This is a genomic window from Shewanella benthica KT99 (genome assembly GCF_000172075.1).
Taxonomy (GTDB): domain Bacteria; phylum Pseudomonadota; class Gammaproteobacteria; order Enterobacterales; family Shewanellaceae; genus Shewanella; species Shewanella benthica_A.
The window spans coordinates 1-55,787 of sequence record NZ_ABIC01000029.1 but is presented as its reverse complement, the minus strand read 5'-3'; the positions used below and the strand labels follow the sequence as shown (position 1 = coordinate 55,787).

Below are 55,787 nucleotides of genomic sequence, written 5' to 3'. Positions count from 1 at the left end.
ACGACTTCTCGGTGGCATCTTCAAGAATATAGTGACCGCAATCTGCAAATTCATGCACGCTCGCATGGGGCATCTCTACTTTCCACTGAGCAAGAAAATGCTTATCGAAAACGAAATCTTTCAGGCCCCAGCAAATCATAGTCGGTACATGGGCAAACTTTGGCAGGCTAGCGGCTATTTCAGAGACCAACTCATAGTTTCTATCACTCTCTTTTAGAGGGATATCCTGGATAAACCTCAAGGTCGAGATCCGGTTAGCCCAAGAGTTGAAAGGCGCCACATAGGCTTTGCGTATCTCACTCGGCATAGGTTTACGCTTAACACCTATATAGGAGGCTATGGATGAAAACGCATTGAAACCACGAACCAGAACTGTGCCTAACATGGTATTACGGCAGATCCATAAGGGCCAAGGAAACGGCTTAGATTGAGGAAGATGAAACGCGCCGGTATTGAGAATAACCAGACGTTTTATCCGCTCCGGATAACGCGCAGCATAACCCATGCCTATCATCCCGCCCCAGTCATGTACGACTAAGGTGATGTTCTCTTTGACGTCGAGGTGTTCGAGCAAGGCTTCGAGATCGTCGATACGATTCTTTAGTGTGTAGTCGTAGCCGCTGTCATCCGGCTTATCCGACAGACCACAGCCGATATGATCTGGTACGATACACTGATGATTACTGCTTAGAGCTGACACCAGATTTCGATAATAGAAAGACCAGCTAGGATTGCCATGAACCATGACGACTGGCTCACCTAGGCCTTCATTTACATACTGTAGCTTATGGCCATTTCTATCGAGATAATTGCGCTTGAAGGGAAACAGAGTGTCTAACATGACTCTTCCTAAATATTCTTTGCATCACCGCGCCTCAAACTTCAGGCGCATAAGGTGATTATGTGAGGTATGGGACTGAAACGCGCTAAGACAGCACTAATGGCTAGCTCATTACCACTTAATCCCAAGCATCATGCAGTTAAGTCCACTACCTATGCCTAAGAAGCTCACCTGATCACCCTTCTTCAAGAAGCCCTGATCGTGGGCCATAGCTGCTGTGACTGGCAGAGAAACTGTGCCCATATTGCCCAGAAGTTGATAAGTAGGAAACTCTTTCTCTTGGGGAATATTCAGTGCATTGAGCACTTTCAGGCGGTTTGCTGACCCCACTTGATGACAGATCACTTTATCGACCTGCTCCACCACCCAGTCACGCTGTTCGAGGAAATCACTCCAGGTATGACGAGCAAGCTCTACTCCTTCTTTGAGTAGTGTCACACCATCGGTGCGCATAAACTCACGGTAGAGATGTAAACCCGCTTCCTGCAGGCCCCATTGACACAAGTTATGGTGCTCAGGTGCCGAAAGGTGACTCGCACCTAAAAGCTGATGTTGACGATCAGTTCTCAATGGCAAGCTGCCATCGGTAAGCAAGACGGCTACGGCTCCAGAACCACCGGTTAGGGTTGCCAGCGACTGGGCATAGTTCTGCATGGTTTGATCGGCCAACATATTATCTATGGTGATGTCGACAATATGACGAGCTGATTCACAGGAGACCACTAAGCCAGCTTTAATTTGACCGAGTTCGATACGGTTAGCAATATCTAAGATCCCAGAAAGCACCCCAAGACAAGCATTACTGATATCATAGATGGCGGTATCTTTCGACACCCCAAGCTCTGCTGCGATACGACACGCCGTTGCTGGCTCATGTTGATCGCGGCAAACCCCGGTATAAACCACGGCGCCTAAATCACTCACTTTCACGCCGGTTTCATCAATAGCCTTGTGTGCAGCGGCCAGAGCACCGTCTGATAATCTATGACCCTTTGGCCACCAGCGACGCTCGGTGATCCCGGTTAATGCGGCAAGTTGCCCCATAGGAATGCTAAACTTCTTATATAGAGGTGCCAAACGAGATTCTAATTCGGAAGTTGACACAACTTCAGGTGCCAGTTCATATGCCAGGCTATTGATAAATACTCGGGAATATTTCATGAAACAGTATTATTTCGCTCTCAATATCGGCGCAACTTCAGCCAATAAGTATTATTATTTAGTATTAACCCATCATTTGAGCAAGAAAAGGCTAATGATTCAATAAAAAACCGTCATAGGTACGATTTTTTCACTCATAAACTTCATTTTCGATCAAAAAAATGCGGTCTAAAAGAAATTTTTTATATACTGTAGTATATCTTCACTATAAAAACATAGGCTTAGTTAATCCCTTATAGGCTGAATATTAGTTTGCTGGTTTTTCCGCCAATATCAGTGAGTTTCTTGGGGTAATGGCTTCACTGCAAAATCTAGTGAGCTTTACCGAGTAATCTTGCTCTTCGAGAAAGCAGACTCTATCGAGCAGTAACCAATGTTCCAGTATGGCACGAAACAGGTGAGCAACCAGATCGATTCGCCGGGTGAGCCTCTGTCTCTGAACGCCTAACTCAAGGTAAAGGTCAACATCCAGATCGACCGGTAATTCCACCGACTTTTTCCCCGCCGCCCAGTAACAAAATGCCTCAAAACCTTCATTCAGTTGACTCTGCTTTATCGATGGAATGGGCAGATATCGCCTACTTCGATTCACTTCTCGCTGTAAGGAGTCGAATCCCAGACGCCAGACGATCTCCCTGTGGCGATATTCAACCTGTTTCGCATTGGCAATAGTACTGTGCTGCAGCGGCACCTGCAGATCATGTCGAGATAATACCAACTCACTATCGAGTACCACTTCAGACATCCCCTGATACTGCTCAGCTTGAATAAGATGATAACAACAGGGAGAGATGATAATGGACCTAGTGTTTGCCTGGGATGCCAACCTTAGCAAGCGCACATGGAGATCACCACAGGCGTGCAGTGCTACGGCCTGCTGCTCCCTCTTTAGCTTGGACTGCTGAGGTGCAAATGCATCGGCGCAGATAAATTTCTGCGGCAGATGCCACTTCTCGGCAAATTTTATCCCTTCATCACACAGGCCCTGCTGCCACTCCAGACTCACCACAGGACGAGAATGAATCTTGGCGATGAGTCGACCAAGATGCCCCTTGCCGGCGCACCACTCCAGTACTTCGCTGCTATCTTGCTTGATTTGAGCCGCAAATGCCGTGATCTGTGACCATTTACGGCCTTTTATTCCAGCGCTGAAATGAGCGGCATCCTTATCCGACAACAACGAACCCAAGTGCCTAACTTGGCTTGTATTTCCATCGGTTAACACGGATCCCACTTGCTGAAGCAAGTCTAGTTGCCATGCTAGATCATGTCGAACAAGGTCTCTTTGTAGTGCAGGCAACAACTCAGCGTTGAGCTTAGTTTGACCTTTATCGAGTGCATCGATATCGACATCAGATATCGACCACACTTTTTCTGCCAAACTAGGAAACTGTTTCTCCCAGGGTAATTGAGTGCAGTCGAACGCCTTCACCTGCCATAGCGCACGGCTCTGAACTAACAATGTATCGAGTTGCTTTAGGCGATGACGATGAGAGGTTTCTTGCAAGATGTTGGCACTCTTGTTTATAGGTAAAAGATAGGAAAAAGACAGAAACAACACAGGAAAAAAGACGGCTGCTAACCCTGCATGATACAGAGTTAACAGCGATTTCCTAGGCCCGATTTCCTAGGAACTCGTCTTCTTGCTTTCCATTCTCTTACCAAGCCAAACACCTAGACCAAGAGGCGCGAAGAAGATCGCCATCAAGAAGAGCACAAAATAGAGGATCAGACTCTTAAGCGTCTTGGTCAGCTGCTGAAAAAACACCTCTACCGTATGTTTGGAGATCTCATCCAGGTTAGCCGCCGCGGCGACACGCTCCCTGGCTACCATCTTTTCCAGAGCCAGACGCTCATTGTTAACCATCAATTCTAGTGCCTGACGCTCAACCGATAGCAGCTTAAGTTTATCATCGGTAGAATCACTGAGCTGCTGCAGTAAGGGGCTTAGCTCACGTCGCATATCCACGGCTAAGCTTTGCATCATCTCAGGGGTCTGTGCCATCAACTCCTGAAACCTTGCCGATGTCTCACTGATGCTCACCAGCGTTGCCTGGATTTCTTCGGCATTGATATTGGAATGCAGTGCATAGAGTTCGGCTTTCCAACCTAATATTTTGGGCATCTGCTCAGAGATCATCGCCATACGATCTGAGATGTCACTCATCACTTCCGGCACTGAACCAAAGGTAGTCACAGCTTCAAATTCATTGATTTTTCTGAATATTAACCAGTCATTGAATGCCGACTTACGACTAAATGTGATGTCGGTAAGGGGATTATCCAACACGTATTGTTTGATAAAATCGCGATTATTATTGAAGTCACTCTGAGATACGAAGCCTTTAACCGTTTTCTCAAACTGAGCTTCTAATGCCCTACTGGTCTCGATAACCTGCGCTTGTTGTGCGCCAAATAGGGCTTTACCCGCACCAGTGTCATAAAATTCACTCATCTGTGCCGTAAATGCCCAGGTATCGACCATGGCAGCCACAGGTGAGGCCTGAAAAATAGTCCTCTGCAGCGCCTGCTCAGCATTTATCTTCCACATCAAAGCGTTAGATTTCTGATAGATATCTTGCTCGTCGTTAGATTCAAGCGCTGAAATCTGGTCGGCAGTCTGTTCGACCCGACTGTAGAAAGTGCTGCTAAAATCACGACTAAATACCCGCATATTAAGTTGCTCCTGTGGCAGAGGTACCACACCACTTTCAAGTTTTATCTCTAACAGAGAACATGCCGTCGTAAGCAGACCCAGCACAACAAAAACACTTAAGCGTAGCAACGCTTTCATAAAGCCCCCAGTAACTTCCCACAACCCATTGAAAAGCTAAATAAATGAAAAAACAAACTGATATAAAATTCAATCGAGTCTAGCATTTGAAGTCCGCTTTACCTATAATTTACAGCGCTATAGATCATTCATAAGCTCAATATACCTCACTCTATTTTTATCGAAGAAAAAATATTAACATGCTGATAAAAATCATCTTTACAATGAAATAGTGGCAGACTCTAGCCAACGGAGATTGGTATAGTTCTCACTCAAGCTTGAAAATCGTCACCAGGATCACTAAAATCTCGAGCCATAATTTTAGCATTAAAATCTGAGCCGAAACCTATGATTCACTCCCCTTGCGTGGCCAAATGTGCTTTAAACGATGATGACATCTGTATGGGGTGTTACCGGACTATCGATGAGATTGTCGGCTGGAGTGCGGCTGACGATGGGTTTAAAACTGAAGTGTGGAAGAAACTAGCCCAGCGTAAGACCGAACTCAGCAAAGGCGAGCTCGGCGAGAGAAACAGTATCAGTCGACAGAAGTGGCTAGAAGCTGAGGCACGAAAATACCATTCCGAGTAAGTATCTGATCATCCAGCGGGAGTTCAAAGCGCTGTAGGCAAGACGAATGTTTGAAGCTAATAGTTATTCTCGGCAACAAGCTCCTGCGTTGCTCTCGATAATGGCTCCTGCATTATTCTACCTTCACCCGTCCATGGGCTCGTACCTCCTGCATCTGACCTCCATGGTCTTAAGCGTTCCATACGCTTTAAAGACATTTCCCATATCCCTATGGGTCAGGGAAATGTCTTATTTTGTATGGAACAAAATAGACCATGCAGTCGTATATCGAGAACATTCAACGTAACATAAAGGGCTTTGCCCTTTGCTTTAAACATCAGCCGCACTGCGTGAGGCTCTCAGCGTTTCCACTTTTGTGTTGCATTGACTTAAAAGGGAATAACCATTCCCTCATCAATGCGCCTTGAATTGAAAAAACTGAGAGTCTCTGAACTGACCAGATACTTATATGGCATGGTATAACACTGAACGAGCGTTAATGGATATAAAAAGCGATAAAAAGAGATATAGCCGATACCGGCATATCTCTCTTATCTTGTCTGGCCGATAGACTACTTCTTCATCATGCCTTTAAGATCGGCGAAGGGATTATAAGTTGCCGATTCTACTTTTGTCTCAGTAGTCGCGCCGTACTGAATCAACTCCTCAAATTTCGAATGTTCATTATCATGACAATAAAGACAGAGTAACTCCCAGTTTGAGCCATCAGATGGGTTGTTATCATGGTTATGATCTTTATGATGCACGGTCAGCTCACGCAGATTTGAATGAGTAAACTCACGAGTACAACGACCACACACCCATGGATATAACTTCAGCGCCTGCTCACGGTAGCCCGTTTCGCGCTTCGCTTTATAGTCTCTGGCTGCAGCTAATACTTTATCTAGTTTACTTTGACCTTGGCTTACCGACATACACTTTAATCCTGCTCACAGCTATCGTGACTTCATCATTGCCGGCACGATAGCAAAAAAATACCCTGTAGCGATAATAACATCGCTACAGGGTAAATTTAACTGTTTAACTGATTTTCCACGAAAAGCCTACTGCTAAAAACTTAAGTTTGGCTTATGTATCCTCGCCCAGATATTCTGAACTTGAGATATGCAGATAATAATTGTACTTCTCGTACTGAGTCACCACATCGGCCAAGATCTGTTTCTGAGTGAAACCCATCACGTCATAGTGCTGGCCACCATACTCAAGGAAGACTTCGGCGCGATAATAATCTGTTTCACCATCGTCGACTTCGCTGACTAACGGATTGGTAATGGTAAAGGCTCTGATCCGCAGACCATAGACAAAATCGTTATGGTCCTCACTAGGGATAACAAACCTGACTCGATTGTCTAAATTGATGACCTTAGCCGGGATACCGCGACGAATGAAGCTCTCACACACCTTAGTATCCAAACCTGAAAATACCGACAGGGTGGCAATCAACGAAATAGCAATAATCAAGCCTACCTGCACCATGGCATTCACTGGCACACCGAGTAGATAGTTAAGGCCCGAGTTAACCTGCAACACTCCAAAACCGAGCGAGGTAGCCACACCAAACATGGTACCTATCACGGCAAACGTATCAACCGCATGGCCTATGGGTCCATAAATGCGCTCACCAATCAAGGGGTAAAGAGCACTTCTCGGCAACAGAGGTAATTTATGACGATAGGAGAAATAAGACAGACTCAGGCCAACGACAGCGTAGATTGCCCAGGCATGGATCCCCCATGGAAGAAAGTTATCTTCATCGCATCTTTTGCCGCCTGAATCGTCTCAGGGGCGGCATCCGGTGGCGACATATAGTGCATCACAGGTTCGGCGTGATCCGGCCCAAGCTTGATATCACCGAAACGGCTAACATGACGAAGATGATAAAAATAAGGAAGATGGCTACGCCTGAAATGTAGAGCCAACCGGCTTTAACCTGAAACCAGGTCTGAACCAATTTGAATACTTCTTGAGATTGTTCTGGCCACACAGAGCCTACGAATACCATCAAGATGATGATAAATAATGATGGAAAAAACAGATGGATTGATACTGGTCTTAATAGACATATAGCTCCCGCACGTTAACATGCGGCGCCACACAAAATAATGACGCCACTCGGATCCAGAAGCACACACACTCACATTATGGCGCATTAAATCCAATGCAGGTTAAGTATACGTTGCAACGGAAAAGTTGCATTTTGTGGTAAAGCTAGCTAAATTGAAGACTCAAGGTGTTAGAGCAAACTGCTGTCCAGCTATTAAATAGAATTTGCGTATCCATTTACCAACAGAGCACGATAATCATATTCTTGCTCTGTAAAAAATCAGATACTCACAAAACTCGTAATATAATAACCTATATGTCGATTCAGTAATGTACGGCTAGACAATAAAAACCAAAAAAGCAGCGATAAGCTGCTTTATAATCAAGGTTTACACCATTGCGGACATCTTTTCCATTACCCAACTTTCCTAAGACCAAGCTATAGGTTGAGATCTTTTTCCATCTCTTCATAAGATACGTGGCGCACATCTTTGCCTTTAACATAATAGATGATGTATTCACAGATATTCTGACAGCGATCGCCGACACGCTCTACGGCTCTGGTTGCCCAAAGCACATCAAACACCTCAGGTATTGAGCGGGGATCTTCCATCATATAGGTCATAAGTTGGCGGATGGTGCCTTCATACTCTTTATCTAACTTAGCGTCTTCCTTATGGAGTGCGAACGCTGCATCAGCATCCATGCGAGCCAAGGCATCGAGGGTACCGTGAAGAAAACGGGTCGCGTGGCGTCCCATGCTATCCAGACTCACCAGCAGAGGCTGCTGCTTTTTCAAACGTTTCTCCAGAGCAACCTTGGCAATTTTCACACAGGCATCACCAATACGCTCTAAATCTGTGATGGTTTTAGAGATGGCCAGCACTAACCTTAAATCACTCGCAGCAGGTTGTCTTTTGGCGATGATACGGGCACATTCCTCATCGATCGCGACCTCCATACCATTGACCTTATGATCGCCTTCGATCACTCTCTGGGCGAGCTCAGCATCTAAGTTCGCAATAGCATCCAGTGCTTGCTCCAACTGACGTTCGACCAGTCCGCCCATGGCCAAGACGTGGTTACGAATATCATCCAGCTCGGCGTTAAACTGACCCGAAATGTGTTTATTTAAATTCATATTGTCCATCGGTGTTAACCCTTTTTAAGTCTCTCATCCCCAGGGAGCTTAGCTCACTGGACTTGGAATTGTTGATTCACTCTAATTACCCGTAACGGCCGGTGATGTAATCTTCCGTCTTACGTTTCTGCGGCGTGGTAAAGATGGTATTGGTATCGGCGTACTCAACCAGCTCGCCCATGTACATAAATGCGGTTTGATCTGACACCCGAGCCGCCTGCTGCATGTTGTGGGTCACTATCACCACGGTATATTTAGATTTAAGCTCACTGATCAGCTCTTCGATGATCAGGGTCGATATGGGATCCAGAGCCGATGTGGGTTCATCCAGTAGTAACACCTCAGGCTCAATGGCAATGGCGCGAGCAATCACCAAACGCTGTTGCTGACCTCCTGAAAGGCCGAAGGCGTTATCATGAAGTCTGTCTTTCACTTCATCCCATATCGCGGCACCGCGAAGAGAGCGCTCGGCTGCGTCATCAAGATCGCGACGATTGTTTATCCCTTGAAGGCGCAATCCGTAAACCACATTCTCATAGATTGATTTAGGAAAAGGGTTCGGACGCTGGAATACCATGCCTACGTTACGACGCAGGGCGGCAACATCGACCTTTTTGTCATAGATGTTTTGTCCGTGAAGCAGGACTTCACCACTAATATGGCAATTATCCACCAGATCATTCATACGGTTAATACAGCGCAACAGAGTCGACTTACCACAACCACTGGGACCGATAAATGCGGTAACTTTTTTCTCCGGTATCTTCATCGATACATCGAACAAGGCCTGTTTATCGCCATATTTCAGATCTAAGTTACGGATCTCCAGGGCTGTTTCTTCCTGGCTCAAATTTTTCAGGTCCACTGATTTAGTACTCATCGCTGACTTATCTATCGAAATCATTTTATGTCCTATCACTTTATAGATCTGCTACGCATCTCTATTTGAGTCACTATGTGACAATTTCTTGGTTTATAACTGCAACTTAAAAATAATGATTTAGTTTCTTTATCATACTGGATTTATATTACTCCGCTAGCCGGTATTATTGCTCGAGTGAGCGATATTTCTCACGTAGATGGTTTCGAACCGCTATCGCCGTCAGGTTCAATGACACAATGACAGTAACCAGCAGGAACGAGGTGGCGTAAACCAGAGGTCTCGCAGCCTCGACATTCGGACTTTGAAAGCCCACATCGTAAATATGAAAACCTAAGTGCATAAACTTTCGCTCCAGATGTACGAAGGGAAAATTCATATCTATGGGCAAGGTTGGTGCAAGCTTAACCACACCCACCAACATCAAGGGAGCCACTTCACCCGCGGCGCGCGCCACTGCCAGAATAAGTCCTGTCATGATGGCCGGGCTCGCCATCGGCAAAATAATGCGCCACAGGGTTTCCGCCTTGGTAGCACCCAGTGCTAGGCTAGCTTGGCGTACCGAACTTGGGATACGGCTCAAACCTTCCTCGGTCGACACGATAACCACAGGTAAGGTCAGGATAGCCAAGGTTAATGCGGACCAGAGTACACCCGGGGAACCGAATGTCGGCGCCGGCAGCGCTTCGGGAAAGAAGAGCTGATCTATGCTGCCACCGAACATATAAACGAAGAATCCTAATCCGAATACCCCATAAACAATCGAGGGCACACCGGCCAGATTAATCACGGCGATGCGAATCATCTTAGTGACTGGGCCTTTCTTGGCATATTCGTGCAAATAAACCGCCGCAACCACCCCAAATGGCGTCACAATCACAGCCATCAGCATCACCATAAATACGGTGCCGAAAATAGCCGGAAATACTCCGCCCTCAGTGTTGGCTTCACGAGGATCGTCACTGACGAAACGGCCAACACCGACGAACCAATGGCCCAATTTATCCAGAAGGCCCAGACGGTTGGAGTAAGTCACATCCAAAATGCTGCCCAGCTTGAGGGTAACCTCGAGGCCGCGCATGTCTTTGATAACGACCGAATCCCGACCCGCTTCTTTCCTGAGTTCGAAGAACTGTTTCTCTACAATCAGGTATTGAACCTGTAGTTCAGCCCGCTTATGGGCTAAATCGGCCTTTATCACAGGTGTTAGTTCACCATCGAGTTCATAACCACGTCCCTGCAGACGAAGCTTCTCAATGGCGTAATTTATCGAACCGATCTCCCCCTTCTGTATGTCCACCGCCTTATCATTGAGCACCACAGCACGCTCGATGTGCGACTCGAACGAAGCTTCAACATTATCGAAGTTGAGTCGTTTACCATTTTCTATGACAGCAACAGGATAACCGTAAAAGTCACCATTTTTACTGCGCTCCATGACCGCAATATCTTTGGGTTGACTGCGTGAGATGATGTTTGTGGCTAGGATCCAGCGAAAATCCAAACCAACAAATTCACGGTTTCCCGTTTTAACTAAGTAACGGGTGACCGTATCCCCCTGTGCCTCTTTAAACACATGACCAGCCGAGAGCAGCTGCTCTGTGGGCACCTGTTCGGTGTCGTAGATCTCACCGATAAGTGTATATTTGGCTCCATGTTGATCTTGCATCTCCCATTGGTAGATCTCAGCAGGCCAGAAGTAACTCAAACCCCGCCATGCAATCATCAAGAGTAGCCCCAGTACCGCAATCAAACTGATGCTGACCGCACCACCTGTCATCCAGATCCAAGGAGAGCCCGACTTAAACCAATTACCCATGAGAATATCTCCCTACATCTAGTGCTGAACATACCGCACCACCTGTCATATCACAGCCCCAAGGAGAGCCCGACTTAAACCAATTACCCATGAGAATATCTCCCTACATCTAGTGCTGAACATACCGCACCACCTGTCATATCACAGCCCCAAGGAGAACCTGACTTAAACCAATTACCCATGAGAATATCTCCCTACATCTAGTGCTGAACATACCGCACCACCTGTCATATCACAGCCCCAAGGAGAACCTGACTTAAACCAATTACCCATGAGAGTCTCTCCATAAGTTCAACTGTAAAACCCATATATTCATGTTCATATATATATTCATCATTTCTTTGCTACTAAAATGAGCGATTAAAGTGAGCTATAGCGTTCACGTAGACGCTGTCTGACCACTTCGGCAATAGTGTTGAAGATAAAGGTGAAAATAAACAGTACGAAGGCTGCGAGGAAGAGTACCCGATAGTGAGAACTGCCTATGGCCGACTCAGGTACTTCGACGGCAATATTCGCCGCCAGGGTGCGCATGCCCTGAAATACACTCCACTCCATGATAGCCGTGTTACCCGTCGCCATGAGTACGATCATGGTTTCACCAACCGCACGCCCCACTCCCATCATGATGGCAGAGAAGATGCCAGGACTTGCAGTTAATAAGACGACGCGAGTCAGTGTCTGCCAGGTGGTTGCACCCAGCGCCAAACTACCATTAGAAAGATGACGAGGCACCGAGAACACCGCATCTTCGGCTATCGTGAAGATAGTTGGAATGACCGCAAATCCCATGGCGATACCGACAACCAGCGCATTTCGCTGATCGAAGGTGAAACCGAGCTCATTGGTGATAAATAACCTTGAATCACCATCGAAGAAAATGATTTCTAAAGCGGGACTGATGGCGAAGGAGAACCAGCCGACGAATAAAATCACCGGGATCAACATCAACTCCTGATAGGCTTCGGGCAAGTACTGCTTAGCCTTACCCGGCAAGTTATGCCAGAGGAAAGCGCTGGTCAGTATCGAGACTGGCAAGAGGATGAGTAAGACTAAGATCCCCGGCAAGTGATCTTCTATCAAGGGGGCCAGCCATAAACCGGCAAGGAAACCGAGTATTACCGTAGGCAAGGCTTCCATGATCTCTATGGTTGGCTTGACGAAGGAGCGTACTTTAGGCGTCATAAAATAGGCAGTATAGATGGCGCTGGCAATCGCCAGAGGCGTGGCAAACATCATGGCATAGAAAGCGGCTTTCATGGTACCAAACGCCAATGGCATCAGGCTCAACTTAGCTTCAAAATCATCGGATCCCGAAGTCGACTGCCACACATATTGGGGCTCAGGATAACTTTCATACCACACCTTGCTCCACATAGCGCTCCATGACACTTCAGGATGAGTATTGGAGACACTGAACATATGTAACTTATGGTCAGCTTCGACCACTAAGGCGTTAGAGCGTGGGCTAAATCCCAGCGTGCTGGGATTCTTTAAGTCAAAATCTTTGGAAAACAGTTTTCTTTGGCTCGTGGTATAAAGCAACGACAACTTGCCATTATCGCTGATAGTGACGAAGCTCTTGCGATAAAATTCAGCGGCAACACTCTTAATGCCGCCATGATTGATAAATTCGCGTATCTCTTGATACTGACGTCCTTGGTTACCATTTACCTGAAAATACTGTTGTACCAGGCCTGAATCGTAACTCACCAACAGAGAGCTTGCCCCTGCTAGCAGGCTAACATTTGTGACCTTGACACCAGTACGCCCCAGCTCTAATACTTGACTCAGGGAGACAGCTTCGACATCTCGAATATCATAGACGAAGAGTTTATTGTCTGATCTAAGCAGGAGTTGACGCTGATCCGGGGTCATCAATTGTTGCTGAACACGTACCGGAGCATCGTCGATGATGCCACTATAAGCAGACCATTCGACCTCTTCGGTCATCATGTTCTCTTCACCTTCCTGACGTGACAGACGCCAAATATTGTCATCTCCCTGATAAGCAAAGGTGATCTTATCGCTACTGTAATCGAATGCGAGATTGTTTATCGATTGCCCCTGTTCATCGACAGTCATGGGCGCCTTGCCATTAGGGAATCTCAAATTAGGTGTGATGAGTCGATTATTGTCTGGATAAGTCACAGCAAACTCGATACCCGCAATGATCACCTGACCATTATCGAGTCCGAAAGCAAATCTCTGCTCACTTGGCACCGAGGCTGAACTACTGACAACCTGACTACCCTCGGGAAATTCCAGCTGCTGAGTATTAATTAATTTTGATGAGCTAACATCATAAAAATCGACTCGACCAGTTTGAGAGACACGGTACATGATCTCATTTTGTTCATCGCTTCCAACCATCAGGGCCGGAACTGAATCATGGAGATCCACGCTCGATACTGGTGACACTTCGGCGTCATCGAAGATAGGCTTGATAACATAGAGCAGATAAAAGAAAATTAACAACAGAGCGATAAATACCATAGCTCCGCCAATAGTCACCCCAATTTGAGTCAACTTATCCTTAATTGCCCTGCTGCTAGGACCCCTCCCCATCAGTAGGTTATGAGCCTTAGAATCAGGTTGTTTTACCTGAGTTTCCATTAGAACCTCGTTTATTAAATAGCCAGTAGACTTTTCACTGGGATTATTCTAAAAATAGCTTAGAAGCAATCTCATTATTCTGATGTGTGGCATTATATGACGTAAAGATGACACTAGTGTTACAGTGTCTAATCAAGAGTGTAATAAATAAATAAACAAGGAATATCAATATGTTAAGATACTTAGTCACACTGCAGGTCGCAGACAGAAAAGGACTGGTTGAACAGATAGCACACGCAGTTAGTCGCCATGGCGGTAATTGGCTGGATTCTGAACTGCGTCATATCGATGGTATCTTTGCCGCCATACTCCTGTTAGAGGTACCCTCATCCAACTGGGACATCTTAATCGAGAATCTGGAACGTATCGAAGGCTTGAGCCTGACCTATGCCAAGACCAGCAAGCAACCCAATAAACTACAACATCTTAGCTTCTCACTTGTCGCCTATGACAGACCCGGTCTGGTACATGAAATCTCCAATAAAATAAGCGCTCTGGGTATCAATATCGAACACTTCAGCAGTCGTTATGAGACAGCCTGCCACACTGGCGTCGCCTTATTCAGAGCAAACTTCGATCTCGGCATGAGAAACCCCGAGCAAGAAGAACAATTATGTGAAGCACTTTATGCATTAGGTGACGATGTGGTACTCGATAAGATAAGCCGCTAAAGCTGACTTGATCCAATCGCTAATTCTGACCCGAATAAAATCAGACTCAATCTCAACATCGAAGAGAACTTTCTCTTCGATGACTTTATCTTCAATGGCTTTCTGTTCAATCTCCTTCACTTAGCCTTGAGAATACTTCTTTACAAAAACTTCGCAATCGATTAAACCAATCAAGAATCAAATCAACAATCTGATATAATGAGAAATTAATACCGATTAAGATCGTCAATGTCATACTCGAAATTGTAGGGAACGATAGAGTTTCCAATGATAGGAAAAAAATATGCTAGGAACCATCAAGAAGATGCGCGCCACACTGGATGATAACCAGCAGGTGCAGTATCAGTTACCCATAGGCGATGATTTATTAGACATGAATCCGCTAATAGGCACCAGTGTCACCCTCACACATACAGGCAAAATATGTTGCAGTAACTGTGGCAAACGTACCAAGAAGAGCTATTCTCAGGGCCATTGTTTCGTCTGTATGAGAAAGCTAGCCAGCTGCGACCTGTGTATCATGAAGCCCGAAACCTGTCATTTCGCCCAAGGGACATGCCGCGAGCCAGAATGGGGAGAAGCTAACTGTTTCGTGCCTCATTACGTTTACCTGTCAAATACCTCAGGTCTCAAAGTTGGCATCACCCGCCATACTCAACTTCCGACCAGATGGATTGATCAGGGTGCCACCCAAGGTTTAGCTATCTTGAAGGTGTCGACCAGACAGATCTCCGGACTCGTCGAAGTCGAATTAGCCAAGATGATCGCCGATAAAACCAATTGGCGCACCATGTTAAAGGGCAATGCACAAGATATAGATCTAAAAGCGAAAGCCGCAGAATTGCTGCCGGAAGTCGAAAACAAGATCCATGAAATATGCATGGCACATGGCGACTATGCCATCGAGAAGCTCGATGAAGAGATACAGACTATCCACTTCCCCGTCACCGAATTCCCAACCAAGATTAGCTCACATAACTTCGACAAAGATCCTGTGGTCAGCGGCATTTTACTCGGCATAAAAGGTCAGTATTTAATCTTCGACACTGGCGTTATCAACCTGAGAAAATTTACCTCATATGAGATCAGTGTAGGCTAAATATATTGCTGATAGCCTATGATACATAAGATAAAAAGCTCATGATAACCATGAGCTTTTTTATTTATCTATAGTTGATTTATAGCAATAATCATTAGTATTTATGATCTAACACTGTGACTTTATCGCCATTCTCCGCAAGATAAAACTATCAATAGATTTATCCAATCATCTGTGAGAATTTTCATCTCTCATCATACATAAAAACGTGATCAGAGGCACAAAACCAAGTTAAACCAAACACCGCCTGCAACATAAGTGAACCAAATGTAAATAACCTGCCAATGGTGATAGCAACGATTATCACAGGCAGTCGCAGTGTCGAACGCATCGATGAAGTGCCATCTTCGTCACCTTGATCGACAACAAGATGCTTAAGCAAGATATCTTGGTCAGCTCTGAGTTGCAGAATATATTGGCGTTCCGCGTACCGGGAATGGCGCCAAGCTCAGGCACCTCCAGTAACTCGGGGCAAACATTGCGTGGCCGCAAGGCGCTCATCATGATCGATGGAGTGCCACAGTCGACGCCACTAAGAAATGGTCAGTTAGGTATTCGTTCCATCGATGCCAGAACCAGAGTCCAGCTAGGCGCCTCGAGCAAGTTCAGCGCGGTAAAGTTCGAAGATACCCCGGGTTATCGCTTCGATGCATCCATAGACGGTGCAGTCGATAAATTCAGTTATGTATTGAGCGGTGCAATAGAAGAGACGGGCTTACAGCGCGACTCGGAAGGCGATGTGATCGGCCTTAAATACGGATTATCTGAGAGTAAATCAAAGAATCTATTCACCAAACTCGGCGATGCCTTCGACGAAGAGAAGTATCTGCAGTAAAACACCCGAACAAGAGCCATCACTTAGGTTACAGATTGAAGATACTCAGCCTTCACTGCCGCTTCAAGTGAACAGTCAGCCATTAAGTCTGGAGCTGACACTAAGATGAAAGTTCGATGACATCATCTTAGAATATCAACAGCATCAAACACCCCTTAGAGCCTCAGCCAATCCAATTGGCTCACATGCTAGAATTAGACTCGACTGATCAGGTCTACCTTTTGGCCTTATTCGGGCATTATCGCGACTATCAATGGGCTCTTATCGAGATAAAAAACTCAGCCCCAGCATAGATGAAGATATGCAGATGAGCCAAAGTCTTGCGTTTATCGAGCAAGCTCACGATAGCCAATGTCAATTTTTCAGTGAGCAGGAGATCCAAGCCTTCTTCGCACAAGACAATGCTTACGACCGACAAGCAATGCCAATACCAAGAGTCGTGTCATTGAAAATTTCAAAATCCTTCTGCTAAACTTCTATCTTTAAAATTAAACGCTAGGAATGCTTCTCAACATTAAAGAGATAAGTTCGTCAAAACCTTGCTGCCTCTGCTCACCAGACTGCTTAAAGTCGGTAAAACCTTGTGCTAGCACACGCCAAACTGGCTGTGGTTGCATAGGCTTAAATAGCGCCACTAACACTGAGCCTTTCTCATACTGATCAGAATCGATACCAGCAGTCGATAAGCCAGGCACTAATCCGGTTTTCTTCAAGATCTCGGTATCACTCATGTCGGACTCGAGTGCCAAACCAAAACCTATCAGCAGATCCGGAGACTCATCGACGGACACGAGTCGATAACCTTTAGACTCCATCATCTGAGTGATCGAGGCGCGCATATGACGAACGATTTTTTCACTGTCAATTCTCTCATCCGCAACCACATTTCCCAATGAAGGATGCCAGGCAAAACGAGAAGTTTTCTCAGAAATGAAACCCAGATCCCCCGTTGTCACCATAGTCGTGCGTGTAGAGCTGGTTTCAACAGGGTCGACAGTGACGCAAGCCGTCAAAAATGTGATTAAAAATAAGCAGATTAGTTTTTTGATAATGAGGTTCCTTTCGATACCAGAGCTAGGCACTCAACAATTTTTCAATGCCTCAACAATAACACAGCAAAGGTTAACCTAAGCTGACTCATAAGTAACCAAAATGGAGCGCATTTACCCATGGATTATCTAAAATAACTCCTTAGAGTGCTTTGCTATCAACCAAGGTATTAAACTGAGTCCCAGTTGCAAATTTAGCTTCACTGTCTCACCAATTTAGCTAAGATGGCTTGCCGATTTACCCTTATAGGCCCAGTATGGTGCTCGCCATAGGTTTAGGCATGAGCGCCTTATTCCAGACCTACCCGGTCATCCATTTAGTCATCAAATATATAGGCATTGCTTACCTGCTCTACCTCTCATGGCTTATCGCTACTAGCAGCAGTAAGATGGAAGGCAAACAAACATCGGATCCATTGAGCTTCATTCAGGCGGCAGCCTTTCAATGGATCATCTTGATACCCCATTACCCCCCCCCAAGTATTGACTATCGCGGCTGTTTTCCTCAGCGTCGCCTTTAAACGCCTACTCAAGAATGAACGACAACAGAAAATCTTCAACATCTCCATGCCAGTCCTACTCGTGGCGTCGATCATCCCTATGACCTCACCATAACCAGAGTTATTTAATGGAACTGGTATTATTTAGTGCTCTGTGCCAAGTTCAACACGAAGCGCTTGCGTACTCTGCCTTTCCTCCTTATCCTTGCCACCATAGATGCATTACTAAAACAGATTAAGGCTAGGCCGGCATGTCACAACACGAACAAGACAAACAACTTCGGCTCATCGCGCAGCAGACTCAAAATTGGGTAGAAAGGGTGATAATGAAGTACAACATCTGCCCGTTCGCTCGCCGGGAAGTCGAACGTGGCAGCATACGCTACACGGTGATCGATGAATCCAAGATGCATAATGTACTCGAAGCCTTGATAAAAGAGTGTAAGTTTTTGGATGATAATCCAGAGGTTGAGACCACACTGTTTATTGTCCCCCGTGGTTTCGAGGGCTTCTACCTTTATCTGGATCTGGTCGATGTCGCCAACAACCTGCTTATCGAACAAGGCTATGAAGGCGTTTATCAGCTTGCCAGCATGCATCCGGATTACTGTTTCGACGGCGAGCCTATGGATGAGCCATCGAACTACAGCAATCGCTCCCCCTACCCCTTGCTGCATATCATTCGAGAGGCTAGCATGGAGCAAGCACTAGCCAATTATAACGACCCTGAATCCATTCCCGAACGTAATATCGAATTTACCCAGCGCAAAGGCAGTGACTTCTTCGCCCAGCTACTCTCCCAATGCATGAAAAAATAAGCCTCAGAGAATCCATCAATGAGCGCATTATCTGCTGATAAGGCATGCGCTCAAATACTTCTCAATTTTACAAGTTTATCGAATGAAGGCTATTTATTGTAAGTCTGCAGACATTCGACGATAAGATCGACAAATCCCTCACGATCCACATCGAACAGCACCTTGGCATTAGGCTTATTACCCGTCAGTTGATATCTGTCCACCACGGTCATCCCTTGCGTGTACTCACCCTTAGTCTCGATACCTACCCACACGTCTTGAGCAGTAAACAACTCAGGTTTGAGTAGCCAGGCTATGGTGCACGGATCGTGCAGCGGTGCCCCCTTGAGCCCCCACTTAGGGTCTTGATGATAGATCATGAAGAAATCCAACAGACCGGCGACGCACTGAGCAACCGGATTATCTATGGCGCGAATTCGCTCTATATCTTGCTGCACAATATAGGCTTGGTGAGTCACATCCAATCCGCACATGACGATGGGGAGCCCTGATTTAAACACCATATCGGCCGACTCAGGATCGACAAAAATATTAAACTCGGCGGCCGGCGTCCAATTGCCCGCAGCCGCGGAGCCTCCCATCAAGACTATGCTGTCGATCTTAGCGTGCAACTCGGGATAACCTGCCAGCAGCAGGGCAATATTGGTCAAGGGGCCTGTGGGGTTAAGAATAACCGGCACTTCACTGGCGCGAAGTTTCTGCGCCATCAACTCCACAGCGTTGATCTCGACCGGAGCGAAAGCCGGATCTGGCAGTTTAGGGCCATCCAGGCCGGACTCTCCGTGAACATTGTCGGCAATGATCAGCTCTCGGGCCAGAGGCTTAAGGGCACCACCGGCAACGGGCACATCATAACGCTCCAACAAGGTCAGTATGCGCAGCGCATTATTCAGTGTCTTATCCGGTGTCTGATTACCGGCACTCGTGGTCACAGCCAGTACATCCAAGGCTTTAGTGCTAAAGGCGAGAATAAGGGAGATGGCATCATCATGACCTGGGTCACAATCACAGATAATGGGACGACTCGTCATACTATTTACTCCTGAAAAACAAAAAATGACCTAAGTGGTCGAAAAATATATCTAACTGGTAACCGAGTTTACCTGAGGCTAAGGAGAATTCTGTGAGTCAGTCTACAGCCTGAATAGCTAGGGCGATGCAGACCAGAGTGCATCATAATAATTGACACATGGGGATGCACATAAGCTCGATACCACTAAGGGGCTGAATGGTTAATTTCACAGCTATTCTCACCTGAGTCAATCCGGCTTCTTAATCGGATAACCTTATCTGCAAATAAAACTGCAGTAAGATTGTGCAAACGAGCTCAGTGTTATCGCTTCTTGCGGCAGAACAGGTGACTTTTGCGCTAGGTAACCGTAGTATTTGCCAGAATATACCTTTTCTATACAGCAAATTTAAGAGTATCAAATGGCTAAAAAGTTTTATGTGGTTTGGGTCGGGCGCGAAACAGGGGTTTTTACCACTTGGGATGCAGCCAAACGTCAGGTCGATAAATTCCCTAAGGCCAAATATAAATCCTTCAAGACAAAAGCCGAAGCCGATGCCGCATTTTCTGCTGGGTCGCCCCGTACTTATGTCGCTAAATCATCTAGCTCGTCTAGCGCAAGCAAGAGTAACCAAGCCCCGACAGCTAAAACATCGGCTTCTAACGCTGACTATGATGTGGTGATCTATACCGATGGTGGCTGTGAACCAAACCCGGGAAAGGCAGGTTCTGGCGTTGCCGTGTATAAGGATAATGAGTTATCTGAACTTTGGTACGGGCTATATAACAGCCATGGCACCAATAACTCGGCCGAGTTAAATGCATTGCATCAGGCGCTATTAATCGCACAAGAGAACTTGGCAGCAGGCAAATCAGCACACATTCGCAGTGACTCCCAATACTCGATAAATTGCATCACCAATTGGGCCTATGGCTGGAAAACCAAAGGCTGGAAACGCAAAACCGCCGGTGACATCAAGAATCTGGATATCATTCAGGCATCACATGCCCTGTATGACGAGCTTAAAGAAAAACTGGTTATCTCCCATGTGGCGGCTCATATTGGCATAGAAGGTAACGAGTTAGCCGACAGAATGTCTATCTATGCCATAGATAAAAAGGATGCCGAGTTTTGCCGCTATCCTGAACCAATAGTGCTTGCTGAGATTTTAAGTTTACGCACGGGTTAATAGACCCGCCTTCCTTGGCAATAACGAGGTTTTTGAACCGCTGACTTTAGATAATATTGCCAAAGACAGCTTCTTGCTTGAGTGTTATCAGCGCCATTACCAAGGTGCATTAGACCATTTTAACGGCCGCGACAATGAGTTGGGCCTAGATCAAAAAGATGAGTATTTCGATAAAGACGTGGTTGATACCCGCTTAGAAGAGCTGCTTATCGATGAGGCCAAGATTTGTGAAAGCATTCCTTTCACCGCAGCGCTGCATTAACTCGAATATTTTAAACCAGCCCCTTAGCCAGATCTTCAACCACATTGAGCGCCTGATTGAGCTGCGCCATAGAAACATAAGGCGCCGGGCCAAATCTTAACTGATCGCCACGACGATCACACAAGATGCCTCTTCCAGCCAGTTGCGCTACCCAGTCACTCGCTTTGGCTGTGGTTAAAGATAAGAAACCGGCACATAAGTTGAAGTCAGGCATGGCTAAATATTAAAAAAACCTGACCTGTATAGGTGAGTTAACAGTATGTAAACTTGCAAAATCTAGATGAATCATTAATCAGAGTTAAGAAATGCTGATATTGACTGATAATATCTAGCGTATTGAGAAATATCATTGTGGTCGGCACCTTCGATGAAGACCACCTCAGGAGCGCGGTTAACCAATGATTGTATAAGCTTGTCTGTGTGTATCCGGCGAACGACCTTATCATCCTCTGCCACTAAAATCAGGGTGTCAGAATAGATGCTCCCGGCGCGCCCTAGCGAATTGAACTTGTCTTTGAGTAGTATGGACATAGGGTAAAACGGAAATTGTTTTTGGGCTATGCTTTGAATGCTGTCAAACGGGGTCACCAAGACTAGTTTCTTCAGCGGACGCTCCGATGCGATATAAGTTGCCACGCCGCTGCCTAAGCTTCTTCCGATAACGAATACACTCTCATAAGTCAATACCAGACGATCATACAGCACTAAAGCATCCGACAATAACGCAGCTTCGCTAGGTGAGCCCTCACTGCCGCCATAACCTCTATAATTGACCAAATATACCGAAAAAGATGTCGATTCTGATTCAAATGCTTGTTCAAATTCTGGTGCTGTAAAGGCCACATTTTCGGCGTTACCACCAAAATAGATAATCGCCTTATCCTGACCCTTGTTTAATAAGATGCTTGTTTAATAAGATGCTTGTTGTCGATACACCATCATTTTCAAATGTCACTTCATCGAACCTGTGCTCTACTGCTCCTGTTGGAAAATAGATAAAGCTACGCTGCATCAAGTAGAGCATGACGCCGAGTCCAACATAGGTGACGATAACGAGTATTAAAATTCGATTCATATTCTGCAGTAACCTCGGCCATGAGTTCATCATGGGATTTATCGAGTGGATGGGTGAGCCCTGATGCGCATCCAGGGCTTATTGCTTGTTAACCAAATCATGCAAATGGCAAGATCAAAGCCAGCCATTAATAATCAATAACATACTTAGCTAAAAGTGGATTATCAATACATCATTAATCATCAAGACGTAAAGCCAAAAATATCTGCATATTGATTGGTTAAAAAGAAGAAAAACGATTAATTTGAGGCAAAATCATGAATTTCAGACAAATCAAATCTGGTCCTTTATTTAGGCCTGTTAGCAGCTTAAGTGCATTGGCTCTACGAGCGATAGGTTCATTCAGTGCCCGCAACTCTTATGAAAGCGTTAGCACAAATATCAATGGCAAACACGGAAGCAAGCTCCAGTAGTCGACTTTCAACCCAATCCCGTCTATGCTCATAGGATTAACCAGTATAATGATCGACACAACACAAAAAAGCCTTTATAACACAACGAGATACACAGTGGCAATAGAGCGTATCTTCTAAACTGACTAACGCTTTTCTTGGTGTTGGCATAACAAACCCTCCTCAACAACTCTGACTTAAGCTTAGTCAAGGGATCTCCATCTAACTATCCAGGGTGTCTTGGTTGTTTCTGAACCCAAAATGCCTCAACAACTAGTACTTATGAGCTTTGTTGTGTTAATATCGACTCAATAATGACTATTACCTATATTTATTGAGCCAATATAGGTGCAGAATCATTCGAACACTTACAATCCAACTACATCAGGATTTTGTCTGGCATCATGGCGCTCCCAGAGCTTCTTGATTCTAATAATTGTAGACTTGACTATGAATTTGGGCATGTGCTACTTAATTACCACCAGTTTGCAAATACAGCGCTTAGCATTCGCCTACTCGTCGATAATATGACCTATCGAGAAACCAAGTGGTTTCGTTTTCTTGATGACATCATGCCAGCAGGATCAAGCCGCAAATATTGGATCAATAAATTAGGCTTGAAAGATGAAAAGCACTTAGTCCGTAACTTTGAACTACTAAGCAAGGGCACAGTTGCACCGATTGGCAATCTACGCATCAAAGAGTCTGTTCCCGATAAGGTGGTAAATGCCATACCGGTAAGCTTCACTATTGATGATGTTTGCAGATTAGAAGTCGATTTTATTGAATATGCTCAAACGCATGGCGCAGCCTCTGGTGCTGGTGGTGCTGCTCCGAAGTTACTGGTTAGATGTGACAAAAATGATTGTGTTTGGATTGATACATTCCAAGATGATCCTACAAATCTAGATACTCGATATTGGGTTAAGTTTGCTCGTGGCCTTAAAGCTATCGACAAGGATATTTTAAGAGCTGAATATCACTTCTATCACGAACTTACATCACTTAACTTTGATACTATATCAATAAGTAAGATGAGATTAGAAGAAAGCGAAAAAGGACCATCATTGTGGCTACCCAGGTTCGATACCATAGTGATTGATGGACGAGAACAATTACTAGGAATGGAGTCGGTGTATTCTGTATTAGATGAAGGACCTGCAACGGCTCTGCATCACGGAGATGTTATCCGTCGTCTAATTAGTACCATACAAAACCCTGACGCTAACGGTACAACCGAAACTTTCCTAGATGATGTTGACGGAAAAGAAGCGTTTATTATTGAGTGGGTACGACGAGATTTACTTAATATTGCTTTTGGAAACTCTGATAATCATGGTCGAAATACATCATTTATTAAGCGGGACAACAAAATTTCATTGTCTCCAATATATGATTTTGCACCAATGAAAGCCGATCCTGAAACCATCACTAGGACATTTACTTGGGGGCCAGAGCTGGAAAAAGGAGGTGAGTATAACTATCCTGCCATTGCTGAGAGCCTAAGTGACCTCATTGATCCACAAAGGTTGATGAGTGAATTAAGAGATACCGCCAAAAAATTGCTAGGTTTACGAGAAAGGTTACTTAAAAGAGGAGTCCCAGACTCTATTTTAAACTTTCCGAGCATGAATTATGAAAATTTAGAAAATAAATTTAAGCGCTGGAACTTATTATGAAAAATTCATTTACTCCCTTAGCTGTGAAAGTTAAACCCAGTGGTCGAAAAAAACTAATTTCGAAAAGTAAACGCATGCAGCCTACAGAGAAGGACGAGCTGATGCTCAGTGTCTGTCAATCAATGCTGCTAGGCGAGATAACAACAGGTGGCGCGTTGAAAAAACTACGAATTCAAATGCTTTCAATCAATCAAGATCAATATGCCAGAATGGTTGGGGTAACAAGAAAAATCATTTCTGAAATCGAAGGAGATAAATCTAAAGCAAGTGCTAGCGTACTGAATCAAGTACTAAGAGGTGTTGGATTGAGTGTCATGGTAATGCCACGGGACAAATACTTGCAAGAGCAACTTATTCAGACCGAAAAGCAGGTCCTAGATAATTTGATAGCCATAAAAAGCTAGATTTCAGAAATAACCTTCTAGTGAAAGCCCAGTGTAGATACGGCTGCGAGCTTAGATTACAGGGTCTCCAGCGCAGCAAAAGAGTATAACCATCACCCATATTAATCTTCCAAGCCGACTAACGGCTTTCTCAGGGGTGACGACGCTCCTAACACCGAGAGTCCCTTCCTCTGCTACAACTGACTAAGACCAACTAGAAGAAAAATGACACCATAATTAACAATGGTACGTAACAAGCTAATCATCAGCAGAGCGAACACTATGCGGATCATTTTTGCCTGTTTAGGCTGCGCGAGTAGAGGCTTAAGTAAGCCGCCAAAAAATAACCAAAAAAGATCGAATATTGTGGCAACCAACAAACAGATAAGCCCAGTCAACAGGTAACTAGAAGCAACATCGGTTATTGGCAATCAGTTATTAAATGAGAAAACTGTGAGAATATAGCCAGAAATGTAACATCTGGTCTGTCAGGTGATTTTTGTTGGAGTATGATGATTGCAATTTCGCGGCTAAAGCCGCTCCTACATCGAAGCTAACTCTCATCAGGAACTCGAACCCAGCCCTCCATCAATATCCTGGCGCTGCGGCTCATGGATACCTTAGTGACAGTCCATTGGCCATCGACCTGCTTAGCCGCTGCGCCCACTTTCAAAGTACCCGAAGGGTGACCGAAGCATACTGAGTCCGCTTGGCTGCCTGCTTTAGTGTCTGTTTCAATGCCGGTTTGCATAAGAGTGCCTGAGTTCGCCGCTAGGTTGACTAAGGTGCCGGGAATGACAGCAGCCGTGCCTATGGCTACTGCAGCGGTGCCCATCATGGCGTGATGCAGCTTGCCCATGGACAGGGCGCGTACATTGAAATCTATGTGCGAGCGCTCAACCTGCTTGCCACTGGATGAGGTATAACTGCTAGCAGGCGAGACAAAGGCAATCTTGGGTGTATGTTGACGAGACTCTGCCTCATCAACATGGGCGATAAGGCCCATCTTGACCGCACCTATGGCGCGCAGTGATTCAAACATCTCCAGGGCTTTAACATCACCATTTATTGCTGCTTGCGACTCATCACCGCGATAGCCGATATCCTCGGCATTGACGAAGATGGTCGGAATACCGGCATTGATCATGGTGGCTTTTATTTTTCTCGGCTCCAAGCTGTTATTAAACATGCCAGGTGGAAGCTCTATCTCATCGACCAAGTTACCCGTGGGGAACATGCCAGGCTCCCCTTCCCCCTTCCCTTCATTAGCCTTATCTGCAGGGTCGATAAAATCGACACCTATTTCAGCGGCCGGGAAGGTCACGCCATCGAGTTCAAAATCACCGCTTTCCTGCACTTCACCATGGGTGATAGGCACATGGGCAATAATGGTTTTACTGATATTGGCCTGCCAGATTCGTATCACGGCTATACCATTTTCCGGAATACGGCTGGCATCGACAAGGCCCGCATGAATGGCGAAAGCGCCGACAGCGGCGGACAAATTTCCACAGTTGCCACTCCAATCGACGAAGGCCTTATCAATCGCCACTTGGCCGAAGAGATAATCCACATCGTGATCGGCCTGAGTGCTTTTCGACAATATGACCGTTTTGCTGGTGCTTGAGGTTGCGCCGCCCATACCATCGGTCTGTTTACCGTAAGGATCTGGGCTACCGATAACACGTAAAAGAAGTGCATCACGGGCCACCCCGGCTACCTGCGCCGCCGGTGGCAAATCAGTTAGCGAGAAGAACACGCCCTTACTGGTGCCACCACGCATATAGGTTGCTGGCACTTTTATCTGTGGCCTATAGGGCATAAGCTCAGACGATTTACGCTCAGAAGAGTTAGTCAATTCTTGTGTCATTACAAAACTATCCTTTTAAATCAATCCTTTATACTCAGGTAAACCACAAGGGTTACATACTTTATATTTTGCCTGAGCTTTATTAAACCCGCTTACAAGTCACTATATTAATTCACATTTGAGTCAAGAAAATCTTGGGCGAAGCGCTGTAATATCCCACCCGCTTCATAGATTGTCACTTCCTCTGCGGTATCTAAACGACACTTAACCGGGACTTCAACTTGCTCACCATTTTTACGTGTGATGATTAGCGTCAATACCGAGCCTGGCATGCGCTCGCCAATCACATCATAGGTTTCGCTGCCGTCGATACCATAGGTATGGCGGTTATTGCCAGCGGTAAACTCCACCGGTAATACCCCCATGCCCACCAAGTTAGTGCGATGAATACGCTCAAAACCTTCGGCGACAATCACTTCGACGCCGGCGAGACGTACGCCTTTGGCGGCCCAATCACGTGATGAACCTTGACCATAATCGGCTCCGGCGATAATGATCAAAGGCTGTTTACGCGCCATATAGGTCTCGATAGCTTCCCACATGCGCGATTCAATTCCTTCGGGTTCGATACGCGTGAGTGAGCCTTGCTTAACCTCAACTTGGCCATTCTTACCGAGCTGAGTCACCATTTCATTAAACAGCTTAGGGTTAGCAAAGGTGGCGCGTTGGGTGGTTAGATGATCGCCTCTGTGGGTCGCATAGGAGTTAAAGTCAACTTCCGGTAAGCCCATCTTATCCAGATAATCTCCAGCGGCGCTGTCGAGCATGATGGCGTTCGAGGGAGACAGGTGATCGGTAGTGATGTTGTCACCAAGCACAGCCAGAGGACGCATGCCCTTCATGGTACGCTCGCCCGCGAGTGCACCTTCCCAATAAGGAGGCCTGCGGATGTAGGTACTCTGTGGACGCCAATCATATAGCGGATCGTTGTCACTGCCGTACTCGACTTTAATATCGAACATGGGCTCATAGACCTTGCGGTACTGCTCAGGTTTGACACTTTTAGCTATGACCCTATCTATCTCTTCATCACTGGGCCAGATATCTTTCAAGGTCACATCATTACCCTGACTATCTTTGCCGAGCACATCTTTTTCGATATCGAAGCGAATGGTACCGGCAATCGCGTAGGCGACAACCAGAGGCGGTGAGGCTAAGAAGGCTTGTTTGGCATAGGGATGGATACGACCATCGAAATTTCGATTGCCTGAGAGCACCGCCGTGGTGTACAAGTCTCTGTCGATCACTTCTTGTTGAATCTCAGGATCTAACGCGCCGCTCATGCCGTTACAGGTGGTACAGGCAAAACCGACAATACCGAAGCCCAATTGCTCCAATTCTGACAACAGTTTGGCATCTTCAAGATACAACTGCACGGTTTTGGAACCTGGTGCCAGTGAGGTTTTCACCCAAGGTTTACGGGTCAAGCCTTTGGCATTGGCATTACGGGCGATAAGCCCAGCAGCTATGACATTGCGGGGGTTTGACGTGTTAGTACAGCTGGTGATGGCCGCGATAATACAGGCGCCATCGGGCATCAATTCTTTGCCATCGGCATCGAGAATTATATCGTAAGGACCACTGATCCCCTGCTGAGCAAGATCACTTGTCGATACGCGGCGATGTGGATTCGAAGGCCCGGCGATGTTACGACCCACCGATGACAAGTCAAATCGCAGTACTCGATCATACTCGGCATCGATTAAACTATCGGCCCATAGGCCAGCTTGCTTAGCATAGTTTTCCACCAGTTTTACCTGACTGTCATCCCGGCCAGTCAGCTTAAGATAATCTATGGTCATCTCGTCGATATAGAACATGGCGGCAGTGGCGCCAAATTCGGGTGTCATGTTAGAAATGGTGGCACGATCGCCCAATGTCAGCGCCTTCGCGCCTTCGCCATAGAACTCTAAATAGGTCGATACCACTTTCTTATCGCGTAAAAACTCGGTGAGCGCCAGCACGATATCCGTCGCGGTGATCCCACTCTGACGTGTTCCCACCAGCTCGACGCCGACAATATCTGGCAGACGCATATATGAAGGGCGGCCCAGCATGACACTTTCTGCCTCTAAACCGCCAACACCTATGGCGATAACCCCAAGGGCATTGACATGTGGCGTGTGACTGTCGGTGCCGACTAAGGTATCGGGGAATGCCACCCCATCGCGAGACTGGATAACGGGAGACATCTTTTCCAGATTAATCTGGTGCATGATGCCGTTACCCGGCTGAATAACATCTATGTTTTTAAATGCCGTTTTAGTCCAATTGATGAAATGGAACCTGTCAGCGTTGCGCCTGTCTTCGATGGCACGATTCTTCTCTAAGGCATCTTTCTCAAACCCGGCGTGTTCCACCGATAAGGAGTGATCGACTATCAGTTGCGTCGGCACCACAGGATTGACTTTAGATGGGTCGCCGCCCCTAGCGGCAATGGCATCACGCAGACCGGCCAGATCGACTAACGCCGTCTGGCCAAGAATATCGTGGCACACCACGCGGGCCGGATACCAGGGGAAATCCAAATCTTGTTTGCGCTCGATGATCTGTTTGAGTAATTCGGTCAGCTTAGCAGGCTCGCAGCGACGAACCAGGTTCTCGGCGTAAACGCGAGAGCAATAAGGCAGCTTGCGGTATGCACCCGCTCTGATAGCGTCAACGGCAGCCTCTGTATCGAAGTAATCGAGTTTACTGCCGGGTAGAGATTTACGGTATTGGGTATTCATCTTTATTCACTCAATTAGCACTGTTCGCTTATATACAGTTCACTTATATAAAGCGGGAACCTAGGGGCTAGGGGCTAGTTCCTAGGACCTAGATTTTTATGGGCGCTTATCTTGTTTCGATTGGCGTCACTTTACGTGGCTCGCTGCCGGTGTAATCGGCACTCGGGCGAATGATGCGGTTATTCGAACGTTGCTCCATCACATGAGCCGCCCAGCCGGTTAAGCGTGAACAGACAAAGATAGGGGTAAACAATTTAGTAGGGATACCCATGAAGTGATAAGCCGATGCATGGAAAAAATCCGCATTACAGAAGAGTTTCTTGCTGTCCCACATAAACTCTTCACAGGCGACGGAGATATCATAAAGGCTGGTATCACCATTCTCCTGCGCGAGCTTCTCAGACCAGGCCTTGATGATCACGTTGCGTGGATCTGAGGTACTATAGATGGCATGACCAAAACCCATGATCTTCTCTTTACGCTCAAGCATACCTGCCATCTGCACCTTGGCATCGGCTGGAGAGCTAAAACTCTGGATCATAGCCATTGCCGCCTCATTGGCGCCGCCATGTAGCGGACCACGCAAGGTACCTATGGCACCTGTGATACAAGAGAACATGTCAGACAGGGTCGATGCACACACACGAGCGGTAAAGGTCGAGGCGTTAAACTCATGCTCGGCATAGAGGATTAGCGACACATCCATCACGCGGCGATGCTGCTCAGAGGGGGCTTTTCCGTTGAGAAGATGCAGGAAATGACCGCCGATAGAGGCTTCATCGGTGACACAATCTATCTCGACACCTTCATGGGAGAATTTGTACCAGTAACACATGATGGCCGGAAATGCGGCGAGAAGACGATTAGCGGCGCGATTTTGCTCAGAAAAATCATTTTCTGGCTCTAAGTTACCGAGGAAAGAGCAAGCTGTGCGCATCACATCCATAGGGTGTGCATCACGAGGAATACGCTGCAACACCTCTTTGAGTACCTGAGGCAGATCACGTAAGGTTCTCAGCTCGGCCTTGTAAGTCTCGAGTTGATTCACCGTAGGCAGTTCGCCATTAAACAACAAGTAGGCGACCTCTTCGAAGCTGGTATTGTCGGCCAAATCTGACACGTCATAGCCACAATATGTTAAGCCGCTGCCAGATTTACCCACTGTACAAAGGCTGGTTTCACCGGCGCTCTGACCACGTAGTCCTGCACCACTCAGTTTTTTATCACCCATTGCTCTTTCCTCTCTTGGTTAACTGTGACCTCGCCTCTGTAATTCCTTCACAGAGTTTTGTAACGGGTCATCTATTTTTATTATGCTTTATGTAAGGTTTTACTTGTTCTTGCCTTCACTAAAGAGCACATCTAACTTCTGCTCATAGGCGTGGTACCCCAGATAATCATAGAGTTCCATGCGGGTCTGCATCTTATCGATTACCGCCTGCTGATCGCCATCTTTTAGAATCGTTTCATAGACCATTTCAGCCGCCTTATTCATCGCCCTAAATGCCGAGAGCGGATAAAGCACCATGGCACACCCCCACTCACCCAGCTGCTGTTTATTCCACAATTCTGTCTGACCAAACTCGGTAATATTAGCCAAGATAGGCACATCTAATGCCTCGGAAAAGGCGCGGTAATGCTCCTCAGTTTTCACCGCTTCGGCGAAGATGCCATCGGCACCGGCAACAACATAGGCTTTAGCTCGCTCGATGGCGGCGGCTAATCCTTCTTGGGCGAAGGAGTCGGTACGCGCCATGATGAAAAAATCGGCATCCGTGCGAGCATCCACAGCCGATTTGATTCTGTCGACCATCTCTGCAGTCGAGACGATCTCCTTGTTAGGCCTGTGACCACAACGCTTCTGGGCAACCTGATCTTCCATGTGCACGGCTGCCGCTCCCGCCTTCTCCATATCTCGTATGGTCTTAGCTATGTTGAACGCCCCGCCCCAACCGGTATCGATATCCACCATTAAAGGTAGATCGCAGGCTGATGTGATGCGTTGTACGTCAACAAGCACATCATTTAGCGAGGTCATGCCTAAGTCGGGTAAACCGTATGATGCATTCGCCACACCGCCACCGGAAAGATAGATGGCCTGATGACCTATCTGTTTAGCCATCATGGCCGTGTACGCATTGATAGTGCCCACTATCTGCAAGGGGGTATTGTCTGCTAGTGCCTGGCGAAACTTTTTACCTGCGCTCATGCTTTCCTCTCTTTTCATTGGCTGCTATATGCTGATTAAATCATTTCACCCGTTCACGGCTTTGGGCTAAATTCTGCTCAATATTGTGCTTCGAATACATGATGTGACGACGCATCAAGATCTCAGCCAGCTCCTCATCACGATTGGAAATGGCCTGTACTATGTGTTTATGTTCATCGAATGCCGTGGTGACCCTAGGTCCCGCCATACCAAGTTGCACACGATACATGCGCACCAGATGATAGATGCCATTGACGAGCATGGAGATAAGGTGTTTATTCTTGCTACCGAGAATGATGCGGTAATGAAAATCGACATCACCGGCTTCCTGGTAATAGGACTCACCGCCTTTGACTTCATCAAAATGGGAATTTAACAGTAGGTTGAGATCATCTATCTCGCTTGTTGTCATATTTTTAGCCGCTAACCTTGCCGCCATACCCTCGAGAGATTCGCGAACCTGATATAACTCGATCAAACCATCGGTGGATAAAGAAACCACTCGAGCGCCGACGTTGGCTTTACGCTCGACGATATGGCACGAGGCTAATCGATTGATCGCTTCACGAATGATGGCGCGGCTGACGGCATATCTTGTCGACAACTCAGTTTCACTCAGCTTGGCCCCAGAAGGGATCTCTCCTTCAACAATATCTTGCCTTAGCTGAATAAAGGTCTTATCTGCCGCTGTAACGGGTTGTTCGCTGAAAAACTTCATTTTTAACTAGGACTTCTTTTACATTAGATTGTCGACAATATAGCCATATCCTCTCGATTGGTCAAACATAACCCGGCATATTGTCGACAAAACACCTGTAGTAGCAGGTTTACATCCAGCAGAAAATCACACTAACCTCACTCAATACGCTCGTTTTTCAACCAACAACCAAGGGTACTCCTTAAAGATGATACAAATGACTGTAATAAAACCATCAAGCACAGCTTTGCCTATAGGGTCGCCTATGAGACAATCGGACCATGAAAATTTATGCCCATATTCACAAGGCCCCCATACGCGTTTTCCGCATCGGCAGAAAGCGATTCTGGATCCGCTTAAAACGCGACATGCTTATTTTGCAAGATGCATTGTCTCAGGAGAAGCAGGAGACCAAAGATATGATGGTCACCTATAAACGTTACACCAAGAAGCAGGCCAGTCGTGAAGAGCTAGCCGAAGCCAATAAGCAATTCGGTGATTTGTTAAAGGGATTAGGCCTGGGCGTATTTGCCCTGCTGCCGTTCGCCCCGCTGACCATACCTCTGGTGGTCAAACTCGGCAAGATGGTAGGCGTAGATGTGCTACCAAGCTCATTTAACAATCTTTCCAGAAAGAGAAAGAGACGTTCCGCAAAATTGGCTGAAAATGAAAAATAGCTAGCGTCGTTTTAAATCCCCTCAATATTCCCCACCTCTGCCTTTAACCCATATTGATTGCCTGTTACCCTGTTAGGTAATACAAACACCCCTTCTCCAATCGATACAAGCAGCGAGCACGAGTCCAACATGACTGAATTATTGATCTCAGGTGCCCTTGGCACCCCTCTCACCATCTTACACACAGATGCATACTCAACTTGGCTAGCCGAGCAAGACACTCAAACGACAAACTGGCTGGCTACGACTCAGTTTGGCGGCAAAGGCATGAGCCTGGTCCCCAACGGTGCAGGTGAACTCTCCCAAGCCATTTATGTAACTTCCGATCTAGACTCCTATTGGTTATGCGGCGATCTGGTCAACCAGCTTCCTGCGGGCCGCTACACCATCCAGGGCAGCGAAGAGCAAATCAAAGTCGCGGCATTTAGCTGGGGTCTCGGCGCATATAAGTTCGACCGTTATAAGCACAATGACAAAGTTTATCCGCAACTGGTATTGCCGACTCAGGCTCAGGCCGACGAAGTGAGAAAACTGGTGCGTTCCGTGGCTATTGTTCGCGACCTGGTCAATACGCCAGCCGCAGACATGATGCCTCAGCACTTGGGTGAGATTATGCAGAATTTGGCCAGTGAATTTGGTGCAAGCATCACTCAAATCGTTGGCGATAAGCTGCTCGAACAAAACTATCCGACTATCCATATGGTGGGCCGTGCAAGTGAAAACCTGCCACGCCTGATAGATATGACCTGGGGTGATGAGAATGCACCTAAAGTGACTTTAATCGGTAAAGGTGTGTGTTTCGACTCCGGCGGACTGGATCTCAAACCCGGTGCAGGCATGCGTTTGATGAAGAAAGACATGGGCGGCGCCGCTCATGTTATCGGCCTGGCTCACCAGATCATGGCGAGTAACTTACCCATACGTTTACGCGTATTGGTACCGGCAGTCGAGAATGCGGTATCCGCCAATGCTTTCCGCCCAGGTGATGTGATTAAGACCCGCAAAGGCATCACGGTTGAAATTGATAACACAGATGCCGAAGGTCGCTTAGTACTGTGTGATGCATTGGCCGAAGCCAACAATGACAAGCCTGAGCTGATGATAGATTTCGCTACACTCACTGGCGCCATGCGCATCGCCCTAGGCACCGAGCTTCCCGGCTTCTTCAGTAACGATGATCGAGTGGCAGCCGATATGACTCAGTCAGGTCTCAAGGTACAAGATCCTATCTGGCGCATGCCACTGCACAAGCCATACCTGGAACTCACCGGCAGCGACATTGCCGATCTAGCCAACTGTGGCCGTATTCCGCAAGGTGGCGCCATCACAGCAGCACTTTATCTCGAAGCCTTCGTCGATGCAGATATTAGCTGGGCTCACTTCGATGTGATGGCCTGGAACACGCGTAAGCTTCCCGGTCGCCCTATCGGTGGCGAAGCCTTCGGCATCCGCGCCGTATTCGATTACCTGCAGACACGTTTTTCGAAGTAAAATGGTTTTAGGAACTAGGCGCTAGCAGAGATATTTTTGCCATCCATGGCATCCGGGGATAACACCATCCATGTACAAATCCACTCCTATGCCATCCATGGCATCCGGGGATAACTACATCCATGTACAAATCCACTCCTATGCCATCCATGGCATCCGGGGATAACTACATCCATGTACAAAAAAGCCAGAACTCAGTTCGGGCTTTTTTGATCTATCTGTTTAAGCCTGGTCAGGCTTGGTATGCTTACGCATCGACACCCTTGCTTCTGAGGAACTCATCATAAGTTCCCTTGAAGTCATTGATGCCATCTTTGGTCATCTCTATGATACGGTTAGCAACCGATGAAACGAATGCACGGTCATGACTGACAAAAATCAGCGTACCTTGGTAGATCTCCAGCGCATTGTTCAATGACTCGATAGATTCCATGTCCATGTGGTTAGTCGGCTCATCCATCACCAAGATGTTTGGCTTCTGCATGATAAGCTTGCCGAATAACATACGACCCTTCTCACCACCAGAGAGTACCTTAACCGACTTCTTGATATCGTCAGAGCTGAACAGCATGCGACCCAAGTAACCACGAACCGACTGATCGTCATCTTCGGGCTTACGCCACTGGCTCATCCACTCGAACAAGGTCATGTCATTTTCAAAATCTGACTCATGATCTTGGGCATAGTAACCGATAGCCGCATTCTCGGACCATTGAATGGTACCGCTATCCTGTTGAATATCATGGATCAGGGTACGCAGTAAGGTCGTCTTACCGATACCGTTCTCACCTAAGATGGCGATACGCTCACCCACTTCAACCATCAGGTTTAACTTGTTGAACAGTGGCTCATCGAAGCCCTTGCTTAGCTCTTCGACGATCAAGGCGTTACGGAACAACTTCTTCTCTTGCTCGAAACGAATAAACGGATTCACACGACTCGAGGCTTTCACTTCATCAATCTTGATCTTATCAATAAGCTTGGCACGTGAGGTGGCCTGCTTAGCCTTAGATGCGTTAGCAGAGAAACGCGCGACGAAGCCCTGAAGCTCGGCTATTTGCGCCTTCTTCTTGGCATTGTCAGACATCAAACGCTCACGCGATTGTTGAGCGGCCATCATGTACTCATCATAGTTACCCGGGAAAATACGCAGCTCACCGTAATCGAGATCCGCCATATGAGTACAGACTGAGTTTAAGAAATATCTATCGTGAGAGATGATGATCATGGTGCTGTTACGCTGGTTCAGCATCTCTTGCAACCAACGAATGGTGTCAATATCCAAGTTGTTGGTTGGTTCGTCGAGTAGCAATACATCTGGATCTGAGAACAGGGCTTGTGCCAGCAAAATTCTAAGTTTAAAACCCGGAGAAATTGCGCTCATCAGACCTAAGTGTTGATCGACAGGAATACCCACTCCCATCAGGAGTTCACCGGCGCGAGACTCGGCGGTGTAGCCGTCCATCTCGGCAAATTCCATCTCTAGATCGGCAACCTTGATACCGTCTTCTTCTGTCATTTCAGGCAGAGAGTAGATACGATCACGCTCTTGCTTGACTTCCCAAAGCTCCTCATGACCCATAATAACGGTATCAATCACGCTGAACTCTTCATAACCAAACTGGTTCTGGCTCAATTTACCGATACGCTCGTTGATATCCAGAGAGACATTACCCCCTGATGGCTCAAGATCGCCGCCAAGGATCTTCATAAAGGTTGACTTACCACAGCCGTTCGCGCCGATCAGACCATAACGGTTGCCGCCGCCGAATTTAACTGAGATGTTTTCAAACAGTGGCTTAGCGCCAAACTGCATGGTGATATTAGCTGTAGTAATCAAGTGTTAGATCCCAAAAATTATTATGCAATGTGATGTATAAACGAGCAAAATCAAGCGCGATATTATATCCAGCAATCGACAAATAATCAACTAAAAGCGCACCAAATAGCCATGATAACTTTCCGTAACAGCAAGATTTAATGCAGGAAGCCGAACAGGCTTTATTCGGCTTCCTCAGGTATCAAGCATTTAACCTATTACTGGTTCAACTTCACATGTCTTAAACGATTGGCATTGGTGACCACAGTCAAAGAAGGTCATTAATAACAAGAGTGCCATCGCGGCTCCAGCTATCACAAGGCTGCTTAAGTTAACTCAACTTCACATGTCTTAGCCTGTTAGCGTTTGTCACTACCGTGAGGGAGGACAAAGCCATCGCAGCCCCTGCAATCACAGGGTTAAGCAATATGCCTGTTAGAGGGAATAGAACTCCAGCGGCGACTGGAATGCCTAAAGAGTTATAGATGAACGCGCCGAATAGATTCTGCTTGATGTTCCTCATGCTGGCATTGGCCAAGGCAAAGGTATCGGCCAATACTGACAAGCGTCCAGTGAGTAAGGTCAAGTCGGCACTCTCGATGGCGACTTCGGTGCCACTCCCCATGGCGATACCCACATCGGCACTCATCAAGGCGGGGGCATCGTTGATACCATCTCCTACCATGGCGACGACTTCTCCACTCTCTTTGAGCTCGATAATCTTAGCCTGTTTCTGCTCGGGCAAGACTCCGGCAATGACTTCATCTATGCCCACTTCATCGGCAACGGCCTGCACCGTCTCTTGCTTGTCACCACTGAGTAATATCACCCGTTTACCGGCACGTTTAAGTGCGGCAATGGCTTCTTTGGCATCAGGTTTCACCGGATCGCTGATGGCAATAATACCGACTAAACGTCCGCCTTGTGCCACATAAACTGGGGTCTTACCAAGCTGGGCCAAAGTCTCAATCTCATCTTGTAAAGCATCTATAGCCGATATATTCTCCATGACCATCAAGCTCATATTGCCTATGGCTAGCTCGACGCCAGAGACGATGCCCACTATGCCCTTTCCCTGAATATTGTTGAAACGGTCAGGTTCGACCAAGCTTAGATCTCGCGTCTTGGCTTCATCGAGCATCGCCTGAGCCAATGGGTGCTCGGAATGCTGTTCCAGGCTCGCCACCAGCAATAACAGTTGCTCAGATGCAGAGGCTTGACTGCCACTCTCACTGCCACTGCCACTGCCACCATCAAGCAGGCGAATGTCGGTCACCGATGGCTTACCCGATGTGATAGTGCCGGTCTTGTCCAGCACCACACAGGTGACCTTACTCGCAGTTTGCAGCGCCTCACCATTCTTAATCAAGACGCCCATCTGTGCGGCTCGTCCAACTGAGACCATGATAGACATAGGTGTCGCTAACCCTAGAGCACAAGGGCAGGCGATGATAAGTACGCTGGTTAACACCACTAGCGCATGTGACAACTGGGGCGCAGGTCCCAGCAAATACCACACCACAGCAGCGACCAGGGCAATAATCACCACCACAGGAACAAAGTACGCCGATATCTTATCCGTGAGCCTGCCTATGGGCATTTTTGATGTTTGCGCCTGCTGAACCAGATCGATGATTTTCGATAGACGAGTATCGGTTAATCCGGCTGTCACGCGGTAGATGATGCTGCCATTGCCGTTGACGGTGCCGGCACTGAGCGTATCGCCAATGCTTTTAGACACAGGAATAGGCTCACCGGTTAACATGGACTCGTTGAGATTCGACTCGCCACTCAATACCTCGCCGTCCAAGGCGACTCGACTGCCAGGTTGTAGTCTCAACTTATCACCGAGCTGTATTTGGGCAATTTCAACCTCTTCATCCCCAGAGTCGCTCAGCCTTATTGCGGTAGTAGATTGTAATCCTATAAGGCGCTGCACCGCTTCACTGGTCTTGCCCTTAGCCCTGAGTTCCAGCGCATGGCCCAAGTTAATTAAACCCAGAATCATCACACTGGCTTCAAAGTACACATGACGGGTTTCGGCTGGGAACCAGGAAGGCATGATCACTACCAACATAGAATAGGCCCATGCTGTGGTGGTGCCGAGTACAATCAAGGTATCCATGTTGGCACTGCGCGCCTTAAGTGCACGCCACATCCCTTTATAGAAGTGTCCGCCAGTGGTCACTAGCAGGATAAATGTGATGATCCCCATGATCCCCCAGGCCAATTGCTGACTGGGATTATTCACCATCATCTCACCGCCCAATAGCCCCCACAACATCATGGGAACCCCTAAGCCCAACCCCAGCATAGATTGGATGATACGGGTGCGGTACTCGACTCGCTCATCCTGGATTTTCTTTTCACTGGCTAGCTTGGCATCCAACACGAGTTCACTGTCATAACCAACACTGGCCACGGTCACGATTGCTAGCTCACTGCTGATGTCACCTTGAATGTGTACCTGCTTATCGGCCAGATTAACCCGTGCAACCAGCTGAGTGTCCACTCCAGGCTGTGATAGTTTTTCGAATGCACCTTCAATTTTAGCGACACAACTGGCACAGTTCATTTGCGGTACATATAGAGTCATGCTATTGGTATTTTTCATCATCATTGATTCCCCATACTCAAAAAATTGAGTCTCGATCAAGGCTGTTTAAGTCAGTTATTTAACTAGCTTGTTCCCATTTCACTGCACTTAGGTTAATGTCTCCCCTAATGGGAGAGTCAAACCCTTATTGGAAATTAAAAACACTTTGCTGAATTTGACTCTCACTCGATTGCTTTTGAGCAGATTTTGAGCGCGTAGTGAATACCTAATGAGGCTTATGATGAAAATTGGTGAAGTAGCAAAAAAGACCGGTCTATCGATTAAGAGTATTCGTTATTACCACGACATAGGCCTTATCTGCGCCACGCGGGGTGAAAATGGCTACAGAGAATATGATCAACCACAGATCGACTCCCTTAACTTTATCAGTCACAGTCGCGACTTAGGCTTCTCTTTAGATGATTGCCGTTCTCTGCTCGACCTCAAGCTCAATCAAGACAGAGATGCCGAAGATGTAAAACGCTTGGCTAAGACTCATCTGGACATGGTGAGTGAAAGAATAACCAAGTTACAGGCACTCGAGAGTCAATTAAAGCATCTGATTAAGGATTGTCGCGGCGGCCATCAACCGGACTGCGCCATACTGAGCGGACTCAGTGAATAGTCTGGCTAATCCAGCAACTTGATGGCCTAACAGATCAATCTAATAATAGTGAATTCCGGTATTTAGTGTTTTTTTAGTCGGTGGGCATTGTCAATTTTCAATGCGGGAATATCACCTGCGGGAGTGAACCCAAACACCTTGCCATAAAAATACAGCTCGGCTTCGATAGCGATCATTTGATTTACCGGATCCCTCAAACTATGCCCCTCGCCCTCGAATTCGAGATAAGCTACGGGGACCCCTCGCGCTTTGAGTTGATTAAATACCTCTATGGATTGCTTAGCCAATACCACAGTGTCATCACCTCCCTGGATCAGCAACAAGGGCTCATTTAGCCTGTCGAGGTGATATAATGGAGAGCGTTCACGATACAGGTTATTTTCGGCTGAATTTTTACCCACCAGTAATTCTAAATAACTGGACTCAAACTTATGCGCATCTCGGCTCAACACCTCCATATCACTGATGCCCGCATAACTCACACCCGCTTTAAACGTATCGTAGAACACCAGTGCCGATAACACGGTAAGCCCTCCGGCATTGGCCCCTCTCATCGCAAGTTTAGTGCCATCAACCCAGCCCTTATTGACCAAATATCCGGCCGCCCGCACGGCGTCTTCCACATCGGCGACGCCCCATTTCCCATACAGGCTTTGACGATATTCTCGCCCGAAACCTGAGCTGCCACGATAATTGAGATCCAGCACCGCAAAACCACGGCTGGTCCAGTATTGAATATCCCGCCGAAATGCCAAACTGGCTTTGGCAGTCGGTCCGCCATGGAGCATGACCAGCAAGGGAGGTATTGAGCCGCTGAGGCCAATAAAGTCAGGGTTTCTCGCGCCATAAAAATAACCATAGATAGTGACACCGTCAGTGGATTTCAGGCTGACACTTACGGCTCTGGAGATATAATTAGGATCGACTGTCGCAAGTTCCGGTGAGTAGATAAGCGCCACCCCTCGTCCTTTCACCTTATAGATCCCTTTTTCCGGAGTCACTTTAGCCCCGACAAAGTAAATGCCCTCTTCCCCCTTCACCACCTGAGATATCTCGCCGAAATCGACGGCAATGGACTCGGTGATACCGGTATCGAGAAAAATTCTAATCAGTGAAGCTTTTCCTTTATCACTGTAACTGGCAATGATGATATTATCTGACTCGAAGGCATAATTATGATTACCCAACTTCCAGTCAGGTACTGCAAACTCGGCATCTTTATCCAACACCTGCTCCAACTCGCCCTCGGGGTTAATGCGATACAAGTTCCACCAATTGTCAAAATCGGCAACAAAATAGAGCACTCCCGCTGGGCTAAAGAGCGGCTGGGTTATGGAACCTTGCTTATCAGGTATTAACCTCCTGGCATTCTTAAGTCCCCCCTTAGGTTCTATGTCTCCAATCCAAAGTTGGGTATTATCCCAAGGCATATTAGGATGTTGCCAGGAGATCCAGACTAGGTGATTCTGAGCCGAAGAGATTTTAGGCGAAGAATAGAAATCAGCCCCAATGACCATAGTCTCGCCTTCATTGGAGAAATTCAGGTTAAGTGCCACCAGACTGGTAACCGACTCCCCCTCACCACGATGATCTTCCCTGACACAGATAATTCGTGAACCTTTAGGATAGGAGATACAATCTCCATGACGTGTTCCGGCCGGTGTGAGTGGCACAGGTACTTGGTTGGGCGCGAAGCGATAGAGCAGCTGATCTTCTGCTTTGGAGGCAAAAATACTCTGACCAATACCAAGAAATGGCGAGCCGCCATATTCATGTACAGTAGATCTGACATCGAATGCCGAGCTCACCGCATCGATCAAGTTTGCGCCAGTCTCCAGACGCTTGATGCCAATCTTACCCTGAGCCGATGAGTCCGATTGAACAAAATAGAGGGCACCGTTGACGCTCTGCAATTCACCAAAATCATCTGATAAACCATAAACATCTTCCGCTGTTATCGGTGACAGCCAGCTGCCATAAGCCGCAACTTTAAGGCCACTTCGTTTATCAATTGTTTCAACAGGATCCGGTTTACCGCATGCCGTTAGCAAACATAAGAGCAACAATGACAATAAAGGGATAAAATAAAAATGGTGTCTCACTGTTGGCTCCTGTTTCCATATAAAGGTCATCATTATTTTCGAGTTAATTTCTGCTTAAACCATAAAATAACCGCTAACTGCCTGGCCTGAGTCAGGCCGAAATAGATACAAATCCAGGGAGACAGCAGAAGGTACCATGGCAAAAATGATGTATCAGTGCCCTTGAACATCAGATAGAAGAAACCCGAATAGATAACGATCAAGCCCATTCCCCCCACCAGCAACATCAAACGTCTTACCGTTTTTTCCAGCCAGACCATCTTTTTATCGAACATCAACTCAGCTTTCCCCCATTGATTAACATCGAACATTATCACGTATCATAAGCACATATGTAAGTACTTGTGTGAGTGTAATTATTAAAGCCTGTCACAAGGATAATCTTAACCGCATGAATCCAGAGCAACAAAAAACGGGCCTAAGCCCGTTTTACTATTTATCATACTTGTCTTAGAAATTAGAGCCTAGAAATTCGCTCCCAGGTTGTAAACACTCGAGTCTATATACGTATGCCGCCATCAATCTCGAATACACGGCCGTTAACGTAATCGTTCTCTATGATGAACTTAACCGTCGATGATATCTCGCTAGGTTGACCCAGACGGCCTACTGGCACCATTTTCTCCATACGGGCTAACGCTTCAGGCTTCATCGCAGCCGTCATTTCAGTTTCAATCACACCTGGTGCTACCGCGGCGCTACGAATATTGTATCTTGCCAACTCTTTCGCCCAGCCGACAGACATAGCAGCCACACCCGCTTTAGAAGCCGAATAGTTAGTCTGACCCATATTGCCTGCCTTGGCTAAGCTGGAGATGTTGATGATCACGCCTTCTTGCTTAGACTCGATCATGGCAGCCGCAGCTTCACGTCCACAGAGGAATGAGCCAGTTAAGTTGACGTTAATCACCGACTGAAACTGCTCATATGACATACGGTCTGTCACCTTACCGTCTTTGGCTTTGACTAGCATGCCGTCGGATAAGATCCCTGCATTGTTGATAAGCACATTCACTTGACCGAAATCTTCCAGAATAAAACCGAAACCCGCCACCACATCTTCTTCTGAGGTAATATCAAAGGCATAACCTTGTACTTCTGCTCTGTCGCCAATATCGGCGCAAGCACGTTCAAGCTTCTCTTGATCGATATCGATAAGGGCCAATTTAGCGCCAGCTTCGGCTAAATCCACCGCCATAGCCAAACCAAGTCCACCAGCACCACCAGTAATAACCACTACCTTATCTTTTAAATCCATCGTGTTACCCTTTGCTTTTAATTTATTGAATATTAGAAAACTGTTCAAAAATACTAGAAAAATCTCGTGTGCCATTGCCTTGACGAGCATGGTTCACATATAAACTGCGTGCTAGCGCGCCCATGGGCGTACAGGAATTCGTCAGTAATGCCGCCTCTTGGGATAGGCCAAGATCTTTAACCATAAGATCGACCATGAAGCCGCCCTGATAACCATTCGACGACGGTACAGACTCCATCACATCCGGACAAGGATTATATTTATCTAGCGTCCAATTACCCCCACTACTGACCTTCATAATCTCAGATAACACCTTAGGATCTAAGCCATGGTCAATTCCCATCTGCAGAGATTCGCTGGTGGCTATCATCAGCACTGACAAAAGCATGTTATTACAAATTTTGGCCACCTGACCGGCGCCGGGTCCACCGGCGTGTAAAATATTGGCACCCATATGGCTTAGCACCTTAGAGGCTTGCTCAAACCCACTGTCGCTGCCACCGCAGATAAAGGTTAATGTCCCGGCCGCCGCGCCTGCAGTGCCACCCGATACGGGCGCATCGACAAACTCAAATCCCTTACTCGCTGCTACTTCGGCGACATGTTTAGCGCTCTGGGCATCTATGGTCGAGCAATCGATCAATAAAGTCCCCGCGGCCAGCACATCGAGTAAGCCCTTATCTGAGCTGCCTTCACCTAAGTAGAGCGCGCGAACATGTTTGCCGGCCGGCAGCATGGTGATCACCACATCGGCACCCGATGCAGCGCCGCAGGCGCTCTTGGCTGCAAGCGCGCCAACGTCAGTAAGAGACTTCATCGCCTCGGGGACGAGATCGAACACCTTAACCATCACGCCTGACTTGACTAAATTGGCCGCCATAGGCGCGCCCATATGTCCCAATCCGATAAATGCGATACTTGTCATCTAACACTCCTTAAGAAAATTATTCCCCGAGACTCATTTCAAGCTTAGCTAGAGGATGCGATGCTACAGACCAAGGTGAACTCAGCATCTGCGCGATTAAGCGAGTGGGCACATCCTCCACTCGGTTAAACTTCCACTGGGGATGGCGATCTTTATCGATAAGTAGCGCCCTCACTCCTTCAGAGAAATCTCCCAGCGCGCAGCAGTTCACACTCAAGCCAAGCTCGAACCTAAATACTTCAGCCAGACTCAAGTCTATGCCTAAGTGCGCTTGGCGATAAATAAGTTGCAAGCTGATGGGGCTACCAGACAGCATAGTCTCGATGGGACGCGCTAACCAAGACTCCTTAAGCTTAAGCTCACCGACTCGAGCCATTATCTCGTTGAGCGAGCCCGACATCAGTACATCGATGTCATCTTTATGCATCTCGAGTTGCCCCTTGGCTAACCCTGCGCTCGCTTTGGTTCCGGTGCGATTGAGTTCATCGCTCAGCAAGCTGTGATTAACCTGGGTATCACCTCCCCAATTTAGGCAGGCTAAGCTATCGAGCAAGTGCTGTTTATCATCATCTTCAATATAGTAATTAGCGATCCCCACGTATTTTGCATCGGCAGCATTCATATTATAAGCCGTCAGCCCCAGAAACAAACCCAGCTTTCCCGGCATACGATTAAGAAAATAGCTGCCACCGACATCGGGATACAGGCCTATGGTCACCTCAGGCATGGCGATACGTGAACGCTCGGTCACCACACGATGACTCGCCCCCATCATCAGGCCAAGGCCTCCTCCCATGACGATACCCGTTCCCCAGACTAAAATAGGTTTAGCATAGGTATCGATAAGATAATCGAGTCTATATTCCTGCTCAAAGAATTCTGTCGCCTGCTCGGTGAGCTCACCCGGCGTGGCAACAGATGCATGATAGATGGCCCTGACATCACCGCCGGCGCAGAAGGCTTTCTCGCCTGCGCCATCTAACATCACCATGGCGATAGCATCATCATCTTGCCAGCGCGTAAGCTGAGCAAACATCAGCTGCACCATCTCGAGATTGATGGAATTAAGGGCTTGCTCCATATTCAGGCTCATGACCCCAATCTGCTTGCCAGAGGCGGTACCTAAGGTTTGAAATACCACACTATTGCTTGAATGAGTCATCAGCAGTTCTTCCAGTTAGCCTTACGTTTCTCTAAGAAAGCCGCAACCCCTTCTGCCTGATCTTGGGTATCAAACAGGTCCACAAACAGTTCGCGCTCTATGGGTAAGGCTTGGTTTCTCGGCATATTTCGCCCGGCTTGGATCAGAGTCTTACAGGCTTTAATACTGCTGGGGCTCTGCTTTGCCACCTTGGCGGCTAATTGCATGGCCGCCTCGAGAGAGGCTCCGGTGTCCACCACCTCCTCCACCAGTTTTAGCTGCAGAGCTTGCTGTGCGCCCAGTCGCTCACCACATAAGATCATTCGCTTAGCCCAGCCTTCCCCGATGAGCGCCGCCAGATTTTGCGTCCCCCCCGCACAAGGAAGCAGGCCCACGCTAGCTTCGGGCAAGGCCATCACAGCCTGAGATTCGGCGATGCGTAGATCACAGGCCAGAGCCACTTCTAAACCGCCGCCCATGGCATAGCCATTGATTGCCGCGATGGAGACACCGCGAAATGCGCTTAACGCTTCGAACGCTTCACCGAAACACTTGGCCATATTGGCAGCATTGTCTTTATCGCCATCGGCAAACAACTTGAGATCGGCCCCAGCGGAGAAAAACTTGTCGCCTTCACCTGTGATGACCAGGGCATAAATCTGCGGATTATCATTGAGTGCCTCGACTTTCTGCTTCAACAGCTGCAGGCTCTGGACGGTCCAGGTATTGGCTGGCGGATTGCTCATGGTGATCACTGCGGTATTGCCTACAATCTTCTCTATCAGGGCTGTCATCTGTTACTTCCTTTTATGAGTCTTATTACAAGATCTGTCCGGCGCTCTCATCGAGCAAACGTCGTGCAATAATCAAGCGCATGATCTCGTTAGTGCCTTCTAATATCTGGTGTACGCGCACATCACGCACATAACGCTCTAGGGGATATTCACGTAGGTAGCCATAGCCGCCGTGCAGCTGCAACGCCGCATCACAGACTTGAAAACCGACATCGGTGGCGAAGCGTTTCGCCATGGCGCAGTACGCAGAGGCTTCCGGATCACCACAATCGAGTTTAAAGGCCGCTAAACGCACTAGCTGTCTTGCCGCCACTAATTCAGTCGCCATGTCGGCGAGTTTAAATTGCAACGCCTGAAACGTGGCGATGGGTTTGCCAAACTGCTGGCGCTCTTGCATATATTGAGTGGCGCGCTCAAGCGCCGCCTGAGCCGTACCCACCGAGCAGATGGCAATATTGATGCGTCCGCCATCCAGCCCCTTCATGGCGAAGGTGAAGCCTTGTCCCTCTTCACCCAATAGATTGGTTACCGGTACACGCACTTGATTGAAGGTGATCTCCCGGGTTGGTTGAGCATTCCAGCCCATCTTATCTTCCGCCTTGCCATAGGTGACCCCTTTAGCATCGGCTGGGACCACTATGGCTGAGATGCCTTTAGGTCCATCTTGTCCGGTGCGGCACATGACCACTAATAGCTCGGTCGCCCCGGCCCCTGAGATAAACATCTTAGTGCCGGAGATCACATACTCATCGCCCTCTCTCACCGCTTTAGTCTTAAGCGATGCAGCATCGCTGCCCGCGCCCGCTTCGGTCAGACAATAAGATGCCAGTTTCTGCCCCGTGGTTAATGACTCAGACCACTCCTTTCTTAAGGTTTCGGTGCCAAAACTGGTCACCATCCAGGTCACCATATTATGTATGGTCAACATGGCAGTGGTGGATGTACAGCCCATGGATAGCTGCTCGAAGATAATTGATGAATCGAGACGTGACAGTCCCATGCCGCCTTCACTCAGTGGCGAATACAGGGAGCAAAAACCCAGTTCTCCGGCGCGTTGAATGACATCTTTAGGGAAGTGGTGTTCTCTATCCCATTGAGCGGCAAATGGGGCGAGTTCGTCTTGTGAAAACTTTTGGGCTAGATCGGCAAATTGGCGCTGATCATCACTGAGGTTAAAATCCATCGATGGTCTCCTAATTCGTTTTTTATTGTTGTTATTCGTTTTGCTAAAAACTCAGTGTCTAGGCTTGAGTGCATAGTTCATCGCTAATAACCCGCAAATTTCACTTACCGCTTAGAGCTAATAGTTTGATGCGCGCAGCTAAAACCGCCTATTTCAGCTCAATCGTCATGTTGGGCGCTGCATGTTCTGCGTCAGTTATCTGTGACTCGAACCAGCGCGCCGTGATGGTCTTAGTTTCAGTATAGAAACGCACCGCCTGCTTACCATAGGCATGCTGATCGCCATAAAAGCTACCCTTCCAGCCGGTGAAAGAGAAGAAGGGTAAAGGCACAGGAATAGGCACATTGATCCCCACCTGACCCACTTCTATCTCATGCTGATATTTACGCGCGACCGCGCCACTGGCGGTAAAGATTGAGGTACCGTTACCATAGGGGCTGGCATTGACTATCTCGATGGCCTCTTCCAGGGTATCGGACTCCATGCAGCACAACACTGGACCGAAGATCTCCTCTTTATAGATGGTCATCTCAGTAGTGACCTTGCTAAACACAGTCGGACCAATCCAGTTGCCGGATTCATAACCTGGCACGGTAAAATCAGAACCGTCGAGCAGACACGTGGCGCCCTCTGCCTTACCTTGCGCGATAAGCGACAGCACTCGCGCTTTGGCTGCCGGGCTTATCAGTGGGCCATAGCCCGCCTCTTTATCATCCCACAGACCGGGTTTGACCTTGGCAATGGCTTCCTTGAGTTCAGGGATCCACTCCTTGGCCGCGCCGACAAATATTGCCACCGATAGCGCCATACAACGTTGACCCGCCGCGCCCACAGAGGCTCCGACTAAGTTATTGATCACTTGCTGCTTATTGGCATCAGGCATAACGACACAGTGATTCTTAGCGCCGGCAAACGCCTGTACACGCTTGAGGTTATCCGTGCCTGTCTTATAGATATATTGAGCCACGCCCACAGAGCCTACGAAAGAGATCGCCTTAATGTCTGGATGATTCAACAACACATCTACCGCGGTCTTATCACCATGCACTAACTGCAACACGCCCTTAGGTGCACCGGCCTCTTCGAACAACTCAACCAGACGCTGAGGCGTCATGGGATCTTGCTCCGAAGGCTTGAGTACGAAGGTGTTACCGCAGGCGATAGACAAGGGGAACATCCACAGCGGGATCATGGCGGGAAAATTAAACGGGGTAATACCGACACATACACCCAGAGGTTGGCTGTAACTATAAGTATCTATGCCTCTGGCCACATTCTCGACGGTTTCCCCCATGATCAGGGTCGCGATATTACAGGCATGTTCGGCCACTTCGATACCACGCCAGACATCACCTTTAGCATCATCGAAGGTCTTACCCGTCTCTTGAGCCAGAATGGTCGCCAGTTCATCATGGTGTTCTTTCAGCAGATGCTGATATCTGAACATCACCCGGGCACGCTCGGAAACGGGCACCTCTTTCCAGCTTTTGAAGGCTGATTTGGCACTGGCTATGGCCGTTTCCACCTCTTGGACGGTGGCGGCATTAATCATGGCGATGGTTTGATTGTTGGCAGGGTTAGTTACCAAGATTTGTTGCTTTCCGATACCATCGATAAACTGGCCGTCGATATAATGTTTCACTTGAGTGGTCATATTGCTTCCCATTAAGACTGCTTAAACTTCGATTGCCATGGCAGTGGCTTCGCCGCCACCGATACAAAGTGAGGCGACACCGCGCTTGAGCCCGCGGGCCTTGAGTGCATATATCAAGGTCACTAACAAACGCGAACCCGAGCAGCCAATAGGATGGCCCAGTGCACAGGCGCCGCCATTGACGTTGACCTTAGACTCATCGAGACACAGCTCAGAGATGGCCAACATGGTCACCATGGCAAAGGCTTCATTGATCTCAAATAGATCCACATCATCCTTACTCCAGTTCACCTTATCGAGCAGCTTGTTCATGGCGCCAACTGGCGCCGTGGTAAACCGTGATGGCTCCTGGGCATGGGTGGCATGGCCCTTGATAGTCGCGAGTATCACCAAGCCCTGAATATTGGCCTGTTTCGCCGTCATCAACATAAGCGCCGCCGCGCCATCTGAGATTGAGCTTGAGTTGGCTGCGGTTATGGTGCCGTCTTTGGCAAAAGCCGGACGCAGGGTGGGGATCTTATCGGGACGGGCATTACCCGGCTGCTCATCGGTATCGACTAAGGTATCACCACGGCGATTCGATACTGTGACAGGTGCAATTTCTTGTTTAAATGCACCGGACTCGATGGCCTTATTGGCTTTAGCTAATGAGCTCAGAGAGAAAGCATCCATCTGTTCGCGAGTGAGCTTAAACTCATCGGCGGTGTTTTGTGCAAACGTGCCCATGGCGCCACCGGTATAGGCATCTTCCAGTCCATCTAAGAACATATGATCCATTACCTTACCGTGACCCATACGCATGCCACTGCGGGCTTTATCGAGCAGATAAGGTGCCAGACTCATGCTTTCCATGCCGCCGGCGATGACGATATCGGCACTGCCAGCCTTGATAAGATCATGGGCCAACATGACGGTCTTCATACCTGAACCACAGACCTTATTGACTGTCGTCGCGCCAACCGACTGGGGTAAACCTGCGCCAATGGTCGCTTGACGCGCCGGCGCTTGGCCTAAACCCGCAGGCAGTACACAGCCCATCAAGACCTCATCGACAGCATCGGCGGCAACACCCGTCTGCTCAATCAGACTCTTGATGGCAGTCGCGGCCAGTTTAGGCGATGGGACGGTAGATAGGGATCCCTGAAAGCCCCCCATAGGGGTGCGTTTGGCTGCCACAATGACAATCTCTTGACTCAATTGCTCTGTACTCATTATCCACTCCGTCTCTTATCGGCTAATTAGCCGTCGGCCAAAATAGGTGATCTAGTTCAAGTTCTATAACTAAAGAATAGCACTCTGACGTTTACGCGAACGTAAAGCAAGCGGGAATAGCAAGATAAGAAAGGATACAAGGGAGTGATATTGTCACTCAAGATTTACACAGGCCCTTGCTGTTAGTCCAATATGAGGAAATTGACCAGCTAGCTTAAAAAACTAGCTATTATACCATTCCGAGTAAGTATCTGATCATTCAGCGGGAGTTCAAAGCACTGTAGGCAAGGTCTATAAATTGCTCCTCGGTAACGGCTCCTGCGTTACTCTCGATAATTGCTCCTGCATTATTCTACCTTCACCCGTCCATGGGCTCGTACCTCCTGTATCTGACCTCCAGGGTCTTAAGCGTTCCATACGCTTAAAGACATTTCCCATATCCCTATGGGTCAGGGAAATGTCTTATTTTGTATGGAACAACATTGACCATGCAGTCGTATATCGAGAGCCACTGGCGCAGCATAAAGGGGTTTTCCCTTGGCTTTAAACATCAGCCGCACTACGTGAGCATAAATTTAATGGAATTGGTATAGTTAAACCTCCTCTTGCCATGGGGTGATGGCACTCATTTCATCCAGATTATAAGGGGTTAACTGATACACATAATAGTTGAGCCAATTACTGACCAACAAGCTGCCATGAGCATGCCAGCGAGCGACGGGCTCCTGCTCAGGATCGTTATTTCTAAAGTAGTTCTGTGGGATTTCAGGCTCTAGCCCCTCGGCTAGATCCCGCAGGTACTCATCCTTGAGTGTCGCCTTCTGATACTCGGGATGGCCCATCACGAACAGATTTCGGCTATTGGTACTGAGCACCATATAAGCCCCCGCCTCATCGGATTCCGTTAATACCTGCAGAGCGGGGTGAGCCTTAAGCTCATCGATATCCATCTGAGCAAAGCGGGAATGAGGCGCTAAAAATTCATCATCGAAACCACGTAACAGAGGGAAATGTTGACCGGTTCGCTGATGAAGAAATACCCCTGCACATTTCGACTTGAGCAGTTTCCTATTTAAGCCATACAGGTGATAGAGGGCCGCATGAGCCGCCCAGCATAGAAAAAGCACTGAGGTAACATGACGTTGGGACCAATCGATAATTTCACGTATATGATCCCAATAGGTCACGTCTTCAAACTCGATCTGCCCCAGAGGGGCCCCTGTGATGATCAGGCCATCATAATTTTTATGGCTAATCGCCTCAAAATCCCGATAGAAATTATTCATATGATCGATAGAGATATGCTTAGATTCTTTATCGTGGATCCGCAGCAAATCCACATCCACCTGCAGTGGGGTATTACCCAATAAGCGCAGTAACTGAGTCTCTGTCTCGATCTTATTGGGCATCAGATTCAAGATCAGCACTTTCATCGGACGAATGTCCTGATTCGCGGCTCGAGTCTCGGACATGACGAAAATGTTTTCTGACTCTAAAATACCTGCCGCGGGCAGATTATCGGGAATTTTAACCGGCATACAGCGCCTCATCCTCTATCGTTTGAGTAAACTAAGTAGTAGAAAAATGTGGCTAAATCAGTTATCTGGCTTAGCGACCATTTTTTCATTGTATCTCCTAATCATACATTAAGACCTCTAGATGTCCATACGTCCATTACAAAATGACTGGCTCAAATATTCATTGTTATCTAACGCTTCCCAGCGGGGGATGTGCACTTTTCCTTTGAGAAGGTTTCGGTTCTGCGAGTCGCTGCAATTCAATACTCGTCTTTCCCGCAGTGCTTGTGGGCGGGAATCCAGCCCCTTTGGCGTATGATAATTTTTTGAAGGTCGTACTTTCATTGTCACTTATAGCCTGCGGCGGGCTTTTGTGCGCTCTTACTTTGACAAGGTTCTGCGAACTGCTGGCAGTTGATCTCATAAGAGTCGTCCCAGTGGGCTCTGCCAAATCCAACAACGTCTTTGTTTAACGGCCAGTTCGGCAAAATATGTCCATATAAAAAGGCCAGTTCAGCTTCCATGCTTCTCGTTCATAGACTCATGGCTATGCCATATTCACCATGCCTCTCGTTCGAAGAGTATCACATCGTGATACCTCACCCTGAAATCGAAGTTCGCAGCCGCATCTTCTACACCTGATTATCTGTCTCTTCGATTTTAGGTTATCTGTCCATTGGGCTTATGGTGTGACTAAAGCGAGTACCGATGACATGAGTGTATAACTCAGTGGTTTTTACATCGGTATGACCGAGTAACTCTTGAACCGTTCTAATATCCGAGCCATGTTGTAGTAACTGAGTAGCAAATGAATGCCTGAAAGTATGGGCTTTCACTTGCTTGGGGATTTGAGTTGCTATCACAGCTTTTCTAAGTTGCTTTCTAAATGAGGTTTCATGGATATGATGTCGACAAATATAACCATCATAAGGGTGAACACATCGAGTGGTTGAAGGGAAAAAATATTGCCATGAAATATCTTTTGCTGCATCACCGTACTTCCTCAACAAAGCAGGGGGTAGAGATGTTAAACCAAACCCTTCTGACAGGTCTTGACTATGTCTCTCTTTAACGTGAGTCATCTGAAGTTCCACTTCTGGTTTCAAGGATCGAGGGAGTAAGGTATAGCGATCTTTTTTGCCTTTCCCTCTAAAGATAAACAGGGTGTTATCGTTCAAATTAATGTCTTTAATTCTCAGTTGTAACGCTTCGTTGATCCTAAGCCCACTACCATATAAAAGAGATGCAATCAGCCAGTATTTTCCATTAAGGCGATCGATAATAGCTCGTGCTTCTTCATGAGTTAACACCGTAGGCATAGACTTCTCACGCTTGGTAAAAGAGTAGCGTAAACCTGAAATATCTCTTTGAATAATATGTCGATACAAGAAAATAATGGCGCAAAGAGCTTGGTTTTGAGTGGCTCCGCTCACTTGTCTATTAACAGCCAAATGATTTAAAAAACGCTCAATCTCTTGATTTCCCATATCTTGCGGGTGTTTTTTATCATTAAATACAATGAAACCCTTGATCCAATAGAGATAAACTTTCTCAGTTTTTATGCTGTAGCGTCGAGTACGTAGTTCAGTCCGAACTGACTCCAAAAACGGTGATGTAGACATATAAAACAATCCGCGAAAAGCTGTATGTATATACAGTTATAATTCAGATTATCTTAAATGCAAATATTGCTTCTCGTTATGTAAAAAGATTAATTCTCGGTTTCAATAAAGGATAACCCACTATAACAATGATAAATAAGCGATTTATCATTGTAAGTGTTTACATAACGACCCAGTTCTATTCTCGATTATCTAAATTCTCGCTTTCTCCTATCAAAATGGTCATTGCGTCAAAGTAACTGAACTGATAAGTTGCTAAAATCATTGTGGATAAGTTGCATTTTTCGGAACTTTTTGTTGAGGCTCTGTGGGGTGTTTATCGGAATTCACGCTAATAAGCTGTTAGCACTTATGGAGGATAAAATGTATCTATTAAAAAATATAAAATTAGGATTGTTTGTCAGTGTACTCATTACCTTAAGTGGTTGTGGAGGCGTAGATAAAGGCTCTTTTACGGATCAACAGATATGTATAGCTACTGTAGCTACAACTATGGGTCGAAATGCATCGATAATTAAAATTGATTCGATTAAATCTAACGTTATCTATCTTTCTTATAATCGTCAAGACGACGGTAAGCATTGGGCTTATCGCTGTAAGCTCGATGGAAATAAAGCAATATGGGCATCTGATACAGGTAGATGGCGCACGGGTGAATATGATTCAAGAATAACTTTTTCAGTATCTGGAAATAAAATTAATATTTCTGAAAAATATTCTGATGGTTCAGGTGACGTTAAATCATATAGTCTTAGTCAATTAGGTGGCTAAGTGCTAATCGGGTAGCCGGAGGTATCTAGCCTCCAGCCCCCACACCACCCTGCATGCGGCTCCGCACAGGGCGGTTCATTTAGAGCGCCTAACCTAGACTTTCTGGTTAGGGTAATGAACTGCGATCCATCCATCTCTTAGTGAACATAAACCCGCTTTCTTAAGGTAATCATTACTCAGCGCTTGCTGTATCCCTGGTGTTTTCGAGCTTCGCCATGGCCCTTTACTTGTGATCCCACAAGCAACGGCTGATTGGATCCTGACGCCACGTCTAAGTAAATTTTGTACCTTAGTCCTTGGCTTTCGCCACTGACGCCAGTAGCACATACGTACTCGACGACGGATCCAATGGTCTAAGTCGACACATCCTTGGTAAGCGTTGGCTATGCCAAAGTAGTTGATCCAGCCTTGCATGTATTGCCGCACTTTAAACAGCTGATAACCCATACTCACGCCCCAATTTCGGTTCGTCAGTCGTCTCATCTTTTGTTTGAAAATGTGCAACGTCTTAGCATGCCATTGGATCTTTCCTCGGTTAAATGTAAACCCGAGGAACTTGCTTTGACCGACCTTAACCACTTGGCTTTTCTGTTCATTAACAACCAGTTTTAGCTTAATGGCAAGGTAATGAGTAACGCTCTTGAGTACCCGCTCTCCCGCTCGAATAGACTTAACCAAGATGATAAAGTCGTCCGCGTAGCGGGCGAATTTATGCCCTCGGCTTTCCAGCTCTTTATCCAGACTATCCAACATAATGTTAGATAGTAGTGGCGAGAGTGGACCGCCTTGAGGCACACCTTCAAAACTGGCTTCAAATTGGTCATTGACCATCACACCTGCACGAAGGTATTTACCGATAAGTGCCAACAAGCGCTTATCCTGTACCTTGCTCCTCAGCTGAGTCATTAATAGATCATGATTAACTCGGTCAAAGAACTTAGACAGATCAACATCAACGGCAAATTTGCGTTTCTGTTGGATGATATCCCTTACTTGCAGAACCGCTTGTTTGGCATTTCTGTTCGGCCTAAAGCCAAAGCTATTAGCCGAGAAAAATGGGTCAAACAAAGGCGTGAGTATTTGGTAAGCATTCACCAGAGGGGGATTGACTAAGCTGAGGTTAGTCCAAATACGTCTGGGTAGTCGCATTTACCCACCACGCCCGCAATGATAGTGCTGATCACTGTTATCGGGGATAACTTGCGCTTCTTGCACGTTTCAACGACTGAGAGGATCCGAGATCGAAACTTCTCACCCCTATCTGAACTGGTGCCATAGCAGATCTTGCGCATGATCACGCTGCCACGCAAACAACGCTCGGCTTCGTTATTGGTCAAAGGTGTCCCTGGGTGATTGAGAAAAACCCATAAACCTTGCTCATATTTGAGAATATGCCGGCATCGGCCTGAGTAGCGTGAAGCGGGCACATTTTCCCCGCACTCAAGCCAGCGCTTAATATTGCGCCTTAGTCGTTGCATTCGCCGACGCCACATTATTTCGTCAACGTCACCGGCTTCATATCTATGTTGAGTGCGAAATACGGACTTGAATAGCAATACCAGTCGATTGCCGATACTCGCGGTAAGCCCCTTACCTGAATAATCGGCCATTTGTTGTAAATTACGCTGCACATGGGCAAGGCAAAATTGATGCCGTTCGGGCTCAATCCAGTTGTAGCTGGGACATTGGTCACTCACGACAATCGCTTGGGTATGCTCGCCTAATATCGATTTGGCTGCATCCTTATTACGAAAATATTTCACCTGTTGGAATACGGCATCCTCACTCGATAACAACCAGACCCAGCGGGTATGCTCTTCACCATTACGATTGTGCGTCGTCTCGTCAACATGCACTAATGACGCTTTTTTTATGTGTTGATGCAGAGCTTGGTGTGTCGGCGTCAGCATACTACTGACTCGCCCTTGCGCTTCAGAAATCAGACCGATAGAGAAATGAGTCCCGTATTGGTCTTGCAGTAACGTTGAATTTTACGTACGCTCAGTGATACAGCCACTGAGCACAGCCACGTAACTGAGCAATCGTGGCCCATCTGACCATCGGGAGC

The 55,787-nt window shown here is 47.1% G+C and carries 47 protein-coding genes and 5 pseudogenes; 15 read left to right on the top strand and 37 right to left on the bottom strand.

Annotated features, from left to right (window positions below; genetic code table 11):
- The 4 genes from KT99_RS13585 to KT99_RS13570 all read right to left on the bottom strand — a co-directional run.
- Positions 1 to 841 (bottom strand): alpha/beta fold hydrolase (locus KT99_RS13585; protein ID WP_005501032.1); only part of this gene is annotated, 841 nt, incomplete at its 3' end.
- Positions 842 to 952: 111 nt separating this feature from the next.
- Complete coding sequence (locus tag KT99_RS13580; RefSeq protein ID WP_005501031.1) at positions 953 to 2,002, bottom strand: 3-oxoacyl-ACP synthase III; 1,050 nt, start codon at positions 2,000 to 2,002, stop codon at positions 953 to 955.
- A 247-nt stretch (positions 2,003 to 2,249) separates the two neighbouring features.
- Positions 2,250 to 3,509 (bottom strand): methyltransferase, encoded by a 1,260-nt coding sequence (locus tag KT99_RS13575; RefSeq protein ID WP_100067671.1) that lies wholly within the window; start codon positions 3,507 to 3,509, stop codon positions 2,250 to 2,252.
- A 120-nt stretch (positions 3,510 to 3,629) separates the two neighbouring features.
- On the bottom strand, positions 3,630 to 4,796 hold the full coding sequence (locus KT99_RS13570) for a hypothetical protein (protein WP_005501029.1): 1,167 nt from the start codon (positions 4,794 to 4,796) through the stop codon (positions 3,630 to 3,632).
- Between the two features lie 327 nt (positions 4,797 to 5,123).
- Between KT99_RS13570 and KT99_RS13565 the strand changes: the two genes are divergently transcribed.
- Complete coding sequence (locus KT99_RS13565) at positions 5,124 to 5,366, top strand: DUF1289 domain-containing protein (protein WP_040571995.1); 243 nt, start codon at positions 5,124 to 5,126, stop codon at positions 5,364 to 5,366.
- A 551-nt stretch (positions 5,367 to 5,917) separates the two neighbouring features.
- Here KT99_RS13565 and KT99_RS13560 read toward each other — a convergent pair.
- The 6 genes and pseudogenes from KT99_RS13560 to KT99_RS13535 form a co-directional block, all read right to left on the bottom strand.
- Positions 5,918 to 6,280 carry a YajD family HNH nuclease gene (locus KT99_RS13560; RefSeq protein ID WP_005501024.1) on the bottom strand — a complete coding sequence of 121 codons (363 nt, stop codon included), beginning with the start codon at positions 6,278 to 6,280 and terminating at the stop codon, positions 5,918 to 5,920.
- Between the two features lie 154 nt (positions 6,281 to 6,434).
- Positions 6,435 to 7,429 (bottom strand): annotated as a pseudogene (locus KT99_RS20950) (BCCT family transporter).
- 419 nt (positions 7,430 to 7,848) lie between these two features.
- The gene (gene phoU / locus KT99_RS13550) at positions 7,849 to 8,559 is read right to left on the bottom strand and encodes a phosphate signaling complex protein PhoU (RefSeq protein WP_005501014.1); all 711 of its coding nucleotides are present in this window, start codon (positions 8,557 to 8,559) and stop codon (positions 7,849 to 7,851) included.
- Positions 8,560 to 8,635: 76 nt separating this feature from the next.
- The gene (gene pstB / locus KT99_RS13545; protein ID WP_005501013.1) at positions 8,636 to 9,454 is read right to left on the bottom strand and encodes a phosphate ABC transporter ATP-binding protein PstB; all 819 of its coding nucleotides are present in this window, start codon (positions 9,452 to 9,454) and stop codon (positions 8,636 to 8,638) included.
- A gap of 142 nt (positions 9,455 to 9,596) precedes the next feature.
- A complete protein-coding gene (gene pstA, locus KT99_RS13540; RefSeq protein WP_005501012.1) occupies positions 9,597 to 11,249 on the bottom strand; it encodes a phosphate ABC transporter permease PstA in 1,653 nt (550 codons plus the stop codon).
- A gap of 360 nt (positions 11,250 to 11,609) precedes the next feature.
- Positions 11,610 to 13,865 (bottom strand): ABC transporter permease subunit, encoded by a 2,256-nt coding sequence (locus KT99_RS13535; protein WP_005501011.1) that lies wholly within the window; start codon positions 13,863 to 13,865, stop codon positions 11,610 to 11,612.
- Positions 13,866 to 14,035: 170 nt separating this feature from the next.
- Between KT99_RS13535 and KT99_RS13530 the strand changes: the two genes are divergently transcribed.
- Positions 14,036 to 14,536, top strand: coding sequence for a glycine cleavage system protein R (locus KT99_RS13530; RefSeq protein ID WP_005501010.1), 501 nt, complete (start codon positions 14,036 to 14,038; stop codon positions 14,534 to 14,536).
- On the opposite strand, the gene KT99_RS22070 is transcribed toward KT99_RS13530, so the two are convergent.
- A complete protein-coding gene (locus KT99_RS22070) occupies positions 14,498 to 14,656 on the bottom strand; it encodes a hypothetical protein (RefSeq protein WP_157752210.1) in 159 nt (52 codons plus the stop codon). The genes KT99_RS13530 and KT99_RS22070 overlap by 39 nt on opposite strands.
- Positions 14,657 to 14,819: 163 nt before the next feature.
- Between KT99_RS22070 and KT99_RS13525 the strand changes: the two genes are divergently transcribed.
- The 3 genes and pseudogenes from KT99_RS13525 to KT99_RS20945 all read left to right on the top strand — a co-directional run bounded on the left by KT99_RS13525 (position 14,820) and on the right by KT99_RS20945 (position 16,942).
- The gene (locus tag KT99_RS13525) at positions 14,820 to 15,635 is read left to right on the top strand and encodes a DUF2797 domain-containing protein (protein WP_005501009.1); all 816 of its coding nucleotides are present in this window, start codon (positions 14,820 to 14,822) and stop codon (positions 15,633 to 15,635) included.
- Between the two features lie 299 nt (positions 15,636 to 15,934).
- Positions 15,935 to 16,467 (top strand): annotated as a pseudogene (locus KT99_RS13515) (TonB-dependent receptor plug domain-containing protein); the annotation flags it as partial.
- Positions 16,468 to 16,723: 256 nt separating this feature from the next.
- Complete coding sequence (locus KT99_RS20945) at positions 16,724 to 16,942, top strand: lipase secretion chaperone (protein ID WP_005501006.1); 219 nt, start codon at positions 16,724 to 16,726, stop codon at positions 16,940 to 16,942.
- A 16-nt stretch (positions 16,943 to 16,958) separates the two neighbouring features.
- Here the strand turns inward: KT99_RS20945 and KT99_RS13510 are convergent, their stop codons facing one another.
- Entirely contained in the window at positions 16,959 to 17,429 is a 471-nt protein-coding gene (locus KT99_RS13510) for a DUF4136 domain-containing protein (RefSeq protein WP_232504305.1), read from the bottom strand.
- 341 nt (positions 17,430 to 17,770) lie between these two features.
- Here KT99_RS13510 and KT99_RS13505 point away from each other — a divergent pair.
- Together KT99_RS13505 and KT99_RS13500 are read left to right on the top strand one after the other, a co-directional pair.
- A pseudogene (locus tag KT99_RS13505) lies at positions 17,771 to 18,134 on the top strand (LysE family translocator); the annotation flags it as partial.
- 136 nt (positions 18,135 to 18,270) lie between these two features.
- Complete coding sequence (locus tag KT99_RS13500) at positions 18,271 to 18,837, top strand: DUF1415 domain-containing protein (RefSeq protein WP_005501001.1); 567 nt, start codon at positions 18,271 to 18,273, stop codon at positions 18,835 to 18,837.
- An 89-nt stretch (positions 18,838 to 18,926) separates the two neighbouring features.
- Here the strand turns inward: KT99_RS13500 and rihA are convergent, their stop codons facing one another.
- Positions 18,927 to 19,868 carry a pyrimidine-specific ribonucleoside hydrolase RihA gene (rihA, locus tag KT99_RS13495; protein WP_005500999.1) on the bottom strand — a complete coding sequence of 314 codons (942 nt, stop codon included), beginning with the start codon at positions 19,866 to 19,868 and terminating at the stop codon, positions 18,927 to 18,929.
- 400 nt (positions 19,869 to 20,268) lie between these two features.
- Between rihA and KT99_RS13490 the strand changes: the two genes are divergently transcribed.
- Positions 20,269 to 21,036, top strand: coding sequence for a ribonuclease H family protein (locus KT99_RS13490; RefSeq protein ID WP_005500991.1), 768 nt, complete (start codon positions 20,269 to 20,271; stop codon positions 21,034 to 21,036).
- 73 nt (positions 21,037 to 21,109) lie between these two features.
- Positions 21,110 to 21,298, top strand: coding sequence for a hypothetical protein (locus tag KT99_RS21740; RefSeq protein WP_005500989.1), 189 nt, complete (start codon positions 21,110 to 21,112; stop codon positions 21,296 to 21,298).
- Positions 21,299 to 21,308: 10 nt separating this feature from the next.
- Here the strand turns inward: KT99_RS21740 and KT99_RS13480 are convergent, their stop codons facing one another.
- From KT99_RS13480 to KT99_RS22950, 4 genes and pseudogenes are all read right to left on the bottom strand, one after another.
- On the bottom strand, positions 21,309 to 21,512 hold the full coding sequence (locus KT99_RS13480; RefSeq protein ID WP_005500988.1) for a hypothetical protein: 204 nt from the start codon (positions 21,510 to 21,512) through the stop codon (positions 21,309 to 21,311).
- A gap of 74 nt (positions 21,513 to 21,586) precedes the next feature.
- The gene (locus KT99_RS13475) at positions 21,587 to 22,141 is read right to left on the bottom strand and encodes an alpha/beta hydrolase (protein WP_005500987.1); all 555 of its coding nucleotides are present in this window, start codon (positions 22,139 to 22,141) and stop codon (positions 21,587 to 21,589) included.
- Positions 22,142 to 22,175: 34 nt separating this feature from the next.
- On the bottom strand, positions 22,176 to 22,373 hold the full coding sequence (locus KT99_RS13470; protein ID WP_040571993.1) for a hypothetical protein: 198 nt from the start codon (positions 22,371 to 22,373) through the stop codon (positions 22,176 to 22,178).
- 365 nt (positions 22,374 to 22,738) lie between these two features.
- Positions 22,739 to 22,936 (bottom strand): annotated as a pseudogene (locus KT99_RS22950) (transposase); the annotation flags it as partial.
- Between the two features lie 233 nt (positions 22,937 to 23,169).
- Here KT99_RS22950 and KT99_RS13465 point away from each other — a divergent pair.
- The gene (locus tag KT99_RS13465) at positions 23,170 to 24,444 is read left to right on the top strand and encodes a type II toxin-antitoxin system HipA family toxin (protein WP_005500985.1); all 1,275 of its coding nucleotides are present in this window, start codon (positions 23,170 to 23,172) and stop codon (positions 24,442 to 24,444) included.
- A complete protein-coding gene (locus tag KT99_RS13460; protein WP_005500984.1) occupies positions 24,441 to 24,848 on the top strand; it encodes a helix-turn-helix domain-containing protein in 408 nt (135 codons plus the stop codon). The genes KT99_RS13465 and KT99_RS13460 overlap by 4 nt, the downstream gene beginning before the upstream one ends.
- Positions 24,849 to 25,380: 532 nt before the next feature.
- Here KT99_RS13460 and prpF read toward each other — a convergent pair.
- The 5 genes from prpF to KT99_RS13430 form a co-directional block, all read right to left on the bottom strand.
- Complete coding sequence (prpF, locus tag KT99_RS13450) at positions 25,381 to 26,697, bottom strand: 2-methylaconitate cis-trans isomerase PrpF (protein ID WP_005500982.1); 1,317 nt, start codon at positions 26,695 to 26,697, stop codon at positions 25,381 to 25,383.
- 107 nt (positions 26,698 to 26,804) lie between these two features.
- On the bottom strand, positions 26,805 to 29,426 hold the full coding sequence (gene acnD / locus KT99_RS13445) for a Fe/S-dependent 2-methylisocitrate dehydratase AcnD (RefSeq protein ID WP_005500975.1): 2,622 nt from the start codon (positions 29,424 to 29,426) through the stop codon (positions 26,805 to 26,807).
- Between the two features lie 106 nt (positions 29,427 to 29,532).
- Positions 29,533 to 30,657 (bottom strand): bifunctional 2-methylcitrate synthase/citrate synthase, encoded by a 1,125-nt coding sequence (prpC, locus tag KT99_RS13440; RefSeq protein ID WP_005500972.1) that lies wholly within the window; start codon positions 30,655 to 30,657, stop codon positions 29,533 to 29,535.
- 99 nt (positions 30,658 to 30,756) lie between these two features.
- Positions 30,757 to 31,635: a methylisocitrate lyase gene (prpB, locus tag KT99_RS13435; RefSeq protein ID WP_040571991.1), complete on the bottom strand. Its 879-nt coding sequence runs from the start codon at positions 31,633 to 31,635 to the stop codon at positions 30,757 to 30,759.
- A gap of 40 nt (positions 31,636 to 31,675) precedes the next feature.
- Positions 31,676 to 32,353 carry a GntR family transcriptional regulator gene (locus KT99_RS13430; protein WP_005500968.1) on the bottom strand — a complete coding sequence of 226 codons (678 nt, stop codon included), beginning with the start codon at positions 32,351 to 32,353 and terminating at the stop codon, positions 31,676 to 31,678.
- Positions 32,354 to 32,613: 260 nt separating this feature from the next.
- Here KT99_RS13430 and KT99_RS13425 point away from each other — a divergent pair, with 260 nt between their 5' ends.
- Together KT99_RS13425 and KT99_RS13420 are read left to right on the top strand one after the other, a co-directional pair.
- Positions 32,614 to 33,009 (top strand): LETM1 domain-containing protein, encoded by a 396-nt coding sequence (locus KT99_RS13425; protein ID WP_005500966.1) that lies wholly within the window; start codon positions 32,614 to 32,616, stop codon positions 33,007 to 33,009.
- A gap of 129 nt (positions 33,010 to 33,138) precedes the next feature.
- The gene (locus tag KT99_RS13420; RefSeq protein WP_005500964.1) at positions 33,139 to 34,500 is read left to right on the top strand and encodes a leucyl aminopeptidase family protein; all 1,362 of its coding nucleotides are present in this window, start codon (positions 33,139 to 33,141) and stop codon (positions 34,498 to 34,500) included.
- 247 nt (positions 34,501 to 34,747) lie between these two features.
- Here the strand turns inward: KT99_RS13420 and KT99_RS13415 are convergent, their stop codons facing one another.
- Both KT99_RS13415 and KT99_RS13410 read right to left on the bottom strand, forming a co-directional pair.
- Positions 34,748 to 36,340: an ABC-F family ATPase gene (locus KT99_RS13415; protein ID WP_005500962.1), complete on the bottom strand. Its 1,593-nt coding sequence runs from the start codon at positions 36,338 to 36,340 to the stop codon at positions 34,748 to 34,750.
- 310 nt (positions 36,341 to 36,650) lie between these two features.
- A complete protein-coding gene (locus KT99_RS13410; RefSeq protein ID WP_005500961.1) occupies positions 36,651 to 38,939 on the bottom strand; it encodes a heavy metal translocating P-type ATPase in 2,289 nt (762 codons plus the stop codon).
- 214 nt (positions 38,940 to 39,153) lie between these two features.
- Between KT99_RS13410 and KT99_RS13405 the strand changes: the two genes are divergently transcribed.
- Positions 39,154 to 39,540, top strand: a complete 387-nt coding sequence (locus tag KT99_RS13405) for a MerR family DNA-binding protein (protein ID WP_005500960.1) — start codon at positions 39,154 to 39,156, stop codon at positions 39,538 to 39,540.
- 62 nt (positions 39,541 to 39,602) lie between these two features.
- Here the strand turns inward: KT99_RS13405 and KT99_RS13400 are convergent, their stop codons facing one another.
- From KT99_RS13400 to KT99_RS13350, 11 genes are all read right to left on the bottom strand, one after another.
- Complete coding sequence (locus KT99_RS13400; protein ID WP_005500959.1) at positions 39,603 to 41,675, bottom strand: S9 family peptidase; 2,073 nt, start codon at positions 41,673 to 41,675, stop codon at positions 39,603 to 39,605.
- The gene (locus tag KT99_RS13395) at positions 41,675 to 41,953 is read right to left on the bottom strand and encodes a hypothetical protein (RefSeq protein ID WP_005500958.1); all 279 of its coding nucleotides are present in this window, start codon (positions 41,951 to 41,953) and stop codon (positions 41,675 to 41,677) included. The genes KT99_RS13400 and KT99_RS13395 overlap by 1 nt, the downstream gene beginning before the upstream one ends.
- 188 nt (positions 41,954 to 42,141) lie before the next feature.
- Positions 42,142 to 42,900, bottom strand: a complete 759-nt coding sequence (locus KT99_RS13390; protein ID WP_005500957.1) for an SDR family oxidoreductase — start codon at positions 42,898 to 42,900, stop codon at positions 42,142 to 42,144.
- Positions 42,901 to 42,922: 22 nt separating this feature from the next.
- The gene (gene mmsB / locus KT99_RS13385) at positions 42,923 to 43,825 is read right to left on the bottom strand and encodes a 3-hydroxyisobutyrate dehydrogenase (protein WP_005500956.1); all 903 of its coding nucleotides are present in this window, start codon (positions 43,823 to 43,825) and stop codon (positions 42,923 to 42,925) included.
- Positions 43,826 to 43,844: 19 nt separating this feature from the next.
- On the bottom strand, positions 43,845 to 44,987 hold the full coding sequence (locus KT99_RS13380; protein ID WP_005500954.1) for an enoyl-CoA hydratase/isomerase family protein: 1,143 nt from the start codon (positions 44,985 to 44,987) through the stop codon (positions 43,845 to 43,847).
- Entirely contained in the window at positions 44,987 to 45,760 is a 774-nt protein-coding gene (locus tag KT99_RS13375) for an enoyl-CoA hydratase (RefSeq protein WP_005500952.1), read from the bottom strand. Before KT99_RS13375 ends, KT99_RS13380 begins: the two co-directional genes overlap by 1 nt.
- 25 nt (positions 45,761 to 45,785) lie before the next feature.
- Positions 45,786 to 46,943, bottom strand: coding sequence for an acyl-CoA dehydrogenase family protein (locus KT99_RS13370; protein WP_005500950.1), 1,158 nt, complete (start codon positions 46,941 to 46,943; stop codon positions 45,786 to 45,788).
- 148 nt (positions 46,944 to 47,091) lie between these two features.
- Positions 47,092 to 48,597 (bottom strand): CoA-acylating methylmalonate-semialdehyde dehydrogenase, encoded by a 1,506-nt coding sequence (locus KT99_RS13365; RefSeq protein ID WP_005500948.1) that lies wholly within the window; start codon positions 48,595 to 48,597, stop codon positions 47,092 to 47,094.
- A 21-nt stretch (positions 48,598 to 48,618) separates the two neighbouring features.
- Positions 48,619 to 49,809 (bottom strand): thiolase family protein, encoded by a 1,191-nt coding sequence (locus KT99_RS13360; RefSeq protein WP_005500946.1) that lies wholly within the window; start codon positions 49,807 to 49,809, stop codon positions 48,619 to 48,621.
- Between the two features lie 593 nt (positions 49,810 to 50,402).
- A complete protein-coding gene (metA, locus tag KT99_RS13355; protein WP_005500944.1) occupies positions 50,403 to 51,347 on the bottom strand; it encodes a homoserine O-acetyltransferase MetA in 945 nt (314 codons plus the stop codon).
- 644 nt (positions 51,348 to 51,991) lie between these two features.
- Entirely contained in the window at positions 51,992 to 52,948 is a 957-nt protein-coding gene (locus KT99_RS13350) for an integron integrase (RefSeq protein ID WP_040571988.1), read from the bottom strand.
- A 363-nt stretch (positions 52,949 to 53,311) separates the two neighbouring features.
- On the opposite strand from KT99_RS13350, the gene KT99_RS13345 reads away from it, so the two are divergent.
- Positions 53,312 to 53,719, top strand: coding sequence for a hypothetical protein (locus KT99_RS13345; RefSeq protein ID WP_157752208.1), 408 nt, complete (start codon positions 53,312 to 53,314; stop codon positions 53,717 to 53,719).
- A gap of 93 nt (positions 53,720 to 53,812) precedes the next feature.
- Here KT99_RS13345 and KT99_RS13340 read toward each other — a convergent pair whose 3' ends face one another.
- Complete coding sequence (locus tag KT99_RS13340; RefSeq protein WP_232504304.1) at positions 53,813 to 54,868, bottom strand: group II intron reverse transcriptase/maturase; 1,056 nt, start codon at positions 54,866 to 54,868, stop codon at positions 53,813 to 53,815.
- Positions 54,829 to 55,787: pseudogene (tnpC, locus tag KT99_RS13335) on the bottom strand (IS66 family transposase); the annotation flags it as partial. The pseudogene tnpC and the gene KT99_RS13340, both read right to left, overlap by 40 nt.

What these genes read in the sequence shown, in the direction of transcription:
- KT99_RS13390 (WP_005500957.1), bottom strand. Translation starts at nt 42,900, where the DNA reads ATGGATTTAAAAGATAAGGTAGTGGTTATTACTGGTGGTGCTGGTGGA.
- KT99_RS13525 (WP_005501009.1), top strand. Translation starts at nt 14,820, where the DNA reads ATGCTAGGAACCATCAAGAAGATGCGCGCCACACTGGATGATAACCAG.
- KT99_RS13560 (WP_005501024.1), bottom strand. Translation starts at nt 6,280, where the DNA reads ATGTCGGTAAGCCAAGGTCAAAGTAAACTAGATAAAGTATTAGCTGCA.
- KT99_RS13580 (WP_005501031.1), bottom strand. Translation starts at nt 2,002, where the DNA reads ATGAAATATTCCCGAGTATTTATCAATAGCCTGGCATATGAACTGGCA.
- rihA (WP_005500999.1), bottom strand. Translation starts at nt 19,868, where the DNA reads ATGACGAGTCGTCCCATTATCTGTGATTGTGACCCAGGTCATGATGAT.
- KT99_RS13420 (WP_005500964.1), top strand. Translation starts at nt 33,139, where the DNA reads ATGACTGAATTATTGATCTCAGGTGCCCTTGGCACCCCTCTCACCATC.
- prpF (WP_005500982.1), bottom strand. Translation starts at nt 26,697, where the DNA reads ATGACACAAGAATTGACTAACTCTTCTGAGCGTAAATCGTCTGAGCTT.
- pstB (WP_005501013.1), bottom strand. Translation starts at nt 9,454, where the DNA reads ATGATTTCGATAGATAAGTCAGCGATGAGTACTAAATCAGTGGACCTG.
- KT99_RS13490 (WP_005500991.1), top strand. Translation starts at nt 20,269, where the DNA reads ATGGCTAAAAAGTTTTATGTGGTTTGGGTCGGGCGCGAAACAGGGGTT.
- KT99_RS13365 (WP_005500948.1), bottom strand. Translation starts at nt 48,597, where the DNA reads ATGACCACTCAAGTGAAACATTATATCGACGGCCAGTTTATCGATGGT.
- KT99_RS13510 (WP_232504305.1), bottom strand. Translation starts at nt 17,429, where the DNA reads ATGGTGACAACGGGGGATCTGGGTTTCATTTCTGAGAAAACTTCTCGT.
- KT99_RS13360 (WP_005500946.1), bottom strand. Translation starts at nt 49,809, where the DNA reads ATGAGTACAGAGCAATTGAGTCAAGAGATTGTCATTGTGGCAGCCAAA.
- KT99_RS13370 (WP_005500950.1), bottom strand. Translation starts at nt 46,943, where the DNA reads ATGGATTTTAACCTCAGTGATGATCAGCGCCAATTTGCCGATCTAGCC.
- KT99_RS13400 (WP_005500959.1), bottom strand. Translation starts at nt 41,675, where the DNA reads ATGATGACCTTTATATGGAAACAGGAGCCAACAGTGAGACACCATTTT.
- KT99_RS13340 (WP_232504304.1), bottom strand. Translation starts at nt 54,868, where the DNA reads ATGCGACTACCCAGACGTATTTGGACTAACCTCAGCTTAGTCAATCCC.
- KT99_RS13410 (WP_005500961.1), bottom strand. Translation starts at nt 38,939, where the DNA reads ATGATGATGAAAAATACCAATAGCATGACTCTATATGTACCGCAAATG.
- KT99_RS20945 (WP_005501006.1), top strand. Translation starts at nt 16,724, where the DNA reads ATGGGCTCTTATCGAGATAAAAAACTCAGCCCCAGCATAGATGAAGAT.
- acnD (WP_005500975.1), bottom strand. Translation starts at nt 29,426, where the DNA reads ATGAATACCCAATACCGTAAATCTCTACCCGGCAGTAAACTCGATTAC.
- metA (WP_005500944.1), bottom strand. Translation starts at nt 51,347, where the DNA reads ATGCCGGTTAAAATTCCCGATAATCTGCCCGCGGCAGGTATTTTAGAG.
- KT99_RS13430 (WP_005500968.1), bottom strand. Translation starts at nt 32,353, where the DNA reads ATGAAGTTTTTCAGCGAACAACCCGTTACAGCGGCAGATAAGACCTTT.
- KT99_RS13350 (WP_040571988.1), bottom strand. Translation starts at nt 52,948, where the DNA reads ATGTCTACATCACCGTTTTTGGAGTCAGTTCGGACTGAACTACGTACT.
- KT99_RS13480 (WP_005500988.1), bottom strand. Translation starts at nt 21,512, where the DNA reads ATGCCTGACTTCAACTTATGTGCCGGTTTCTTATCTTTAACCACAGCC.
- mmsB (WP_005500956.1), bottom strand. Translation starts at nt 43,825, where the DNA reads ATGACAAGTATCGCATTTATCGGATTGGGACATATGGGCGCGCCTATG.
- phoU (WP_005501014.1), bottom strand. Translation starts at nt 8,559, where the DNA reads ATGGACAATATGAATTTAAATAAACACATTTCGGGTCAGTTTAACGCC.
- KT99_RS13460 (WP_005500984.1), top strand. Translation starts at nt 24,441, where the DNA reads ATGAAAAATTCATTTACTCCCTTAGCTGTGAAAGTTAAACCCAGTGGT.
- KT99_RS13535 (WP_005501011.1), bottom strand. Translation starts at nt 13,865, where the DNA reads ATGGAAACTCAGGTAAAACAACCTGATTCTAAGGCTCATAACCTACTG.
- prpB (WP_040571991.1), bottom strand. Translation starts at nt 31,635, where the DNA reads ATGAGCGCAGGTAAAAAGTTTCGCCAGGCACTAGCAGACAATACCCCC.
- pstA (WP_005501012.1), bottom strand. Translation starts at nt 11,249, where the DNA reads ATGGGTAATTGGTTTAAGTCGGGCTCTCCTTGGATCTGGATGACAGGT.
- KT99_RS13570 (WP_005501029.1), bottom strand. Translation starts at nt 4,796, where the DNA reads ATGAAAGCGTTGCTACGCTTAAGTGTTTTTGTTGTGCTGGGTCTGCTT.
- KT99_RS13565 (WP_040571995.1), top strand. Translation starts at nt 5,124, where the DNA reads ATGATTCACTCCCCTTGCGTGGCCAAATGTGCTTTAAACGATGATGAC.
- prpC (WP_005500972.1), bottom strand. Translation starts at nt 30,657, where the DNA reads ATGGGTGATAAAAAACTGAGTGGTGCAGGACTACGTGGTCAGAGCGCC.
- KT99_RS13345 (WP_157752208.1), top strand. Translation starts at nt 53,312, where the DNA reads ATGTATCTATTAAAAAATATAAAATTAGGATTGTTTGTCAGTGTACTC.
- KT99_RS13380 (WP_005500954.1), bottom strand. Translation starts at nt 44,987, where the DNA reads ATGACTCATTCAAGCAATAGTGTGGTATTTCAAACCTTAGGTACCGCC.
- KT99_RS13470 (WP_040571993.1), bottom strand. Translation starts at nt 22,373, where the DNA reads ATGAATCGAATTTTAATACTCGTTATCGTCACCTATGTTGGACTCGGC.
- KT99_RS13500 (WP_005501001.1), top strand. Translation starts at nt 18,271, where the DNA reads ATGTCACAACACGAACAAGACAAACAACTTCGGCTCATCGCGCAGCAG.
- KT99_RS13395 (WP_005500958.1), bottom strand. Translation starts at nt 41,953, where the DNA reads ATGTTCGATGTTAATCAATGGGGGAAAGCTGAGTTGATGTTCGATAAA.
- KT99_RS13375 (WP_005500952.1), bottom strand. Translation starts at nt 45,760, where the DNA reads ATGACAGCCCTGATAGAGAAGATTGTAGGCAATACCGCAGTGATCACC.
- KT99_RS13530 (WP_005501010.1), top strand. Translation starts at nt 14,036, where the DNA reads ATGTTAAGATACTTAGTCACACTGCAGGTCGCAGACAGAAAAGGACTG.
- KT99_RS13405 (WP_005500960.1), top strand. Translation starts at nt 39,154, where the DNA reads ATGATGAAAATTGGTGAAGTAGCAAAAAAGACCGGTCTATCGATTAAG.
- KT99_RS13465 (WP_005500985.1), top strand. Translation starts at nt 23,170, where the DNA reads ATGGCGCTCCCAGAGCTTCTTGATTCTAATAATTGTAGACTTGACTAT.
- KT99_RS13425 (WP_005500966.1), top strand. Translation starts at nt 32,614, where the DNA reads ATGAAAATTTATGCCCATATTCACAAGGCCCCCATACGCGTTTTCCGC.